Source organism: Roseburia sp. 1XD42-34 (assembly GCF_009917385.1).
GTDB lineage: Bacteria > Bacillota > Bacilli > Bacillales > Amphibacillaceae > Virgibacillus.
The window spans coordinates 1-57,671 of the sequence record NZ_QWLJ01000018.1; the positions used below are offsets into that span (position 1 = coordinate 1).

Genomic DNA, 57,671 nt, shown 5'->3' on the forward strand with positions numbered 1-57,671 from the left:
TGCCTTTTTTAGATAAATTGTCCCTTGATAATCAAATATTTAATTATTTTTCTCTTGACATTTTACCGCAGGTCTTTATGTTTCTTGCAGACTTTAACTGAAGTTCTTGTTCCAAGTAAGATGAGATATGTTTTAGAATGCTCTTTAATGTATAAGTTTATTACATAAACCACCCAAAACATACGTATCATCATATAGCTAATAAGGTTTCATCAACCTTGTAACACCTTATTTATGTTCCAAACTTCCCTATTTTGCTGCAATTTATTCAAAAAGTAACTTCTGTTCTTTTACAACCAGGTTACTTTATGTAACCATAATAATAGATTAATATACTATTGTCAAATAATTAACTTACAAATAATAACCAAAAATTTTTTACTTCCCTGTTGTTAGCTCTTACAAAACAATTTATAATATGAAGTAAGGGGCTTTAAATGGAGATGTATAAACAAACACGCCAAATTATTAGTTCCATTTTAAATAGCAATGTATTTTTACTCAAGCATATGACATAACGAAATAATGAATATGAAGCTGTTACGAAACGCAGTATAATTGCATATGAATGAGCATCAGATGACAACATCATGTCTTCATGTGATAAAAAATAAAAAGGGAGAATAGTGGATGGGAAAACGAATTTTCTACTTTATATTAACGAATGTTTTAGTATTAGTAACGATTAGCATTATTTTTATGCTTATACCAGGAACATGGAATTATATTGGAGAAGATGGACAATTACAGCTTGGAACACTACTCATTTTTAGCGCCATCATTGGATTTACCGGCTCGTTTATATCATTAGGTCTATCTCGTTGGATGGCTAAGAAAATGATGGGCGTCCGCGTGCTAGATCCGAATGACAATCTAAGCCAGCAAGAACGAGAAATTGTCGACACGGTGCACCGTCTTTCTCGTTCTGCAGGTTTAATGCATATGCCTGAAGTAGGTATCTACGATGCAAAGGAAGTAAACGCCTTTGCTACAGGTCCTAGTAAAAAACAATCTCTTGTTGCAGTATCGAGCGGTCTGTTGCACGAAATGGATAATGATGCTATTGAAGGAGTTATTGCCCATGAAGTTGCACACATTGCTAATGGCGATATGGTGACGATGACGCTGTTACAAGGAGTTGTAAATACATTTGTTGTCTTCCTTGCCCGAATCGCAGCTTTTATCGTGACGCGCTTTGTAAAAGAAGAGTTGGCACCTATTGTCCATTTCCTTGCGATTTTATTCTTCCAAATTATCTTTTCTGTTCTTGGCAGTCTCATTGTATTTGCTTATTCAAGACATCGGGAGTTTCATGCTGATAGAGGAGGAGCTGACTTAGCTGGTAAAGACAAAATGCGACACGCATTGGAAGCTCTAAAAATGTATTCGAGTCGTGTGCGTGAAGAAGAAAAATCAATTGCTACGTTAAAAATTAACGGTAATAAAAAAGCGTCTATCTTTTCAACACACCCAAGCTTAGATGAGCGAATTCAACGCTTATCGTAAAAACTGTATTGGGTCTGCAATGATAGAACAGAATTTTTATGAGATTGAATAAGATTTTAAAATGCTATTGGTTAAAGCCGTCTGCGACTTAAGCTAGCATATGAAGATCTAAATCGATCAGAAGTTAACATTTCAAAACAGAAATATTGAGGCAAACCCGACCACCATGGGATCGGGTTTGCCTTATTTATGATGGTTTCCGCTAATCCTACATCAAGGTTATCTGACTGTTCACAACATAAAATTTATTAGCATTACAAAAGAAGCAACACCATTTCCGGTCAGGAAAACCATTCGTTGTTAGTTTAATTCTGTAACTAGCACTCTTCCCGTTTGCCTGCCAGTAAATAAACAGCCTCCAACGAAGGTTCCTTCCAATGATCGGTAGCCATGAATGCCGCCACCTCCAAACCCCGCTGCTTCCCCTACTGCAAATAACCCTGTAATTGGTTTATTGTCGATATCAAGAACACGTCCTAATAAATCGGTTTGCAAGCCTCCTAATGTTTTCCTGCTAAGTAAGTGAAGCCGAACAGCAACGAGCGGTCCATTTTTTGGATCTAATAACTGGTGAGGAGCTGCAACACGAATCAACCGATCACCTGTATAATAACGAGCACCTCGAATAGCCGTTACTTGGGCATCCTTTGTAAATCGGTTATCCATCTCCCTATCCCTAGCGCGAATTTGTTTTTCAACTTGTGACACGTGTAACCGTTTTTCTTTCGTTAATCGATTCATGCCGATCACTAAATTATCTAAATTAGACGCAATAATAAAGTCTTCCCCTTTATCCATAAACGCTTGAATTGGTTCAGGAGCTCCCGGTAAAGCCCGCTTTAATACTTTTTTCAAACTTCTTCCTGTTAAATCTGGGTTTTGTTCTGATCCAGATAAAGCAAATTCTCGTTCTATAATTTTTTGATTTAAGATAAACCATGAATAGCTATAGCCTGTGTTTTGAATTGCTTCTAGCGTACTTAACGTATCAAACCCAGGGAAATTAGGTGCCGCTAATCGATTTCCTTCCGCATCTAACCATATGGACGATGGGCCTGGCAATATACGGATACCATGTTGCGGCCAAATGGAATTCCAATTCTTAATCCCTTCCGTATAATGCCACATGCGATCACGATTAACGACTCTTGCTCCTGCATCCTCTGAAATAGCGAGCATGCGTCCATCTACATGCGCAGGAACACCAGAAAGCATTTGTTTTGGAGGCGGACCTAGGCGTCTAGGCCAATGCTTACAAATCAACTCCATGTTCCCTCCTATTCCCCCGCTTGCTACGACAACTGCATCAGCTTGATAATCAAATTGGTCGATCACTTTCCTTGAACTCACTTCTCCTCTTGCAACATGACTTGCTTCAAGAATAGAACCTTTCACGCCTGCTACTACACCATTATTTGTTACCAGCTCATCCACACGGTGTCTCGACAAATACTGAATCAAACCGTTATCTATATGTGTTTGCACCCTATCAACAAATGGCTTTACAATACCTGGTCCTGTCCCCCAAACGATGTGGAATCGTGGCACAGAATTACCGTGGCCATCAGCCAGTTGTCCCCCCCTTTCTGCCCAGCCGACAACAGGAAAAAAGCGCACTCCCATTTCATGAAGCCATGCCCGTTTTTCACCAGACGCAAACTCCACATAAGCTTCTGCCCATTTCTTTCCCCAATTGTCTTCCTTGCGATCAAATCCTGCTGTACCAAGCCAATCTTGCCATGCCAATGCACTAGAATCGGCAATCCCCATGCGACGTTGTTCTGGCGAGTCCACTAAAAATAAACCGCCAAATGACCACCAAGCTTGCCCTCCAAAAGATTGCTCTGGTTCTTGGTCCAATAATAAAACACGTCTATTACCATTTGCTGCTTCCGCTGCAGTAACAATACCCGCTAATCCTGCGCCGACAACAATAATATCTGCGTCCACCATGATCCCCCCCTGCTTCTAAAAATCCATTTATGGAAAGAATTCGATACAAGGAAGAAAAAATCCTGCTTTATTCGCAATTTTGCAAATTCAATTTTTAGTTACGATGCAGGAGCAAAGGCTCGTTTAGAACGTAGTGAATGGAACGGAGATAAAGGAATCACGCCACTCAAACAGGAGGATGCCGGCGTCTGGGCAGGAAAGCCCATTTTTAGTCATCCTTCCTCTTAGGGACGAACCGATGGGGCCTTAGCGTAGGGCGGCAATTTCGTGAAGCCGCATCGTTGCTGGGTGAGATCCTGTCATGGCTATTCGGTTATTTCGTTATCCTCAAGCACCTATTTTTACTTTTTTATCTTATAAAAAAGCACCCTATCCTATTTAACAAATTTATTGTTGTTTCTTCATTGCCCGAACTCCTGTTAGATAGGTAGCGACATATGATAAATCAGGAAATACCATATCCGCATAGCGGAGATTTTTCTCTCTTTCCCCTACTAAAATTGTTGCTGTGCCAGCCTTTTTTCCTGCTTCCATATCAGCATGGCGATCACCTACCATATAGCTCGTCGATAAATCAATATGGTACTTTTTAGCTAAGCGAGTTACCATAGCAGCATTTGGCTTTCTGCATGCACATCCGGCATGTGGTTTATGCGGGCAATACGCCACTGCATCAACTACTGCACCATAAAGCGCTAATTCTTCTGCCATTTTTTGATGAACTTTAGCTAATTCACCTTCTGTCATGTGACCAAGTCCAACTCCACCTTGATTTGTAACGACAAATACGAAGTATCCCAGAATATTAAAGTGCTTTATCGCCTCACCTACACCGGGTAACAAATAAAAATCTTGCGGCTGATTAACAAACTTAACACATTCCGATAATACTTCATTAATAACGCCATCACGATCAAGGAAAACCCCTGATGATTGCATTTTCTCACCTCGATTTAAAGTACTTCTTCCAACATTACCTGATCCCGCCCCTGTATCAAATGATCTACATCAAAGTGAAACTTCAGCCTGTGGTAATATTCTTTCATCCCTCACTAATTGTTGTAAGTACTGTAATGATATGACCTGACCTAAAGACCTTTTACGAAAAAGGGCATTTAGGTGCTATTATCTCCCTTAAACTAGTTGTATTGAAGTGGGGACCTTACAGCACCTTATATACGGGATAAACAAATGTTCAGGCTCATTTTTTAGATAGCAAAAAGCTTCATCTCTCCTGTAGAAATGAAGCTTCTATATATTATGTCTAGCCCCTTTGTTTTCATGCATCTAATTAGCCGTTATCTTTGTTCTACAAGTTCACGCATCGTACCATTTTTCGCATAATTCATATGCCAGCTAAATGCCTTTTCCAAGTTATGAGGTGTCTGCCCGCCACCTTTTAACGCTTCTCTGTAATAATCCCATAATTGCTCTCGATATATTGGGTGAGCACAATTTTCTATAATTAACGGCACACGCTCTCTTGGCGCCAACCCTCTTAAATCTGCATAGCCTTGTTCAGTAACTAGTACATCTACATCATGCTCGGTATGATCCACATGAGATACAAATGGAACAATACTGGAAATATCTCCTTGCTTGGCAATTGATTTGGTTACAAAAATAGCTAACCTAGCATTTCGGGCGAAGTCCCCAGAACCGCCGATGCCGTTCATCATCTTTGTTCCAGATACGTGCGTCGAATTTACATTGCCATATATATCTGCTTCCAGTGCAGTATTAATTGCGATAATCCCTAAACGACGAATAATTTCTGGATGATTGGAAATTTCTTGCGGACGCATAATAATTTTGTCACGGTAATTATCAAAATGGCTAAATACCTCCTGCATTTTCCCTTCCGACAGTGTAATCGAACAGCATGAGGCTACACTTACTTTACCTGCATCAATTAGATCGAACACAGCATCCTGTAGGACTTCCGAATATACTTCCAGATCCTTAAATTCCGAATGAATCATGCCATGAAGTACTGCATTTGCCACCGATCCAATTCCCGATTGTAAGGGTGCCAACTTTTCAGTTAAGCGTCCTTGGACAATTTCTTTTCGTAGAAAATCTAATAAGTGTCCAGCCATAATCTCTGTTTCCTGGTCAGGCTGCACAATCGTAGAAGGAGAGTCCGGCTGATTCGTAAACACAATCCCTTTAACCTTATCTATATCCATTGGAATACCTATTGTGCCAATCCGCTCCTCGACTTCCTTAAGCGGAATTGGCTCTCGCTCCCCTTGCAGATTCGGACTGTATAAATCATGCACTCCTTTTAATGCGGTTGATTGCGCGGTATTAATTTCAATAATAATCGCCTTAGCATGTTCAGCAAATACAAGCGAATTTCCAATCGATGTTGTCGGAATGACCTGCCCGTCATCTGTTATCGAAATCGCTTCCAATATTGCATAATCTACCGGTTCTAATACATTCGCTCGCACCATTTCTGCTGTGTGTGAAAGATGATGATCCACAAATAAATGTTCTCCAGCATTTATTTTCTTTCGCATGGTTGGATCTGCTTGAAATGGTAAGCGTTTATGAACGATGCCTGCCTCTGCCATCATTTTGTCAATATCAGAGCCTAAAGAAGCACCTGTAAACACATTGACCTTCAGCTTCTCACCAGATTTGGCTCGTTGAATAAGCGCTGTTGGCACAGCTTTTACATCCCCTGCCCGGGTAAAGCCGCTTAAGCCTAGCGTCATGCCATCTTGGATCCAAGCTGCTGCCGTTTCTGCAGTCACTATTCGATCATGTAAACGTGCATCACCGATTCTATCTAGTTGTTTCCCCATCCCTAGACCCCTTTCCGTTTTATTAAGAATTTACAATCTATTTTATATGAAGCGCTTTCTTTTTTGCGGTTCTATGACAGAGATAGATAGAATCGGTTTGAAACAGTAAATTTATTGTTTAAAACAGCTAGTTTTAAAACCCTAGTAATTTACGAAAATAGCTGGAATATGATTGACTAACTGGAAGTTGATCCCCGTTATCCATAGCTAATAAAAAAGTGGAGTGAGTATCTGGATAAATATGTGTAATATGATTTACGTTTACGATAAATGAACGATGACAGCGGATAAAATATTCTCTCGGTAGCATATATTCAAATTCCTGAAGCGCTTTTCGATGTATACCCGTGAATTCTTTCGTAACTACCCATGTTTTTCTGTCCTTTACTTCTAAATAGAGCACATCACTAAATGAAAGTGGTTTCCACCCATCTGATGTCTTTACCGTAATGACTGATTTTCCTTCTGTTAAAGCAGGATATATAGCCATAACACAACCTTCTAATTCATTTTGATAATGAAATGGTACAGCCATTCCATGATAAGGAATACCATACACTTGACGATCGATAAATTCGGACACCTTTTGTTCCGTCACCATTGCTTTATTTGCTAACGTTCCTTCTTTGATTGGATCCCCCGGACGAATCTTTAAATCCACACGCAGGCTTGGTCGATAGTAAATATATTCTGTCGTCGAAGTTACAGCTATGGAAATTTCATCGGAAAACAACTCTCCAATAACGTCCAATAAAGAACTTGTAGTAAGTCGTTGCATCGTTTTATAGTTACTCCTTTATACCTCATTTCTTTTATATAAAGTGAAACACTGATTACGGTTCATATAATTATAGCCGTTTAATAAGCTGACATGTCGCTTCATCATTGATTTTTTAGCGATTCTTTTTAAATGAATCTGGCATAACTGTTGCAATTACTTCTCCTTTAGCACAACAAACCTCATCTGCATATACTTCCGTTATCACCTTAAACTTTTTAGGATGAAGCTCCTCCACTACCCCAATCGCTTTCAGTTCTGTACTATGTGGAGTAGGTTTCATAAAATCCACTTTTAACGAAGCAGTTACAAATCGAGGCGCTTGAGCTCCATCGCCTATGACATGCCCGTTTTTCTTATGAAGGACTATCGAGGCAGAACCAGTACCGTGGCAATCGATTAACGAAGCTAGTAACCCTCCATATACAAACCCAGGAATTGCAATATGCTCCTCCCGTGGTGTATACGTAGTCACCGTTTTCTCCCCGTCCCATACTGTTTTCAAATGAAGACCCGTTTCATTTCGCCTGCCGCATCCATAGCACCAAGCATAATCTTCTGGATAAATATCTTGAATCGCCTTTGTTTCCATTACATCTCCCTCCTTTTTGCTTAGTATAACATAGCTATGTTGGGTGAACAGTACCTAGTTATTTGTCCATTAAAGTATATTAATATTACTAATATTCTGTTATAAAACCAACCAGAATCAAGTAATGACATCGTTCATAATGTTCGCTAGAATAAGCATAGAAGGGGTTGTTCAAATAAATCTACTCCGTTAAAATAGTAAGTTGGGGTTATATTTTCATGATAAGCGTTTGAACAAATTAAAAAGAATTTTTAGAGATGGGGTTTTGTGGCATGAAAAAATTAGTCATATTAGGTGGGGGATATGGCGGACTGAAAGCGCTATTAGGATTACTTGATCATCAGCTGCCAGAGGATGTTGAAATCACCCTTGTCGACAGGAATCCATATCATTCCGTAAAAACAGAGTTTTATACCATTGCTGCTGGTACGTCTGCAGATAAAGATGTTCGCCTGCATTTTCCAGACGATCAACGAGTTCGTTATGTTTATGGGGAAATTGCGAAAATTGATACATCTAAGGCTGCGATCTCTTTTTCCAATATGAGTGAAATCATAGCTTATGATTACCTTGTTATCGGCTTAGGATGTGAGGACAATTATCATGGCATTGAAGGAGCACAAGAATTCACCCATAGTGTACAGACGTTCTCCAATGTAAGAAAAACAGGACTTGCTGTTTGTGATTTAAAGGCATATGGAAAGGTTTCTATCGTTGGTGCTGGGTTGAGTGGCATTGAAGTAGCTTCAGAGATTAGAGAGAGCAGACCCGACCTCAATATTCGCTTACTTGATCGTGGTGCAACGGTGTTAAAAGCATTTGACCCAAAGATTCAGCAATATGTATCCGAGTGGTTCGTGGCGAATGATGTCGATGTATTGCATCATGCAAATGTCGAATATGTAGAAAAAGATGGCGTCTGTAATAATGGTGTCTGTTATGTGAACGATGTTACCATTTGGACGGCTGGCGTTAGACCAAATTATTTAGTTAGGGAGCTCCCCTTTGTCAAAGATGAGCAAGAAAAAATCGTTGTAAATGAATATTTCCAAGTACCAGAAAACACGAATATTTATGTAGTTGGTGACTGCGCTTCTTCGGAATATTCCCCAAGCGGGCAGCTGGCGGGTCAGCAAGGTGAACGAGTCGCTGAAGTATTATTAGCAGTACTGCAAGGCAAACAACCAAAGAAACCAAAGGAAATTAAATTAAAAGGGACGTTAGGCTCGCTTGGAAAATCAGACGGATTTGGCAATATGATGCAGAAGCCATTGACTGGTTTATTACCACGGATTGCAAAATCAGGTGTGCTTTGGTTAAATAAACGTCATTAAACAGTAACATAGGTCTGTTTATGTCTTTAAAAAATAATGGCCCTTCACCAGCGGAAAAAGGGACATTTTTGGCAAATAAAGATAGCCTTTTTAAGGAAAATAAAAAATAAAGCTTCTATTCGTGGGATTTCTTTTAACTCCTACTAGTTATTAGAAGAACAGACAAGCAGTTTGAGCTCAGATTCATCCCCATGGATTCACCACATAGAGCGGTCGAGGACTCACTGGCAATTTTATGTGGGATTAAAATGGCGTGTTATTCCAAGCAATCGGCTTCATGTAATCCTTGATAAATGCTACGGGGAGAAACGCCTCCCCGTTGATAAAGTGAAATTTTGATCATTAGGAGTGTCTTTCTTCTTCCACTGATGAAGTACAAAGGCTCAAGCCGCAAGTTCCCTTGAAAAAGAAGAACGCTTTTTCTGCGTGCGAGGTGTCGCTTCCGAAGCTTTTCTTGTCCTGTTGTAATGCCTTTTTCGTTAAATATCTTACTGGCCCAACGAGTCGGGATTTTAGGTGCCGTTATCTTTGACTTAGACTTATTGGTATCTACTTGATCTCCCCGAAATGGGGTTTTACGAGCACCTTACGTTTTGGAATAAAACATCTCAGACTCCAAGCCAACGCGGATATAAAGTCATCTCCTGTTACATCATCAGTTGTACAAGGCTTGGTGCAATAATTGATACGACCAATGCACTCATGACCATCGATATCGTGCTGACTGCACCTTCCAGCTGATTCACCTCCATAGAAGTAGCTGTTCCAATTGCATGAGAAGCACTCCCCATGCCTACACCTCTTCCTAAATAGTGATCTACCTGAAACAACCGAAATACATAATGGTGCATGAGCACACCACCGATACCTGCAATCATGACAAATATAGCAGCTAGCGGCATTACTCCGCCGATTGATTCTGTTACCGCCATAGCAACAGGCGTTGTTACCGATTTTGGCGTTAATGAGTAAACAATGGTTGCTTCAAATCCTGCCCACTGAGCAAGCAATAGGCCTGTAGATATTCCAATAATCCCTCCGAGCAATGTTCCTGCTACTATCGGCGCAGCCACTTTTTTTAATGTATCTTTATATCTATATAAGGGATATGCAAGTGCAACTACTGCTGGTCCGAGCAGTTCATTAATCCATTTCCCCCCAACCATATATGTCTCATAAGGGATACGAAAAGTGATTAGAACCACAATGACCAGGGTGGTAGCTACTAATACAGGAGCAGTTAACGAATGATTCCACGTGCGATGAACCCATAATGCAATATGATAAATCGCAAAAGTACCACAAATAGCTAAACTAGCAATCAAAAATTCACTCATGCTTCCATTCCTTTCTACGCATCAGCCATTGGCTAAAAAATCCGGAGCCACCCATCACCAACATCGTGCTCACTAACACGATTAAGATTAATAAAGAACCTTTTCCTAAAAACAAATCATAATACTCTATAATTCCTACTGTTACGGGAATAAAAAAGAAGGCTAAATTAGCAACAATGTAATTGGCACCTTCTTCAATCCAAGATACTCGAACGAGTTTTGTACTTAATAATAGAAACAACACAATCATTCCAATAACACTTCCTGGGATAAATAAATGCAACGTGCGTTGTATCCAGTTACCAAATTGGAAAATGATATACAATAAACCGATATGCATAATCATTTTTCCTACCTTTTCCACGTTTCTTTCCTCCTTGCCATTTTCAAACGAATACTCTATATTATAGCAGTTATTTTTCATTGTTGGTAAACGAATAGCTTCTATAATAACAAAAAAATCAGAGTAAGCGCTGTAAAACGTAAAATTTAATGAAATCTATAAAAATTGCCAAGGCATTACTTCCTGCCTTGGCAATTTTTTTCATTAATGTTGTCTCATTCCTAGCTGGCAATGCGAACTTCGGAAAATTCCATTTTATAGGGGTAAATCCTCTTTTTCTTTCACATCTAAAATTGCTTCTTTTACAGACTCCCCCATGTTGGCATGCGTTTGATTTACAGTTGCATGTACTTTTGTCGGCAGTCCCCATAATTTTATAAAACCTAGTGCTGCTTCGTGATCAAATGCATCATCTGCATTATACGTCGCCAAATCAAAGTCATATAACGACTGTGCTGACTTTCGGCCAACCACTTGAGCATGTCCTTTGTACAGCTTGACCTTTACAATTCCAGACACGTCCTTCTGCGTTTCCGAAATAAAAGCAGTTAATGCTTGCGTTAATGGCGAATACCAAAGACCATCATAAACAGCCTGTGCCAGTTTTTGTTCAATTAACGGTTTAAACTGTGCTACCTCTCTGGTTAACGTTAATGCTTCCAGTTCCTGATGCGCAGCAATTAGCGTTACTGCTGCTGGAGCCTCATAGATCTCACGTGACTTAATTCCAACTAGTCGATTCTCTACATGATCAATTCTGCCGACGCCGTGCTTTCCTGCTATTTGATTTAATTGCAAAATAAGCTCTTGCAATGGCAGCTTTTCGCCATCTATCGAAACAGGCTTCCCTTGCTCGAAAGCAATTTCTACAATTTGCGCTTCATCTGGGGCTGCTTGCGGATCCGTCGTTAAATCAAAAGCCTCTTGCGGTGCTTCGATCCATGGATCTTCTAAAATCCCACATTCATTACTCCGTCCCCAAAGATTTTGGTCAATGCTAAATGGATTATCTAAATCGATCGGCACCGGAATATCATGCTCTTTAGCATAGGCAATTTCTTCTTCTCTCGACATCGCCCATTCTCTTACTGGTGCCACAATATCTAACTTTGGCTCCAAAGCTGTAAAGGCGACGTCAAACCGTACCTGGTCATTTCCTTTTCCTGTACATCCATGTGCGACCGCAACTGCTCCTTCTTCTTTCGCGATTTGAACTAAAATCTTTGCAATGAGTGGTCGTGATAAAGCTGATATTAATGGATATTTCCCCTCATATAATAAGTTAGCCTGTAATGCAGGTAACACAAATTCATTAGCAAATAATGCCTTTGCATCAATTACATACGATTTCACAGCTCCTACCTGCAATGCTTTACGTTGAATAAAATCGAGATCTTTCCCTTCTCCTACATCAAGCGCAACGGCAATCACATCATAATGATATTTTTCCTGTAACCAACGAACCGCTACAGATGTATCCAATCCACCCGAATAAGCTAAAATAATCTTTTTCTTCCCCACAACGGACACTCCTTTAACCAATCTATTACTGAAACATTATGCACTATAATGAATAAATATTCAAGGGCTATTCGCATGTTTTCTTATGAATTTTTACAATTCCTATGCGTTATTATTTTTCCTTGTTAGTGATAATGCTATAATTTAACTGTAAATAATTATTTTTTACGCCACTTTTGGATATCCCTGCCATAAACAGCATGTATCAATATCCCTAGACAGATACAAACGTATTTCATATACCCAAATACAAAGAAATACCTTTCAAAATTGATGGAAATCAAGCAACCCTATGATAATGAACAGCAATGTAGAACAAAGGCGCAGAGCGCCCGTTTAGCAACGTAGCGACTGGAGCGAAGCAACTAAAGTTTTAGGAATCATGGTGAGGCACGAACCAATGATGACTTATTCCAGTTTGTTACTTCCTGAATGTCTTAGCCTGACGAAGTTGCCTTTCAATACCTTACGCACCAAACAAAATTTAACTTCCTAGACAATACACCACATTCCCTTAACATAATTAGCCCTAGCAAACTAGCAGCTAGCTACTGGAGAAGGGATTTTATAACTGTTTTCTAACGCCCCTTTTAGAGTCATAAACTTTTTATGTCATGAAAAATTCCATTAGAAGAAGGAGGAAGTCGATGGATAATATTAAAGAAACGATTATTGAAGTGGTTCAATCTATTTTACCAATTACAATCGTGATTACGATTTTACAGTTTTCGCTCATTTGGTTACCAACAGAAACTTTTATCCAATTTTTAATCGGCGTTTTAATGGTAGGAATAGGTTTAATTCTATTTCTATTAGGAGTTAACATTGGGATGCTTCCTATCGGCGAAATGATAGGATCAGCCTTATCAAAAACAAAAATCATTTGGCTTATTGTGTTTTTTGGTTTTTTATTAGGTGCTGTTGTGACCATTGCTGAACCGGATGTACGTGTTTTATCAACACAGGTAGATCAAGTATCCAACGGGGAAATCTCTAAAACCATCCTTATACTCGCTGTCGCTATAGGGGTGGGAATTTTTGTCGCTCTCTCATTAATGCGAATTATTTTTTCCATTCCGATTACATATATCCTTGCTGGCGGTTATGGGATGATCTTTGTTTTAGCAGCTTTTACCCCTTCGACTTTTGTACCCATCTCATTTGATGCAGGTGGAGTTACGACCGGACCGTTAACGGTGCCGTTTATTATGGCACTTGGTGTTGGCGTGGCATCCGTGTTAAGAGGAAAGTCAGCCTCTCAAGATGGCTTCGGGCTCATTGCTTTAGCTTCGCTTGGCCCCATTCTTTCAGTGTTAATTTTAGGAGTGATTTACGGATGAACATACACATCTTTCAAGGTTTTGGTCAAACAATGGGAGAGGTTGCCATTGCACTCCTCCCATTAATTATATTATTTGCTATCTTTCAATTGTTTTTTTTAAAACTTAGCCTGCGCAAATTACTCGACATTGCAATAGGAATCCTATTAACCTTCCTTGGGCTATCTTTTTTTCTTCAGGGAGTCCATATTGGGTTTTTACCGATCGGAGAGCAAATTGGCAAAAGTCTTGGGGCAATTAATTATACATGGATACTAATCCCCATTGGCTTTGTGCTTGGTTTTTTCGCCACTTATGCAGAGCCAGCTGTTCGGGTGCTTATCCAGCAAGTAGAAAGGGCCTCTAGCGGATACATCCCAGAAAAGGTCCTGCTCTATACTGTTTCTATTGGCGTTGGTTTATCTGTTGCGTTATCCATGATTCGTATTCTTGCTGGTTTCTCCATCTGGTTTTTTATCCTGCCAGGTTATATTCTTGCGCTGATTATGGTAAAATACTCATCGAAAACATTCACATCGATTGCATTTGATTCCGGAGGGGTTGCTACAGGACCAATGACCGCAACATTTATTTTAGCCATGTTTGTTGGCATTGCTTCCGTAACCGAGGGACGTGACCCATTGCTTGATGGGTTTGGCATGGTTGCACTTGTAGCTCTGGCTCCTATTTTATCTGTTTTAACATTAGGTATCTTATATAGCAGAAAGGAGAAGGAGCTGTATGTCCACAAAGAAACCGAGACAGAAACTGATAGTTACGATCGTTAAAAAAGAAAAAGCCAAAAAGGTCATACGTGCTTCTAAGGAAGCTGGCGCTCGTGGGGGAACGATCTTATTCGGAAGAGGTTACAGAACCAATGATAAGGAAAGATTTCTAGGTATTCCGATCGAACGGGAAAGAGAAATCATCTTAACCATCGTTGAAGAGACCGTTTATCCCGAAGTGATGCAAGCAATTATTGACTCGGTTAATTTAAATAAGCCAAGGCAAGGAATCGGCTTTGTAATTGACACGAAAAAAATTACCGGAACACAGCATTTATTAGGGTTAGAAGATAATGATAACGAACCTAATGAAGGAGATGTGGAACTGAAAATGGAAGATAAAATCATGTATGATTTAATCATCACCATCGTCAATAAAGGTAACTGTGATAAAGTGGTGGACGCCTCTAAAAAAGCAGGTGCAGAAGGCGGAACGATTCTAAATGGAAGAGGCACTGGGATTCATGAAAAAGCCAAGCTGTTCAATATATTAATCGAGCCTGAAAAAGAAGTCGTTCTCACCTTGATTAGTAAAGATAAAACGAAGGCTGTCCTAGAGGCCATTGAAGAAGAAGCAGAATTAAGCAGAGCTGGTAAGGGAATTGCCTTTGTAATCGATGTCGATCAAACAATTGGCATCAATCATGTGTTAAATCATATGGTTAACGAAAAAAATTATGGTAAATAAGCCATCAATAGCTCCGGTTTCAAGCAAGCCGGAGTTATTTTTTATAATTAGGAAGCGTGGAGAGCCACCATATTATTTTTTCGCACCAGTACCTTCATGATGGATGATTTTAATATGCATGCAAATTTTCTTTTATTGCTTGAGCGACTCAAAAGCTTGTGGACGACTGTTCATCTTTTGCGAGCTCCCTGGCGACTTCCACGGCTTTATGAGCGATCTTAAGGTCCATTGCGGGACACTTTCTTCGTTTACGAGCAGCTATGGCGCAACCATATGACATGGCAACGCCCTTTATTACTTCACTCCTACTTGTTGACAATCAGCAAGCAACGGACAACCTGAACAAATCGGTTTCATTTTACAATGCTCTTTCGCATGCTGTACGATCAATGCATGGAATTCCTTAAAGCCCTCTGTATTCAATCGGCATTCCGACTCCACCTGAATACGGAATGCTGGTTCCTTTTCGGGAATGTCCAAACCGAATCGAGCAAAAATCCTCCGTGCATAAGCGTCAACAACAAAGACAGGATGATCGAAGGCATAAAGCAATAAAACATTTGCCGTTTCAGCACCGATGCCGTGAATCCCCATTAACTCCGTACGTAGAGTATCTGTTTCTGCATGCCGTAATTTTCCAGGCTTATAATCATATGTTTTATACCAATGGACGAAAGCTTTTAAACGCTTCGCTTTTTGCCGGTAAAAACCGCTTGGACGGATGGCGGACTCCAATTCCTCGATAGACATACGTGCTATTTTCTCTGGTGTTAAATATGGAGTGAGGCGGCGCAACGCCTGTTCTACATTGTTCCAATTCGTGCGTTGAACGAGAATCGCCCCCACCATCATTTCAAACACCGACTCGGCGGGCCACCATCCCTGCGGACCGTAATATTCCCATAATCTATAGTAAATTCGCTGAAGAGTACTCATAAATAACCCTCTTTTCTATTCATTTACATAAGCTTAACAAAACTACAATAAAAAGGATAATTGCTTACTTTTAAATCTATCTTCCTCTAACCAGCCTAACCTCTTTTTCCCCATTCTATTAAGCCGTAACATCAACTTTCACCTTATTTTTGAATGTTGCTATTCCCCTTCCTTATGCATAAAAAGACCGTTATTCCACAAAAATTTACAAAACCTTTACATTCATAACATACTCTTTTAATAATTGGCTACTATACTAGCAATTGAGAGGGATAAACCTCAGCTTTATATCTACTCAAAATAGGGGAGGCAATTTTGATGAAGTTCAAGAAGTATCTTATGTTCCTGCTAATCGCTGCTCTTGCAGTAGTAATTGCAGCTTGTGGATCGGATTCGAAAGAAGGAGAAAACAAAGACAATAGCGAAGAAAAATCATCTGAAAATGCAAGTTCAGAAGGCGATTCTGAAAAAGTAGAAGGTAGCGTTGTAATTGACGGATCCGGTACGGTTTATCCTTTAATGGCTAGATTAGCAGAAGAGTACATGGGTGAAAAGCCAGACGTATCTGTTGAAGTTAGCCGAGCTGGTACTAGTGCAGGATTTGAAAAATTCTTAGTAGAAGATGGAACGGACTTTAACGATGCTTCTCGTTTAATCAAAGACGAAGAGAAAGCAAAAGCTGAAGAGCTTGGAATAGAATTAAAAGAATTAAAAGTAGCTTTAGACGGTTTAACTATCGTTACGAACCCTGAGAATGATTGGGCTAAAGAATTAACACAAGATCAAGTAAAAGGAATCTTCCTTGGAGAATATACAAACTGGTCAGATATTAACCCTGAATGGCCAGAAGAAAAAATTCAAACTTATGGACCAAATGAAAACCACGGAACATACGAATTTTTCTATGAGAATATTTTAGAAGAGCAAGATCTAGTAAGTGATATTAACTTACAACAAGACTACTCAACTCTTGTAACACTTGTAGCTGAAGACAAAAACGCAATTGGATTCTTCGGTTTCGGATACTATGACAACAACAAAGACAAAGTACAAGCTGTAAGCATTGACTTTGGCGACGGCCCAGTAGAGCCATCACTAGATACGATTGCTGAAGACGGTGACTACGCTGGCTACACTCGACCAGTGTTCACGTACTTGAACGTAAATCATGCAAAAGAAAAGCCGCAAGTACTGGATTATGCACTATATATCATGAACAATGTTAATGAATTCGCTGGAGAAACTGGCTTTGCTCCAATTCCTGAAGAAGAAGCGCAAAGTCTAGTTAGCGATTTAGAAGCTCTAAAATAAGGCAAGGGGAACCATTAGCGGAATTTGTTTCTACTAATGGTTTCGCTCTTATCTCAACAAAGAAGCGTTCACTGTAAAACATCTATCTAATTGAACCATTATTTGACCTAGAAGATGAGGGCTGCGTACGCTCTCATCTTCTTGTGAGTTATTGCTCTGGAAAGGGGGCCCCCTGATGGCACTGGACAACAAGATAGACAATCACGATAAAAGAAGTATTCAAGATATGATTGCTAAAAAGAAAAACGGAAAAAACATAACGAGCATAACCGAAAAGGTGATGCCAGCTATTCTATTCTTAATTGCTGCTGTTTCCATCCTTACTACGATTGGAATCGTCTATACACTTTTAACCGAAACAATTGAATTTTTCAAGCGTGTACCGATTATGGACTTCTTTACTGGCACTGTATTAAAACCATTAAGTCAAAATCCTGAATTCGGCGTGCTGCCACTTATTAACGGTACGATTATTTCTTCCATTATTGCCATGCTCGTTGCTGGGCCGATTGGAATCATGACTGCTGTTTTCTTAAGTGAATATGCGTCTGAACGTGTTAGAAGAACATTAAAACCAATGCTTGAAATTCTCGCTGGCATACCAACCATCGTTTATGGATTCTTTGCTTTTACATTTGTCACACCGCTTATACGCGAATTTTTTCCAAGTGTGGAAGCGACAAATATTTTAAGTCCTGGACTCGTGATGGGTGTTATGATCATTCCTATGATTGCATCACTCTCAGAAGATGCAATGACATCTGTTCCCAACGCCATGCGTGAAGGTGCACTTGCATTAGGATCTACCAAATTAGAGGTTACATTTCGCGTTGTCATTCCCGCCGCGCTTTCTGGAATCATTGCATCCTTTGTTCTTGGTATTTCCCGTGCAATTGGCGAGACGATGATCGTAACGATTGCTAGCGGAAGCTCGAAAAACTTTACTTTTGATATTACCCAATCTATGCAAACAATGACTGCTTATATTGTGGAAGTATCCGGTGGGGAAGCACCTGCTGGTTCAACCATTTACTACAGTTTATACGCCGTTGCCATGACGTTGTTTGTATTTACGCTTATTATGAACCTATTAGCAAGATATGTCTCTCGTAAGTTTAGGGAGGAATACTAAAATGAAATATGTGGATACAAACCAAGTTCAAAAAAATATGAATAGTCGTTTACTAAAAAATAATGTATTAAAGTCTGTGTTCTTTCTTGCTACCATTTTCGGCTTAATCGTTCTGGCTGTGTTAATTATCCGTGTTATTATGCAAGGTGCCAGCTGGATCAATATGGATTTTTTAACAAATAAATTATCTACTTCCCCTGACCGTGCTGGAATTATGGGTGCCATTTTAGGAACGTTTTGGCTCATGGTTGTCGTTATTCCTGTGACACTTATTCTCGGTGTAGGTACAGCCATCTATTTGGAGCTGTATGCGAGAAAAGGACGTTTCCAATCTTTTGTTCAAACAAACATTGCTAATTTAGCCGGTGTACCATCCATTGTTTACGGAATTCTAGGGATGACTATCTTTGTCCGTGCCCTTGATTTCGGAAACGTTGTATTAGCCGGTGGTCTAACTATGTCATTACTGGTCCTTCCGATTATTATTGTCGCGGCCCAGGAATCCATTCGCGCAGTTCCGCAACATCTAAGTGAAGCATCTTACGGTATGGGAGCTACCAAATGGCAGACGGTTAAAAATATAATTCTCCCTGCCGCATTGCCCGGTATATTAACAGGGTCAATCCTATCTCTATCCAGAGCCATTGGGGAGACAGCACCACTCGTTGTTATCGGTATTCCTGCTTTACTCATTCCTTTCCCCGGTGGGATTATGGACAGATTTACGGTGCTTCCAATGCAAATATATTACTGGACAATTGATTCTTCCTTAGTTGAAGAATATGCAAACTTAGCTGCGGCAACGATCATTGTATTGCTCGTATTGCTCTTTCTTTTAAATGCGACAGCTATCGTTATCCGTAATAAGTTTCAAAAGCGATATTAAAAAGGAGTGAACTAAATGGCTACGTTAACGAAGCCCAAAGTGAACATAAAGAACCACGCAAATACAGAACAAAAGTCAATTACGGAAACAGCAGCGACGACAAAACAAAACATGAATAAGAAAATTGTTTACGATACGAAAGATTTAAACCTATGGTATGGCGAAACGCATGCTTTAAAAGACATTAATCTGTCCATTTACGAGAAAGAAGTAACCGCAATTATTGGCCCATCCGGATGTGGAAAATCAACGTATTTGAAGACTTTAAATCGCATGGTTGAACTCGTTCCTAGTGTCAAGACTTCTGGTGTCATTACGTATAAGGATAAGAGCATCTTGGATAAATCTTTTAAAGTAGAAGATTTACGCACAAGAGTCGGGATGGTATTCCAAAAGCCGAACCCATTTCCAAAATCGATATATGATAATATTGCTTACGGTCCAAAAATACACGGCATTCGCAACAAAAAAATTCTCGATGAAATCGTGGAAAAAAGCTTGCGAGGCGCTTCTATCTGGGATGAAGTAAAAGATCGTTTAAAAGAAAATGCATACGGACTTTCCGGAGGACAGCAGCAGCGTATCTGTATTGCCCGCTGTTTAGCTATTGAACCAGATGTGATCTTAATGGATGAGCCGACGTCAGCACTTGATCCAAAGTCAACCTTACGTGTGGAAGAACTCATTCAAGAGTTGAAGAAAGACTACTCTATCGTCATAGTTACACACAATATGCAACAAGCTGCACGTATTTCCGACCGTACCGCATTTTTCCTTAATGGAGAAGTGGTGGAATATGATGAAACAGATACGATCTTCACGAACCCAGCGGACAGTAGAACGGAAGATTATATTTCTGGCCGGTTTGGTTAAAATCAATATCTTTATCGGAAGCTTACTGAGGTAACGAACAGCTTTTCACGTGTGAAAAAGCTGTTTCTAGCCTTTTAACGGAAAATAAACGTAGAAACAATACCTCCCCCATTTATAAATAAAAATCCTGTTCTATGATTGAGCAGGATTTTTCGTGTGTTGTCAGTAAAAATAGATTACTCTTTCCGGTATTACTTAGATAAAACATAAGGTTTCAAGTAGTTTGAATATAAGTTTGGTGCTAGTATATAGGAACAAAACGATAAAGTAATCTTCTTACCTTATCCGCTACTGTTTTTGCGTTGTGCACGAGCGAAACTTAAAGGAATCTGAAGAGAATCAGGAATTTGATCTGTGATGCGATGTTCCGTTTATCCTCTAAATTCACATCGTAGGAATTACAGGGCCGGTCTTGCTACCAATTACATATAAGAGGGTAAACAAAGTATTCAAAGGCGAGCATAAGTAAGCGATGTGTGGTTCTATACCGTTAAAATATATGCAACTTTAGCAATAAAATAAGCTGCTTATTTTATTTAGAATATTTTACACCTAAACTATAAAGTGAATCTTCAAATCCGTGGATTTCATTCACCCTCGACGGATGGTTAGTACCGTCATGGTATGACCGAAAGACCGCTTACGAAATAGGGCATTTCAGGTGCTGCTATCTCCCTCTTAGACTTATTTACATTACAGATATTCAACTCCTGAAATGGGGAGACTTACAGCACCTTATATACGTAATAAAAACAACGATGGTCCTTATATGAGACGTAGATAATGATATCTGTACCTTTATGAAATATTGAATTGCTTCGTATGCTGTGATAAGGTCGCAGCTATTTCAGTCAAGCGCTTGCCGACATGTTGGTTTGCCTTAAGCTTTATAACTTGTTTATCACTAGTTGTCAGCATTTGTTCCGCACTAGCCAAATTCTCCTGCGAAACAGAAGAATTACTAACCGCAGCCTCCTCTAACCTAGGCAACATCTTTCCTACCGCTTGTACTTCTTCTTTCATGACTCGTAATTGCTTCCCAACCTGTCCGATTTCCTGTAGTAATTCATCAAATGAGTCTTTTGCTGCTTCCGACATCGTTAATGTCGTCTTCGTTTTCGCAAGCATTTGCTCAAATTCTTTTACAGCCGAGGTTGTATTTCCTCCCATACTAGTAATAGTGACGGTGATTTCTGCTGCAGCCTTTGACGATTGCTCAGCTAGTTTACTCACTTCCCTGGCAACGACGGTGAACCCCTTTCCAGACTCGCCTGCGCGAGCTGCTTCAATACCAGCATTTAACGCCAATAATTTCGTCTGCTCGGCAATTTTTTGTATAATATCAACTAATTTCGTAATTGCTATGGAATCATCCCGAACACTGTAAATGGTATGCGTCAAATGGGTAAAATCCGATTCAAAGGAAGTAATCGTATCAATTAGCTCACCAATATGCCGTTCACCCGTTTCTGCCAATTGATTCATCACTTGTGAACTTTGATCCAATTGTTCCATCTGTACCATTGTTTGTTCTACATTTTCCTTCATATTATGGAAACGTGCCATACTTTCTTCTGAACTCGTCGCTGTCTGATCTGCACCGTCCTTTACGACATGAATTGCCTGCTTTAGCTGCTCACCAGAATATAAGCTTTCGGCTGCTGAAGCTTGCAACTCTGCCCCAGCCTCATTTAAGTCCCCCGTCGTTGCCTTAATATCTTTAAGTAACGTGCGCATATAATGGATCATCGTCGTATAACTTTTATGTAAAGATAAGAACTCAGGCAACGTTGTCTGTAATGAGTCTGGTTCCTTCATTTCCCCTGACCGTACTTCCCGCATCGTCTCCCGCAGCACGCCGAGTGGCTTCGTTAAACTACGAACAAACCAGGCAAGCACTACACTCGCAATTATGGTACTAATCAAACTAATGATTACCGTATCAACAGCCATTCCCTTTACTGGTCCCATATAGGAAGAAGTAGGCACAAGCAGTACGTATATTCCTTTAATCTCTTTCATTTCCTGAAACGTTAGTGTATAGTCCTTTCCCGCAATTTTTTTATGTACAAGGCCCTGCTTTTTCTTTTCCATTTCTTTAATTAACATCTTTGAAATCGTCGGCAGCTTTCCCTCGCTTTCTTGAAGTGGTACAACTTTTCCAGACTCTATGTAAAAGTATTCAGAAGGTATCCCTTCTTCAGCCAGTTTCTTTTTCTGTTTACGAACATTCGCATTTAATTGCTGTCGAAAATAGTCCTCATCACTCACATATAAAAACTTAAGATTTTCTGCAATATACCCCATCAGTTCCGTCTCGCGTTCCAATCGATTTTCAATAGAAGATGTGGCCATCTTCTTTGCCTGTACGTAGGAACTAATCCCTACAGCCGTCACAGAAAGAAGTAATAGCACAATAAATAAAATCAGCAATCTGCTCCACAAACTAAATTTAGTTTGGATGTTTTTGGCGAACGAAAAGAAGCTTTTTAACCAAAATTGTCTATGTTGGCCCAAACGAAATACCCCCTACTTTATACCTAAATTTACTATTAGTATATCAATTGAATGTTAAGGGAATGTAAAAAAATGGTGACGGTTGAAAGAATATGTCGCGTTGTCTTTACTTTGTATACAACATCGTTTAAAACGAAGCTAGCTACTTCACTTTATACAATGATTCTTTCATCCTGAGGGTTTTCTTTCATCCCCAAGGGATTGGAAGAGGGGTGGATTAGGTATTGAAGTGCTGTCTCTCCCACTTAGACTTGTTGCAGTATGGATTTACCAGTTCTTAAAGTGAGTGTTTTACTGCACCTTAAATATAAGATTATATGTTTGGAAAATCATCATCATTATAACCTAAGAATTACCTCTTACTGAGGTTTTAAACAGTTTTCTCGATCGTTTGTTCGCTCTGTATATCAGCAACCAAAATAGTTCATTATTTTAAATAATACTCAGCAAATAGACATGATTGAAATAATGGTTAGTTACAGAACAAAGACGCAGAGCGCCCGTTTAGCAACATAGCGACTGGAGCGAACCAACTAAAGTTTTAGGAATCATGCTCCTGCAACAGGAGTATGCCGACGCCTGAGCGGAAAGCCCGTTTTTAGTCGGCCTTCCTCTTAACCACGAACCGATGATGAGTTATCGGAAAGCGATTTCGTGAAGTCGCCTAGTTTTCTGGGCGCTTGCGCCGGACGTAGCTATTCCGTTATATCGGTATTCCAAAGCCAAAATTTTTACACTTTCTTATCTTTTTTAAAAAAGGCAAGTGATATATATCACTTGCCTTACAGCCTAACTGCTAATAAAATCCTCATTTTGTTCAATAATGTGCACCTTTAATGGTAAGTTTTTCTTTCATTCACTACTAATTGGTAGTAACCTAAAAGCCTTTTCAGTAAACCCGAATAGTTAAGTACTATTATCTCCCGGGTTTATTGTAATATTTATTATTAGCCAGTTCTTTGAAGGAGATGGCTTAAAGCACCTAATACGAGACTATACTTTATGACGTCCATTTATTCATTCGATATGATTAGTTTTAACGCTTCTGTTTTTGATGAATTTTCAAAAACCTCATATGCTTTTAGCATATCAGCAAACGGAAACCGGTGTGTAATCAGCTTTTCTGGCTGCAATCTCTTCGATTGGACTGTTTTTAAGAGCATTGGAGTAGTACTCGTACTCACCAATCCAGTTGTTAAGCGAATATTTTTAATCCAAAGTTTCTCTAGGTGGAAATCAACTGATGTTCCGTGGACCCCTAATACTGGAATCGCTCCTCCAGGCTTAATAATTTGTTGACAAATTTCAAATGTGGCCGGCACTCCAACTACTTCCATTGCCACGTCTACACCTTGACCGTCTGTTAAGTCCATAATTTTCTCTACTGCTTTTCCATCAGTGCTATTAATCGTGTGCGTCGCACCAAATTTTTTAGCTACTTCAAGTCGATGTTCGTCTAAATCAACCATTATTATTTCTGCAGGAGAATAAAACTGCGCTGTTAGCAATGCAGCCATACCAACTGGACCAGCTCCAATAATCACTACCGTCTGTCCAGGCTGGACCTGTCCGTAGAGGACACCTATTTCAAAACCAGTTGGAAGAATATCACTTAACATAACTAAAGCTTCTTCATCTGCTCCATCAGGAATGTGATATAGACTGTTATCCGCATGCGGAATACGTACATATTCTGCCTGTGTGCCGTCAATCAAGTGTCCTAAAATCCAGCCGCCATCCTCACAATGAGCATACAATGCTTTTTTACAGTTTTCACATTTTCCACAAGAAGTGACACATGAAATAATAACTTTATCACCTTTTTTAAAGTTTTTAACACCTTCACCAACTTCTTCTACAATCCCTACACCTTCATGCCCCAAAATCCTTCCTTCCGTAACTGCTGGAACATCACCTTTCAAAATGTGCAAGTCCGTTCCACAGATTGTCGTTTTCGTCACTCGAATAACGGCATCTGTTCCTTTTTCAATTACTGGCTTCGGTTTTTCTAATAAATCCTTTTTCCCAGGGCCTAAGTAAGTCAATGCTTTCATGTTAGTTTTCCTCCTTGGCAGATTGGTTTTTGTGAAATGTTTAACAATTATATTATAAACTAGTATGAAATCGGTTTCAATTTCGTTTAAAGAGGGAAGGTAGTTATGTTTATGCAAATTCCCCCTCCAAAAAGAATTAGCCGCTCTTTTAACATGAAAGCTAGCATAGAGTCCAATTTAAGCGTTCTACTTCCTTTTTTGCTCATTAACGTATTCGTTTGGTTCTCCCTCCCCATAGGTATTGCTGTTTTTGTATGGACTTTTTCGTCCATTGCGATGCTCTCCATGATTTTTTGTTTCCTTAAATTGTCGTTGTTTGTCTGTCAATTAAACTCTTCCTTTCTACATTTAGATTTATTAGAAAAACTTGGCTTGTCGCCAAGTCGTATGGCGGAAGCCTTTGTTTTAGTTATACTATAAACCAAAAAAATCTTATACTTTCCTATAGTGGAACAAAGGTGCAAAGCGCCCGTGGAGCGAACCAACTAAAGTTTTAGGAATCATGCTCCTGCAACAGGAGTATGCCGACGCCTGACGGAAAGCCCGTTTTTAGTCGGCCTTCCTCTTAACCACGAACCGATGATGAGTTATCGGAAGGCGATTTCGTGAAATTGCCTAGTTTTCTGGGCGCTTGCGCCGGCTATGGATATTCCGTTAAGTCCGTACGTAACCCAAAGTAACAATTTTTATATCTCTTAAAAAAACATATTATGACTTTCGCCGCTAATTTTTTTACTTTCGTATAGGTTGCACCAAATGATACTTACCTATTCTCATTATTACAATAATTCTTATAAACCTGAGCTTAGCCACTTACTATTTCCCCTTTACCACTACATTATCTTGGCTTACGAATCCCTGAATATAAGGAAAAATCTTATTAATAAAGTGTGCATTTTTGTTCAAAATGGGGAAATAACGATATAATAGATACAGATTGATCTTTGGAAGGATTGTTCAACATGGAGTTATCACTACAAATGCTTATTTTTCTTTTTTCCGCCATGCTGATTGTTGGCGTTCTGGCAACGAAATTCTCCTCTAAGCTTGGGCTACCCGCTCTTGTTCTTTTCCTCTTAATTGGGATGGGATTAAATGAATTCATCTTCTTTGAAAATGCTCAGCTCATGCAATTAATCGGAATTATGGCATTAATAATCATTTTGTTTGAAGGTGGGACGCAAACAAAATGGGAATTGATGCGTCCTGTGTTAGGTGCGGCTGGAATACTTGCAACACTTGGAGTTCTGCTGACAACCATTGTCACAGGGTTTGCCGCCATGTACATTCTCAAACTTACTTTATTAGAAGGAATGCTATTTGGCGCTATCGTTGGCTCGACTGACGCAGCTGCTGTTTTTTCCGTACTTGGGAATAAAAACATTAAAGCAAAACTAACGTCCACATTGGAAGCAGAATCTGGATCTAATGACCCAATGGCTGTTTTTCTTACTGTTGCTTTTATTGAATTAATTCAAGTCCCCGATGCGTCGATATGGACAACGATTGGCAGTTTCTTTTTACAAATGGGATTAGGTCTCATACTCGGGTTACTGCTTGGGAAAGTTACTGTTATCATTATCAATAATATTAACCTCGATACTTCTGGGCTCTATCCTGCGCTTGCGATCGGGATGGCTACCGCTACTTATTTTATGGCTGCTTTTTTAGGCGGAAGTGGGTTGCTTGCTGTTTATGTAATGGCTGTTTTTGTGGGAAATAGTGATTTAATGTATCGTTTCTCCATTTTACGATTTAGCGAAGGCTTTGCCTGGATGATGCAGATTCTTATGTTTATTTTGCTCGGCTTATTCGTTTTTCCAGAGCAGTTACCTGCTATCTTTTGGCAAGGTGTATTATTGACGCTCATCCTTATGTTCATCGCAAGGCCGGTTGCTGTGTTTATTTCGATGATCTTTATGAAATATAGTATTAAAGAGCGCTTGTTTATCTCTTGGGCTGGTTTAAAGGGAGCTGTACCTATCGTATTAGCTACTTACCCTATTATTGCTGATGTAAAAAACAGCGACCTCATTTTTAATTCCGTTTTTTTCGTTGTCCTTATCTCAGCTCTCGTACAAGGAAGTACGTTATCTTGGCTCGCTTCCAAGCTAAGATTAACCGGCGAAAAAAATGATCCAACGAAACCGACTATGGAACTTATTCATTTGGGTAAGACCGAGGCAGAGATTATGGAAGTACATATTTTCTCCAAGTCTCCCGCTATTCACCAAACTTTAAATGATATAGAACTGCCAGATGACACACTTATTATTGGTATTATTCGAGACAAGCAAATTATTACTCCGAACGGCGACACAGTTATTCTAAAAGATGATACATTATACGTATTAAGTAACCGAAAGAATAGAATTAAAGCAAAGAATGTACTTCTAGGGAACACAGAGAAAAAAGTTCCACAAAAGAAACAACTTAAAAAAGAAGTAGAAGGATAATCAGGTGGCTGCATAGCAGTCGCCTGATTATTTTTTTCCCAATAAAGTGAACCTTCAAGCCGTGGAGATTTTCATTCAGCCCCACGGCTTGTTAGTACCGTAATATGACCCTAAAGGCCGCTTACAAAATAGGGATTTAAGTGCTGTTATCCCCAATTAGACTTGTTGCAGATTATTCACTCCTGAAGCGAGAGCCTTACAGCACCTTATATATGATAGTTCTGATTGTGAGGGCGTGTGTGGGTGTGGTGCTTGCTTTATGTTTCCAGCATGTGCTGTGAGCGAATGGATCTCTGGAATAGATAAAGCCAAGCTGCCGTCCGTTCTATTCAGGTGATGTTTATACTGTGATGGGTTATTTAATTCTGTTATCCTACCTTTTCACTAGAACGGTCATTTGACGAAGCCGTTCAATAGATTGGCCTATTTAAACATTCAATTCCGCTATGTTATATGTTTTCCTTCGAAGCAGAAGAATTCGAACTTTTGTCTATATACATAGAGGATCGACCATACCCACGCCCCTTCCCTTATACTTCCTTCGAATATAACAATGAAAAGGCGCAGACAGAAATGGATTTTCGTTTAAAATATTACGATTATCCAATTCGATCTTTTACGACGACATACGCTATTATGGATAAAATTAATTTGGGAGGAAGATAGATGAAAATATTTGTAGACCCTGGACATGGCGGTTCGGATAATGGGGCTTCAGGCAATGGATTATTTGAAAAAAATGTAACATTGGACATTGCCACACGCATACGTAATATACTGATTAATGAATATGACAACGTACAAGTGAGAATGAGTAGAACTACAGATGCTACTGTTAGTCTCACGCAACGTACGAACAACGCAAATAATTGGGGTGCAAATTATTTCCTTTCGATTCATTGCAATGCGTTTAATGGTATAGCAAGAGGATATGAAGACTATATTCATTCTTCCCTTTCCAGCGGATCACAAACAGGCAAATATCAAGATCAACTTCACGCGGAAATAACAAAGGTGAATCAGTTAAGTAATCGTGGGCAAAAGAAAGCAAACTTCCATGTGTTACGAGAATCATCTATGCCTGCATTATTAACAGAAAATGGTTTCATTGATAATGCCAATGATGCTTCACTTATGCGAAGCACTTCCTGGAGGCAAGCAGTTGCAAGAGGTCATGTTAGTGGATTGGAGCAGGTATTTAATTTGCAAAAAAAGGAGAATCCCAATGTCATTTTTCGCATTATCGCAGGATCTTTTCAGTCAAAAGATAATGCCGACCAACTTGTCGATATGTTAGCTGTAAAAGGTATTCAGGCTTTTGTTGCACTTGTAAGAATATCAGGCAGTAACTGGTATCGTGTTCAGGCGGGTGCTTTCTCCAATCGAACAAATGCGGAAAATCACTTAGAACGCATTAAAAAGGCTGGCGTTACTGATGCGTATATCATTCGTGAAACACGGTAAACCCCTTGCTTTAGTGGCATGGTTCCTTTTTCCCATAAAAAGGAGTTGTAGACTTCCACGGTTTAAGAATAGATGATGTGAGCTGAACAAGTCGAAGCGGGAGGTAACAGCACCTAAATCCCGATTCGTTCAAAGGCCTTTAGGTCATACCATTACGGTACTAACCCATCAGCGGAGATGAAGAAACCCCGCTGATGGAAGGTTCACTTTATCTTTCATTGATTCGCCCCATTCACTACGTTGGAAACGGCGCCCCGGGCTTTTGTTCCACTATAGGAAGGTATAAGTTTTTTTGGTTTATAGTATAATAAAAACAAAAAGCTTTCCCCATAAACTTAGCGATAAGTTTTTCTAAAATGTGTATACCGTTTAACTTTACTCATTACGTGTGGCAATATAGGCTCACCATTCATATGCTTACAATAAGAATCTGTTAATGATGAAAAAAGTGGGTAATTTATGATTGGAGGAAGTTTAACCATGTACAGAAATTTATTAGAAGCTTGGTGGCCGATAATCCTTGCAGGCGTAATAGCTGCTTCTTCTGTCGTTATTTTAGCATATTATATACGTCGTACTATTCTGTATTTACTTACCACCATTGCAAGCCTTATCAGCTTTATTATACTTATACTAAGTATATTTGCTATTGGTAAGTGGGCCGATATAGGTATTGGAATGTTTGCCATTTCAGTCTTACTCGGTGTAAACATTGGCACCTTATGTAGCTTTTTGGTGAAGCAAAAATAACCTACTCTTTAACGTAGCCTCGTTAGTGGAAATCTTCAGCTTTCACTACAATAGTTTCCATTCTGGTGGGCTGTTTTTTCAATTCGCTCTCTTTTCGGGACACGACTTTCTCCTTCGCTGCTCGACTTTTTCGCTCTGTTCGGCTTTGCTCGTTCCAATGCCCGAGCTCATGAACGATTTCGAAGCCTGCCTGTTTACCTTGAGATAACCAGCTATTGCGTCAACTTCAGCCGCTTCATTTCAATCTGTTCCTCACCTGTCCATCCTTTTTGTATACGAAGCAAAAAAGCACGCAGCCCATACTCCGCCTTGTGCTTTTTCATCACCCATTGATCAAGAGACTTATTCTTCCCCAAGCACATAACGTCGAATACCATGTGCAACACCATCTTCGGCATAGTTTAAGGTTGTATACGTCGACTGTTGTTTCACTTCTTCTTCTGCATTTCCCATGCTAATACTCATCCCTGCGGCTGCAAACATAGAGAGATCATTAAAATTATCGCCAATGGCAATGGTATTTTCCATTGGGATGTCAAAATGATCTGCCATCAGCTCTAGCGCATAGCCTTTACTTGCTCGAGGATGAGCAATTTCAAGCTTTTCTCTACCTGATGAAGTTATAGATATGCCACCTTGTGATTCCATAAAATGCTGTAACTGGCTACGTTTTTCATCAAACAACGAAAGAACAAATATTTTATAGATGCCTTCATAGTTTGGAACAACTTTCTCATACTGATCGACAAACTGTAAGCCATGTTGGCTATGTTGGATGGCAATCGTTTGTTTAAGGGTTTTAGAAGTATAGGCTACATCATGACCAATTTGCTCCAATTCTTTCCATAATATGTTTTCCATGTCCTTTTCCAGCAAAACACCTTCATCTACATACACTTCATAGTATAATTGTAACTCTCTTAAAATCGGAATAATACGCTTTACAATTTCTTGATCCATATATAACTGATGCACCTGCTCCCCCCTATGAAATGAGGTTGCACCATTACCTGCAATAATCGGGCAGTCTAATGCGGAAAGCCGTAAGATTTCCTTCGTATCTGGAAGTGATCTACCAGAGGCAATAGAGACGATATGTCCTTGTTGCTGTGCTTCTTGAATGGCCGTTATATTTGCATTACTAATTGTTCCTTCATCAGATAATAAGGTCCCGTCTAAATCAATGGCTATTAATTTCATAAAGTAGCCTCCTCCATTTATTTGGCAGCGAATATGTAATTTCGCTAATTCTTACTCTATTATTATACCAAAAGGCCTCTCCCTACGCTTAGGAAAGACCATTCGGTAAAAATTAATAAATAAGAGTTGCAAAGGTTAAGCATCAGACTAGACACTTATTTCTAGCACAAACAGCAATTATTTTATTGCTGTAGCTGCAACTTTTCCTTCACTGCCTACCATCTTTATTTTAGAGATAACCATTGCTTTGGCAGCTTCTTTTGCTGTTTGTAAATAAGCGCGTGGATCGAGACTGTCAGGTTGTTGTGAAAAATGCTCTCTAATTGCAATAGAATAAGCATTTTTTAGCTCTGTTGAAACATTTACTTTTGCCATGCCTAACGCTACACATTTACACACATCTTCCTCTGGTACAGCCGAACCCCCATGTAATACAAGTGGAATATCTAGCATTTTACTAATTTGTTCAATACGGTTAAAGTCAATATCAGGTTCACCTTTATAAATACCATGAGCTGTGCCGATTGCTGGGGCAAGTGTAGGTACACCTGTTAAAGCAACAAATTCTTTACATTCTTCAGGTACCGCTTTTTGAGCGTCTTTTTCGGAGACAACAATTTCTTCCTCTACACCACCTACTTTCCCTAATTCGGCTTCTACATTAACTCCTAAGTTAGCGGTCAGTTCCATGACTTGCTTCGTTTGTCGTACATTTTCTGCAAATGCATGCCTGGAAGCATCTATCATAACAGATGTATATCCAGCTCGAACAGCTTGTTTAATAACTTCATAATCCGTACAGTGATCTAAATGAAGACCTGTTGGAACACGATAGTAATCCGCAGCTGCTGTTGCTACTTTTACAATATTTTCTGCCCCAAGTGATTTCACCGTGCCAACAGTCGTTTGTAAAATGACCGGTGATTTCATTTCTGCCGCTGCTTCTAATACCCAATAAATACTGTCAAATGAATGTACATTAAACGCTACAATTCCATAATTTTCGCTTTTCGCTTGTTTTAACATTGGTGTCGTTGATATAAGTGGCATATTAATCGTCCTCTCCTGAGATAGCTTGACTAACGATATTAGCAAGTTCTATTGGGGTTGTTGCTGTTAGCATAGATTGTCTTGTTTCTTCATTTATTAATGCTCGTGATAAAGCAGATAATGCTTGTAAATGTGTTGTTCCCGCTTCTGACTTCGGAATGAGCAGAGATAGAAAGAAAAATGCAGGCTTGCCATCAAATGATTCCCATTCAATCCCCATCTCTGTCCGCACAATAATTATGGCTGGTTGGTTGACTTCATCCACTTGCGTATGCGGGATTGCAAATCCTTCCTGAAAACCAGTTGTACTTTCTTTCTCACGCGCTTTTAGTCCAGCTACAATTGCTTCTGCTGATTGAGCAATGCCATTGGCAACTGCGATATCCGCAATCGCCTGAAACACTCCTTGCTGTGAAGTTGCTGTTGCTTGTAGCTGAATACATGCTGGTTGGATTATCTGTTTCATTTTCCATCACCCTTCCTTCATTTATTTCTGGGCTGCTTTTTTACGATACATACCATAAAGCAATGCTCCTACCATGGAACCAATAAGAATGGCTATTACCCATTGAAATGCTCCTGTTACAACAGGCAGAACGAGAAATCCTCCGTGTGGTGCTGGAACTTGGACTTTAAACAAATACGTCAGCATCGCCGCTATACTAGAGCCGAGCATAATAATTGGCAACACAACAATCGGATTCTTCGCAGCAAATGGTATTGCTCCTTCTGTAATATGAGTAGATCCTAAAATAAAGTTCACCGCGCCAGCGTTACGCTCTTCTTTAGTAAAGTATTTTGGAAACAATACCGTAGCAAAAGCAATAATTAATGGTGGTGCAATACAAGCAGCGGAAACACCCGCCATGAAATATAAGTTACCTTCAGCAAGTAACAATGTACCAGTAACATACGCTGCCTTGTTAAATGGTCCACCCATATCAAATCCGCACATCGCCCCAACAATTAAACCAAGTAATAGTGGATTCGTTGATTGAACGGATGCTAAAAAGTCCATTAATCCTTCATTTAATCCGGTAACTGGGATAATTATTGGTTTCATAATGATACCGATTAAAAAGATTCCTAGCACAGGGTACAAAAAGATCGATTTTAGTCCATCTAAAGAACGTGGTAAGCCTTTTAATAGTTTTTGCAAAAGGATAATAATATAACCGGCAATAAATCCTGCTAAAATTCCCCCTAAAAATCCGGCACCGCCTTGGCTTGCTAATAAACCACCAATAAACCCAACAACCATACCAGGTCGTTTTGCAATGGATTCGGCAATAAATGCCGCTAAAATAGGTACCATTAGGCTAAAACCTAAACCACCAACTTCTTTTAATAAGGCAGCGAATTCATTGTATTGCTCATGCTTTGGATCTGCAGAATAAATTCCGAATAAAAAAGATATTGCAATGAGCACCCCACCACCAACGACGAATGGGAGCATGTGAGAAACTCCATTCATTAAATGTTTATAAATGGTATGAACCCATTTACGGCTACTTCCTTCCGGTGCTCCATCTTGAGCTATCTCTCCTTCATCTGTTCCTTCATAATCAGATGCGTAGTAAATAGCAGCCTTGCCTTGTAAAATTTGCTCAATGAGTGCCTCAGGATCTTTAATCCCTTTTGAAACGGGGACATCTACTACTGGCTTTCCGTGAAAACGGTCTGCCTGTACATCCTTATCAGCAGCAATTATAACGCCATCTGCTGCTTTAATTTCTTCGGATGTTAATGCATTTTCAATTCCCACTTGTCCATGTGTTTCCACTTTTATTTCTACATTTAACTTCTCGGCTGCTTTTTGTAATGCTTCGGCAGCCATAAACGTATGTGCAATTCCAGTTGGACAACCTGTAGCAGCAACAATTTTCTTCTTGGTCATGCTGTTTTACCTCCTTAAATGTTGAATATCAACGTTTTTCACTAAATCTGGAATATCTATTAAATCACTTAATCCTTTTGAAAAAGCGGTCGATGCACCTGTCGCTACCGCATATACTAATGCCTCATCTATAGAAGCGCTGCTTATGGTTTGGGCAATATATGAAGCCAGTAATGCATCACCAGCACATGCTGTGTTGACAACTTTTCCTTTCGGAGAGCTTGCTTTCATAACCTTCTGCTTATCGATATATAATGCCCCTGCTTCTCCTCTGGAAATAATGACCTGCCTTGCACCTCGCTGAATCAATTCTTTGCCATATGCTATCATTTGTTTTTCAGATAGAGATACTTTTTCTCCAAATAGCTGTGCTAATTCCTCTTCATTTGGTTTTAAAAGATACGGCTCATAAGCAAGCGTCTCTAAAACAACCGGAGAGCTGGAATCAAGAATCAATTTCACATCATTTTCATTGCATATTTTGGCAATCGAGACTAAAATTCGGTCCTCTACGCCCCTTGGTAGACTCCCCGATACAATGAACGTGCTTTTAGCCGGGATTTTCTTGATTTTAGCCAACAGCTGATTTACTGCTTGTTGATGAATAATCGGTCCTCGGTTGACGATTTTGTATTCTTCATTCGCATTAATAAAGACATTAATACGTGTATTGCCTTCTACTTCAATAAAATCTGTTGCAATCTCTAGCTTCTCTAATTCTTCTTTAATAAATTGTCCTGTGAATCCGCCAATAAACCCTAATGCCGTATTAGGTATCCCCATCTTTTTCAACATTACAGACACATTGACACCCTTACCGTTTGGCTGGTAATCCTCATCGTACGTTCTGTTAACAGCATTTGGTTGTAACGCTTCCATTGCAACGTATAAATCGATCGCTGTATTCATCGTGCATGTGTAGATCACAGCCTCACCTTCTTTCTTTGTTGTTAATTTAAGTATGGCACAGATTTTCATGTAAATGTTTTCAGTTTATGTAAACCGGTGCACAGCGAATAAAACATGGTGAGAGAAATAAAGAATCATCATTATAGAGAAGAAAAAAATAGAGAAGTTAGGAATGGAGTACTCGTAATATCTAAATTTCATTCAAATGGTGCTTACAAGAACAAAGGAGCGGGGCGTCCGTATAGCAACGTAGCGAATGGAACGAATCAACGAAAGATAAAGGAATCATGCCACTAAAAACAGGGGTATGCCGACGCCTGAGCGGCAAGCCCGTTTTTAGTCGGCCTTCCTCTTAGCTACAACCGATGAGGACTTATCGTAGGGCTAATTTTAAAGTTGCCTAGTTGCTGGTCCCATGCGCCGGACGTGGTTATTCGGTTATGTTGGTATCCCCAAATACCTACTTTTGTATCTTATAAAAAAAGCCACTTACCGAGAAAAGCTACCTTCCAAAAAAGATGCTTATTCTCAATAAGTGACTGTTCATTTTTGAATTACATTTATTTCCTTGTTCGTATGACATACGAATCGAGCAATATCCGTGCAATCACATTTAGGGACAAACGAGAGCGGACTTCATATTCGGGAAATAGAGAATGCTCCGTTTTATAGCCTAATAATGTCATGTCGGATAAGCGGCTTAATGACGAATCAATTTTAGTTGTTAAAGTAATTGTTGTTACTTGACGAATATTTAAATTTTGACAAGCCTCTACAAGTTCGGCAGTCTCTCCATTTAAAGAAACAAAAATGGCGATATCATGCTTCGTTACTTTACGTGATTTCACGCGAATAATATTTGGGTCCTCATGTGTTTCACAAATTTTATCTAATGCTTGCAGCTTAATCATCATTTCCTTAGCAATCATCTCAGAAAAGCCACGGCTAAAAATATAAACCCGCTTCGCGTTGTATATTTTTTGTACGACATCCTCAATCTGCCCAATGCTTTGCAATTGAATTGTTCGCAATACTTCTTCTTCGTTTTTCTTGATTACCTGTTTAATATCGTCATCAATATCTGTTAATGAATCATTCGCGTCTAACATTTTTTCATCTTGCTTCAACCGATATTTAAATGAGGTATAACCGTTATATCCGATTTTTTTCATTAACCTTACAATTGTAGCTGTAGACACATTAGCTCGCTCACTAAGAGTGACAATGGACATATCAGCTATTTCATCCATATGCTCATGGATAAACTCAAGTAGATAGCGCTCACTTTGACTAAGCATGGAATACGTTTGATGTGGAATATTGAATAAAGGTTTGTCCATGATACCCTCCAATCATAGGATAATGAATAGGACCTTCAAAGCATAAATGGTATGCTTAACCTATTTTACATTTTCTTCATATTATGCTAGATCCTTGCAAATAATTGTTTCCTTCACCTTCATTGACAATAAAAAAGGGGTGATCATTTTTTAAAAAACCCCAATAGCTTAAGAATATAGTAGTAATCTAAACTTCTCTCGTCAAGAAAAGTATTCTTGTATCACTAATTAGCAGATAATTTTTTAAAATAATAGCCTAATATTCATTTGACCAAAGGCGCAGGGCGCCCGGTTAGCAACGTAGCGAATATAACGAAGCAACCAAAGTTTTAGGAATCATGCTCCTGCAATAGGAGTATGCCGACGCCTGAACGGCAAGCCCGTTTTTAGTCGGCCTTCCTCTTAGACACGAACCGATGGTGACTTATCGTAGGGCGATTCATGAAGTCGCCTAGTTGCTGGGTTCATTCGCCGGACGCGGCTTATTCGTTTATTAGTTATTCCAATGTAATAAATTTTATACTTTTTTATCTTTTTAGAAAAAATTAGCTTGTCGCGAAATCTTATGGGTCGAGTAGGACGGAACCTTTCCTTTGGGATTGTGTTCCGTCCCCTCACAGATCCGTGCGGGCGCAATTAACGCACACGGCTCATCACCAACATCTTTCACCAAATATACTAATATGTTCCCTTAATTCGAAATGTTAACCTTTATCTTCGGTTTCGGAAGTGGAAATTTACGCAAAAACAACCGAAAGTTCTCCCATTTGAATGACTTACACTGACTTCTGTGGTTCATCCACTCATCTTGAAATTTCTCCACCGCTGTCAAATTGTCCGTGCTACAATAATAATTCAGGAACTACATGGATCTGATCAGCCTCCTCGATCCGATCGCCCATGACAAAACGCGTAAATGTTATTCTTTCGTAAATGCAATCGTGCTTCTTACTGTATTAATGGGACGCACCATTTGTTCGATTTGCTCCCGCTTCGATTCTAAAAATGGAGGTAAAGATAGCTTTTCTCCTAATGTTTCATACGGCTCATCACCCATAAATCCCGGGCCATCTGTGGCAAATTCAAATAGGATTTGCGGGGCGACTCTAGCATAAAGCGACTCGAAGAAATGCCGATTCACATATCCAGAAGTAACAAATCCAAAGTTTTCCATGCGCGTCATCCACTTATCTAACACCGAACGATCCTCTACACGGAATGCTACATGATGTATCGTTCCGTAACCTTGACGCGCATTTGGCAATGTATTATTGGGTTCAATAATAACTTGGGCGCCATTTCCCCCTTTGCCTACTTCAAATAAATGCAGACCGTTTTCTTTTCTTATATACTTAAACTGCATTACTTTTTCCAACACTTCTTTAAAAGAAGTGAAGTCAGCAATGCGAATAAAGATGGGACCTAAACCGGTAATCGCATACGTTAATGGAATCGGACCTTTTTGCCAAGGTATCCCTGCCTCGACTCCCTCGTTACGCTCATCAGAAATCAGCTGATATGATTGATCATCAAAATCTACAAATGATAACGTATTCTTTCTAAACTGTTCTTGAATACCAGTATGCTTCACTTGCAAACGATCAAACCGATCGACCCAATACGTAAGTGCTTCATCCGAAGGGACACGAAAAGACGTCTTATAAATTTCATTCGTTCCATGTGAGCCTTTTGGAATACCGGGAAAATCAAAAAAAGTCATATCCGTCCCTGGATTGCCTTTATCATCAGCAAAAAACAAATGATATGTTTGAATATCGTCTTGATTGACTGTCTTTTTAACTAAACGCATGCCAAGTACATACGTGAAAAATTCGTAGTTCTTCTCTGCACTGCTTGTAATCGCCGTTACATGATGAATTCCTTTTAATTCTTCCATGTAACATCCTCCTCCCCCATCATTTATTATGAATTAAAGTATTTTTAATTCATAATAAACATACCATAATAAGCCCCACAAGTCTACTGGAAATGTTAGCATTAGCAACTTTACATGCTTTAGCTATTCCCTTCTGACTTTAACTATCTGTTTGTGTACGAAAAAACCCCTTCTAGAAAAAGCCTAGAATAAGGAGTAGTGAAAAGGTTGGCTATTACAAGTATTAACGTAAAAATTTTCATCTAATAGCGTTAAGGCAAAAGACCAATTAAGTAATTCTTTAATTCTTCTGTGGAATACACTGTTTTTGTTGCTATATTAAAACCATTTGCTGGCTTTTGCTTCGTTAAATTCAGCCAAACCGCGCTCCAGCCTGCTTGATAAGCACCAACCATATCGATAGGATAGCTATCGCCTATATACCAAGCATCCTGTTTAGAGAATTGAAATCTTTCCTCCGCTCGATTAAAAATTTTCCGATCTGGCTTTGCAGTACTTTCCTCTTCAGAAACAATAACCTCCTTATCAGTGAAATATGCGTCCAAACCGAGGTTTCTAACTTTTTTCCATTGATGAAAAGAAGGTCCATTGGTAATAATTAATAATTGGATACCCCTTTGTTGCAAATATCGCAATATTTCTTCTATATGCGGTCTTAATGATATTTCTTCCTGATTGTTTTTATACATCGTTTGAAACGATAAAGCTTCTTGCTTATCCATGCCAATATTAAATTCACGTAATGTCTCGCGAATACGAAATACATGGGATTGTTCTAACGAGCATTGCTTTCTCGTAACCTGTTCAAATCCAATATCACTATATTTTTGATAAACAGGATAGAGTTGATTAAATTTGAAGTGCTTTGTAGCTGTAAATTCCTGAAACGTCTTCTGTAATGGCAAGGTTCTGTCGTATAAGGTATCATCTAAATCAAAGGCAATGGTAGTCATTTTTCTGTTCCCCCAACTCTCATATAAATACTTGTGAAAAGCGTATCAAATTATTAAGGTTTGTCAAATTTGTCATGGAGAAATACGGTCATTTTTATCGTTTTTATAGTGGCTTTATTTAAAACTCAAGCCGACGTCGGGCGGCAAGCCCGTATTTAGTCGGCCTTTCTCTTAGCTATAACAGATAATGACTTATCGTTGGGCAATGGAGTGAAGTTGCCTAGTTGCTGGGCACATGCGCCAGATGTGGCTATTCCGTTAAGTCCGTATCCCCAAAGCAACAATTTTTATACTTTCTTATCTTTCAAAAAAACCTTACTCCGTGATTATGCTGTGGTCTGTCTACGTTTTAACTTTTGCATACATAGGTTGTAGAAAGGATACAGATTGCCAGATTAATTGCTTTAGTACTTTGATCTCAATATCTGCGAGCTTCTTAACATAAACACAAGCTTTGCCACATTTATGTTGCCTAACTTTTCTAGCAGGGCGGCTCGTTCTTCATCTCCCGTGGAAAAATATAAGCGGAGACGAGGTTTTCTTGGAGAAAATCCAGTCAGCTTGCATCCTCTTTATGCGCAGTGTAGATATTTATAATGATACGAACTAGTCCTTCAGATTTTTGCTGGATACCCAGTTGTTTCGGTAAAAATATCCAATAGTTATACGCATCCTCTTTCTTCCACGGATTTTCCACTTCCTCAATACGTTCGATTACATCGCCATCTATCTCTTTGGTTTATCCCTCGTACATCTCATTCCTCCTATTTTCCCCACCTAGTCGGCTATACATTATCAATAATCCTTCTACTTAGAATCACCGGCTTCCTGGATTTTTATTATACATAAGTCCATCTGCTTTGCTTCATGAAAGGATTCTTATACAATTATTAGAGTATATATCTTATGTATGCGGAACATTTTGCCAGGAGGGGAGAAACAATGTTTTTAGCTTGGAATGAGATAAAAAATAATAAATTACGCTTCACTCTAATTGTTAGTGTATTAATGCTCGTTTCCTATCTCGTTTTCTTATTATCTGGTTTAGCAAATGGATTGGAAAACATGAACAAAGCAGCAGTTGATAAATGGAAAGCCCAAGGGGTCATTTTAACAGAGGAATCAGATATCAACCTCCCTCAATCCAGTTTATCGCTCGATGACTATGATGGTAAAGGAGCAGATGAATTTGCAAGTTTAGCGCAGATTAGCTCGATTGCAACCTCAGGGAACAATAAATCAAATGTAACGATCTTCGGTATTGACGCTGGTGAATTTATTATGCCCAACATTACGGAAGGCGAAGCGTTTCAAAACGCTAATGAAGTCGTCGCAAATGATTCCCTAAAAGAGGATGGCTTTAAAATTGGTGATGAACTTCGATTATCTTCAACGGAAAAAACATTGACCATTGTTGGCTTTACGGATAACGCAAAATTTATCGCAGCTCCTGTGCTTTATACCGATTTACAAACATTACAGAACGTTCGTTACGGGGAAGCTGCAGAAGTATACAAAGATCAAATAAATGCATTTGTCATTCGTACTGATGACTTGTCCAATGTAGATGTAAAAAAAGAACTGCAAGTCGTGGATACTACCACATTTATTGAAAATCTCCCCGGCTACTCTGAACAAAGTTTAACGTTAACATTTATGATTTATTTCTTGTTTGTCATCTCAGCCGTGGTATTGGCTATTTTCTTATATGTGCTTACCATTCAAAAAATAAGTATCTTTGGCGTTATGAAGGCGCAAGGAATATCCAGTAATTACTTAGCAAGATCGGTAATTGCACAAACCTTTTTATTAGCATTTGCTGGGGTTATCCTCGGATTTCTATTAACGTTGGTTACAGGAGCCTTTTTACCAGATGTCGTTCCAATCATTTTTCAGTATTTAGATTTACTTACCTATGGCGTTGTACTTGTCTTCGTGTCTATATTAGGAGCACTATTCTCCATTCAAACGATTGTTAAAATTGATCCACTAAAAGCGATTGGAGGTTAAAGAATGTCAGTTCTTGAAATGAAACAGGTTCATAAAGTTTTTGGTTCCGGGCATACAAAAGTAGAAGCTCTGAAGCCAACGAATTTTTCCGCTAATAAAGGAGAGTTAATTGCTGTCATTGGACCGTCTGGATCAGGTAAAAGCACCTTTTTAACCATTGCTGGGGGATTACAACCCCCTACGAATGGTTATGTGTTCATCAATGGTAGAGATATTACCGAATTAAACGAGAAGCAACGGTCGGTAATCCGCTTAAAAGAAATCGGCTTTGTCTTACAAGCATCCAATTTAGTTCCATTTTTAAATGTAAATCAGCAAATGCAACTATTAGATAAGGTAAAAAAAGACAATTTACCTGCTGAAAAACTGGAGGAACTATATCAAACGTTAGGTATTCGTAAACTATTAAACAGTTTTCCAGCTGATTTATCAGGAGGAGAAAAACAACGTGTAGCAATTGCCAAAGCGCTATATACAAACCCAAGTATTATTCTTGCCGATGAACCAACCGCTTCACTCGATTCTGATCGGGCATTTGAAGTTATGGAAATGCTGCAAGAAATAACTACAAACAGTAACAAAACTACCATTGTCGTCACCCATGATACGCGGCTGATTAACTATTGCAATAAAGTGTATAACATCACCGATGGAAGACTCTCTTTGCAAACAGAAACAGCACAATGAAATTAGCATCACTGAAAGCTTAAATTAGCCAGCTTCCAATGACTATCGGTCGGAAGCTGGCTGATAACAATTAGGATTGGGATCTCGCCAATATTTTAATGGAATACGCAAACTGTTAGCTATACAAGACAGTAAAATGATATTTTAAACCTGATGAAAAAATATTTTCTTCTTCCTGCTAGAGCTCTAATTCCTGTGGGGAATCCTCCCCTTTTTTATTCATTAATCGAACATGCAATGGTTGTATTTCCAAAACGGTTAAATTGGGATCATCCGGTCCTTTAAAATACACCTTTGCGTGGTCACTCCATAGTTGTTTTTTTAGCTCAGGAGAATCGTTTACTTTTACCTTGCCTTCGTATTCCACAAAAGCGTCCCCAAATCCTTCTCCTTCATAGCCGAGAATAATATGTGTATACGGATTTTGTTCAATATCGGTCACTTTATCGGTTTGCTTACTAGTTAGTGTATATAATATTAAACCATCATGGTAAAACGTCATATACCGAGAATGTGGCATAGTTCCTTTCACTGTCGCCATTGGTCCAACAAGGTCATCCTCCAAAATCTGCTCAATTTGTGTTCGTAAATGTTCTTGACTCACGTTGAACACTCCTTCCTCAAATATGCTTTATCATTATTATTCCTTTCTCTACGCATCTTAAACACTTAAACACCTCAACTTACTGCGCATCGCCTTTTAAGTGCCGCTCAATATAGTCATAGCTCGCTTCATTACCCGTAATAACTGCAAGCTCTTGTAAATGTCGTAGTAATAATTTCCGATCCAAATCAAAAATAAACTCCGTATAAATATGGTCGATGGTATTAGTCGCAAAATTCCATATAACAGTATGATTTTTCTTATCTACTGCTCCTGCCAGTCTTGTTAATGCTTCAATGATGCTGGTTATGATCGGATAATTCTTCTGTGCATAATGTCTAATTAATCCTAGTCCTTGATAGAGATGAAATTCGAAATCATCTACACCTAGTATTAAGCGAACCTGGTTTTCCTCATCCACAAGAAATGGAGAGAAGGTAGCTTTGTTCTCTAGAGTTAATAACAAATCAGCCACTTGGTAGATGGTGTTGGCAGCTGTTTTGGGATCATCATTTCCAATCGCTTTAATGGCAATTTCCGCCAGTTTATTTAGCCCGAATTTCAGGTCTTGAATTTCGGTCTCCTTATGCCCCATACGAATCAAATGCAAATAGTCTTTTTCATTAACTTTGGGAGCACCAGGGCCCCAATACGTAAATAATGGATTGCCCTGTAACGCATAACTGCCTGGACGCACTTCCATTTCAACAATAATGTCATCTTCTTTTGCTTTTTGCAGCAAATCCTTAAATAAAATAAGCTGTACATATCCAGATATAGGTGATGTAACCATTTGTTTTTTTGCTGTCCATTCTCTATATAACTCTCCTGGTTTTTCCGTTCTCAACCGTTGCAAATCTTTGGTAAAATCTCCTTCGAGCATCTCCTCCGTTACACGCTTCATTGTATCGGTAATATTATGCACTTGCATCCACGTAGTAGCATGATTAATAAAATAAATAAACGTCACTGCAGCAAAAAAAGCAATTCCAACCGTAGCCAATGGAACAGCTACATAATATTTAACTGGATTACTGCTGATTGCTAAAAACATAATGAGTACGTAAACAAAGCTGCCGTTAAAAATCCCTAGTATATGTTGTGTCTGCTTATCTTTTACAAAGTTTTGCAGCATTCTTGGTGAAAACTGTCCACTGAATGTCGTTAGCACAACGAGTAAGGAGTTTAACGTAAATGCACTAAGTGTTAATACGCCGCCAATTAATGCACTAATTAATGATCTAGTCGTTTCAAATGTGGCTTGAAAGCCGTCATATGTATATTGTGCTATCCCTACCCCCACATCCAGATAAACCGTAATCGCCACAAGAAAAAATGTACAAATAATATACAACAGTGGCGTTCGCCATAATGTGAGGCGGAGCTCATATTTTCTTTCTGTTTTGGACATTTTTAAATACTTACTTATTGATGGCGGCAACCATTTTACTAGCATACAAATACACCCCTATCTTAGGAAAACTTGGTTTATCGCGAATGCTTTTTTAAAGGAAAACAAAATATTTTATCATACATCCTTTTTTACTATATTTGTGTTACTACCCCGTTTTTTTTCAAATTACACTTTTGCTATGTAATTTATATAAGGTAACAAGTAAAAGCGCAGGAAAAAGAGGTACGCATCCGACTGAAACTAACAGACAAATCGTACCTCTCTCTATAATCTATGATGTAGCCTTAGTTGTTACTAATCAATTTGTGTTATTTATCCTGCGTAATAAGGTGCTGTAAGACTTACACTTCAAAGATTGGAGAATCCATATCGCAACAAGTCTAAATGTGAGATACCAGCACCTAAATGCCCTATTTCGCAAGCGTTCTTAGGTCATACCATGACGGTACTAACCATCAGTGTGCGATGAATAAGCCCCCACTAATGGTTCACTTATTGTAGTATCGATTTAAATAATTTTGCTGTTTTAACAGGATTTTCTGCTTTTGTTATAGCACTACCAACAATGATAATGTCTGGTTGATATTTTTTAATCTCTGGTACCATGGTTAAATTAATCCCTCCTGCTACAGCAACCTTAAACTCCAAACCCTTCACTAGGGAAAACAATTCCGTGCTAAAAGAGGTTTCATTTTGCTCATCTTTTCCAACATGTAAACCAACTAAATTTACGCCTAAATCCTGTAATTCATTCATTCGTTTATCTGAATCTATACCTAATAAATCCACTAGAACTTGTTTGTTTTCCTTCTTAGCGGCTTCCAACATATCTATAATCGTTTGGTTTGACGAAAAACCCATTGCTGTCGTTATATCTGCACCAGCAGCAAATGCCTGCTTTGCCTCATGCTTTCCTGCGTCGCAAGTCTTCATATCTATAAGTAATATATGATGCGGATATAAATCTCGAATCTTTCGAACCAAAGACATGCCATACTCTTTAATAATTCCTGTTCCTATTTCAATAATATCTACCATTTGATGCGTATGAGCAAGAACTTGAAGACACTCTTCCTTTGTTAACCTATCTAAAGCTAATTGTAATTTTATTGTCTTCCCCCTCCTCGTCTATCGTTCGATCCGTTCTACTTCCCCAAGTTTTTGCTGCACTTCCTCGTAGTATGGCAAGCCTTCATTATCCCCAACAACACTAATAACCATGGAACCGATGGTATTTGCCACATGCAGAATTTTGGTTAATTCCCAGTTCTGGGACAATCCATAGAGTACGCCAGCATTAAAACCATCACCTGCACCGACTGTATCAACGACTTTTATAGCGTTCACCGGTTTTGCTTCCACTATTTTCCCTTGGTAATACCCAACAGATCCTCGATCACCTTGTTTTACCGCTACAAAAGAAATACCTAAATCCTTTGCTTTATGGATAATCGCTCTTGGCTCTTTTTCACCAATAATGATATTCATTTCCTCATCACCAGCTAATAGTATATCTACCTTTGGCAAGATTTTCTCCAAAACAGAGCGTGCCTTTTCCTTTGTCCACATCCGCAAGCGAATATTAGGGTCAAACGAAATCTTGACATCATGCTTTTTTGCCAGTTCTATGGCTCTTTCCATTACGGCAATATGGTGGTCACCAATAGCTGGGTACACCCCTGTCAGATGTAGTATTTTTGCTCGTTTAAAATAGTTTTCATCCAAATCGGAGGCAGATAGATTGGTCATTGGTGATTTATCGCGATAATAAAATGTACGTGTGCTGCCATCCTCCATCCTCTCTTTAAAGTTCAAGGAGGTTGGATATCCGTCAACGAGATGAAGCTGTGACGTCTCAATACCCTCACCACGAATAAAATGTCGTATATAACGTCCAAATTCATCATTACCTAATCTGCTGATATATCCTGCCTTCATTCCTAAACGCGAGCAGCCGATAGCCAAATTAAGCTCTGCTCCACCTACTCTTTTTTCAAATGTGTTCACAAACTGAAGGGGACCTGTAGAACCCGGATTAAACACAATCATTGCTTCACCTATTGTTATAATATCTAGCATTATCTGCTCCTCCGTATCTAGTTGCATTTACCTAGTGTGTGCTAATCATCTTTTCAACCACTTCATTTCTAGCCGATATAATCATATCCGTCATATTGACAAATAACCCTGTCTCAATAACCCCAACCAATTGTTTTAGCTGCTGATGCAATCGCTCAGGTTCATTTATTGTTTCAAAAGCACAATCTAAAATATAATTCCCGTTATCAGAAATGAAAGGGTGCTTGTCCGTTGTTCGTAATACCGGTGTACAGCCAAACGTCTCTAAATATGCTGCGGTTTTTTGCCAACCAAATGGAATCACTTCAACAGGGAGAGGAAAATCCCCTAATTGTGCAACTCTTTTTGAAGCATCGACAATGATTATCAGCTTATCCGCTGCTTGTGCGACAATTTTTTCGCGAACTAGAGAACCGCCACCTCCTTTAATTAATTGAAAATTAGTATCCACTTCATCTGCACCATCAATGGCAATGTCAATTTTTGTTGTCTCGGAAAAATCAGTTAGTGGAATTCCATTCTCTTTAGCTATCTTTGCTGTCTGTTTAGAAGTCGGAACACCTTGAATTTCTAACCCGCTGTGTACATGATGTTTCAATTCTTCTAAGAAATAATTCATAGTAGACCCTGTACCAAGTCCTACTGTCGTTCCATCACGAATGTAATTCACTGCTGCCTGCGCAGCTTTTTGCTTACTTTTGTCTATACTTTTCATTGTAAGAAGCCTCCATTTAATTAAATAAATTTGGGATGAAAAGTGTTATATTCGGTAGAAATGCAATTAATAATAAAATAGCCATAATAATGAACAAGTATGGCAAAACTGCTACAAAAGACCGTTCAATTGACAACTCGCCAATTTTTGCAGACAGTAACAATACTAATCCATATGGAGGGGTTGCTAAACCAATAGCAAGTGTAACTATAACTATAAGGCCTAAATGTACTGGATCTATTCCAAATTCAAGTGCTGTTGGTAGCATAATTGGGACAAATAAGATCATTGCTGGAATTGCATCCATAAATGTTCCCACAAATAAAAAGAAAGCAATGATAATTAAAATAAACAGCCATTTTGCACTAACATTATTGGTAAAAAAGTCTTGAGCTATCGTCCCTAATTGATAATAACTCATTAATTCTCCCAATGCACTTGCAGCCGCCAAAGCAAATAATGATAAAGAACTTAGCGCTAAGGTATCGAATAAGATTTTAGGCAAATCTTTTAATTTTAACGTTTTATAAAAAAAAATACTAATTAGAAATGTGTATAAAGAAGCAATTGCAGCGGCTTCTGTAGCAGTAAAAAAGCCAAGGATAATTCCACCAATGATAATAAACGGAGTTAATAAGGCTGGAACAGATTCGAGAACCAATTTTCCTAGTTCAGACCATTTTGGACGTGCTACTTTCGGAAAGTTCCGTTTCATAGCAATCATGTACACCAATACCATCATACCTAAGCCTATCAGTATGCCTGGAATTATTCCTCCTAGAAATAAAGCACCAATGGAAGCATTTGTTAAGCCTGCAAAAATTATCATTGGTATACTCGGGGGAATTATAACTCCTACAGTTGAAGACGCTGCCGTTACTCCAACGGCAGTCTCTTTATCATAGCCCTGTTTTTTCATACTAGGAATAAGAATTTTTCCAACCCCTGCAGCGTCTGCTTGTGATGCTCCCGACACACCAGCAAACATCATGGACACTAGAATATTAGCATGGGCTAAGCCACCACGAATTGGACCAACAATAGCTAGTGCAAGATGGATTAATTTCTCTGAAATTTTTCCCGAATTCATTAAATTTGCAGCTAATATGAACAAAGGAACCGCTAGTAATACAAATGAATCTAAGCCATTTACCATTTTCATCGGCACGGTTGCTTCTGGCGTATATGGCATGCCAGTAATCCCTAACAACGCTACAATTCCAATGACAAAAGCAATGGGAACACCGATCGCCATCAAAGTAATGAATAAAACTAATAGTAATATGCCCACTATTGTAGCACCTCCTTAGCCTTCCAGCTATGAATGTGATTTATAAGGTGTGCTATAGAATAGACCACCATGGAACCTGACATAATTGGAACAGCTAACCATACATATCCCATTTTCATTTCAGGTATGGTTGCCCAAGTGTAATTCCAAAACTCGATGACTACTTGCATCCCTAAAAGAAAAATAACGCTATTAAATATAATTAACAAAAAATCATTTACAAAACATAGAATCAACCTAGATTTACCCTTTAATTTCCTTAATAATAGATCAAAACTAAAATGTTCACGACGATTAACCATTACTGAAGCTCCCATAAATATTGCCCAAATAAATGAATAATTTGCTACCTCCTCTGTCCATATAACCGAAATTCCCATATATCTAGTAACAATTTGTAACATAATTACTAAAAAGAATATGGTTAAACATGCAAACCCAAGAATTATTTGTGTCTTTTCCAGCAATCGTATGCATTTTTTCAAGTGGTCTCCCCCTATCATTTGTTTTCTAAATCTCTTATGTCTTGCAACATTTTTTGTGCCCCTATTTCTTCTGCAAAGGCATCCTGTATCGGTCTTGCTAAATTAATCAAAGGCTCTCGATTAATTTCATTCACCAATGCCCCTTCACTCATTGCCTTTTTCTTATATTCTATATCTTGCCTGTTTGTTTCCTCTCGCTCTGCTATAACTGAAGCTTTAGCTGCCTTCATAATAATGTTCTGCTGTTCTTCTGAGTACATAGCAAATTTTTCCCCATTTATTAAAAGAAAACGAGTTGTATAATCATGCGCTGTTTCTGTAATAAATTTTCCGTTTTCTGTTGTGTGATGTGATTGTTGAACAAAAAATGGGTAAGCGTTCTCAGAAGAGTCTACAACGCCTTGTTGCAATCCTTGGTAAAGTTCCCCCCATGAAATAGAGGATGGAATAGCACCTGTAGCCTCCCAAAAATCTCCAATCACACCTGATGTTTGAGTTCGTAAAGACATACCTTGTAAATCATCGATGGCTTCCAATGGTTTTTTTCCATAAAAATGCCTCACTCCTGCTGTCCAATAGCCTAATAGTTTAAAAGAATTGTTTGATTTGTCATTTATAATGTGAGCCATCTCTTTTCCTACGTCACCATCAACTACCTGAAGCCAATGCTCATAGCTTCTAAATAAGTACGGAACAGAAAACAAGTCTACTTCCCGAATTCCTGTTTGCGTCATAAAACCTGGAGATACAAGCACTACATCTGCAGCACCAAGCTGTAATTTTTCAACGAGCTCTGCTTCTTCCGTTCCAATTGTTCCAGCATGTACTTCCACTTCCATACTTCCCTTAGATTCTTCTTCAATAACTTCTTTAAATCTCAACATTCCAGTTTGATAAGGAGTATCTGGGGATGTTTGGTTATGGGCAGCAATAATTTTTAATTTACTGCTTTTAACAGATCCAACATCTTTTGTACATGCCACCAAAAAAGAAACCGCTATCAATATAAACATCAAGGTTATTAATCGATAAACCTTCACAATTAAACCCCCCCTCTAGAGCAACGAATTTATTCCGCTGCTCTTTTTATATATTTACTCGCTTCCTCTTGTAATCGCTGATAATCTTCTTCCGTCTTTAAAGCAGCAGCGTTAACCAAATTACTGCCGATTCCGACTGCCTTTGCCCCATGCTGTATATAATCATTCATATTGTCTAATGTAATTCCTCCCGTAACCATTGCTTCAACATGCGGTAACGGTCCTAATATATTTTTGATATAACTAGGTCCGACCGTTGCAGCTGGAAAAATTTTCACCATGCTTGCTCCATGTTCATAAGCAGTTACAATTTCAGTTGGTGTGAACACACCTGGAACATGTAGCATCCCGTAGCGATTGGTGAGCTTGAGCGTGTCTGTATTTAATGAAGGCGAAACGATAAAATCAGCTCCCGCCAGCATGACTGTTCTAGCGGTTTCCGGATCAAGTACCGTACCTGCACCAATACAGCTCTTCTCTTTCATAGCTTCCTTTGCGGTAGAAATAACGTGCGTAACATTTGGTGTTTCGGCAGTAATTTCAACCGCTTTTACACCACCTGCAGATAGCGCCTTTAATATTGGTACAATATTTTTTTCATCCGCTTTTCGGATAACAGCCACTACTTTAGTTTCTTTAATAACATCTATCGGTTTCATTGTTTTGACACTCCATTCTTCATTCTAAATTTGCATGTTTTGTTTTTAAAACCTCGTTTGAGTTATGCATCTGCTCTTGCTCAAGAATATGGGCAATGACAGCATCCAATACTAAATGAGCTGATTGATCAAATTGACTTCCCAATGGTTGAATGGTTGCTGGCTCTTTTGACAATCGTTTTTTAGTGGCAGCGCGTACCTCTACGATACAATCACTATACTGAGCAATTATCGATTGCTTATTAGTCGTTACTAAGGCAATGGACGCGCCAATTGCAGCTGCTTTTTCTGCAAAATAAGCTAATGTCCCCGTATTTCCAGAACCTGATATGATTAGTAATAAGTCATTAGCTTCCATACTAGGTGTGATCGTTTCTCCCACAACATAGACAGAATAACCACTATGCATCATACGGATTGCAAAGGCTTTCCCAATTAAGCCTGATCGACCAGTTCCTGCCACAAAAATGGAATTTGCTCGTTTTAATCGTTTGGCTAGTTCGACTGTCTCCTCTGGGTCGATTGCTTGTATTACCTTGGTTACCTCCAAGGCTATCGCATCTAGTGTCTCTCTCATGGTAATGTTTCATTCTCCCTTCCGTTTACAAGATTCTCTAATAATTAATTGGGGGGAGAAACGATATACTCCCCTGTTTCCTTGGCCTGCTTCATTATTAAATTGGTTGAACAGCAATTGTGCAGCTTTTTTCCCCATTTCAAATGCCGGTTGAGCAATCGTTGTTAGCGCCGGTGTGTAAAGCGACGCAAACGTCACATCATCGATACCTATAACAGCTACACTGTCTGGTATCCGAATGTGTTTATCTTTTACATACTGTAATAGTTGAATCATGACGCGATCGTTTAAAGCAAGTATAGCTTCCGGAGGATCAGATAAAGCAAGCAGCTTTTCCATCTCTTCTTCCATCTCTTCTAGCTTTGCGCTTATGACATATGAAGAATTTAGACAAATATCATGCATTTCAAGACTTGCTTTATACCCTTCTATTCGCTCAACGCGGGGGGTTATTGGGTCATACAGAGGCGGTGCAAGCATAGCAATTTTCCGGTATCCATTAGCTACTAATTGATCCACAGCTAATTGAGCAGCTTTATGATTATTTAGTAAAACGGTATCTGTCTCAATTCCCGGAACGAGTCGATCCATAAATACAAACGGATAATGCTCTATAACTAAATCCTGATATAATGCGGTGTTTTTACTGGTGGGAAACACAATAATCCCATCAACTTGCTTCGCGCGAAGCATATCAATATACCGCTTTTCCTTATCCGGGTCATCGTCGGCGTTACAAACAATCACATGATAATCTTCCTCATGACAGTAATCTTCAATTGCCCGAATAACCCTTGTTGAGAAATCATGCAAGATATTTGCAACGATCACGCCAATCGTCCTCGTTGTCCTCTGCTTTAAGCTCCTGGCAATAATATTAGGCTGGTACTCCAATTCATTAATGGCAGCTTCCACTCGTTCTTTCGTTTTTTCACTCATATAATCAAAACGTTTATTCAAAAATTGCGATACAGTGCTTTTAGAAACTCCAGCGCGTACTGCTACATCTGTAATAGTTATTTTTTTCATAAAGTTCCTCTTCCTCTAATCTAAACCGGTTTAGTAAATCGGTTTAGATGAATTATATATTAGTTTGCAGACGTTTTCAAGTATCACTGTTGCTGTTTACAAATAAAGACATAAAGTTTCCAATTGGCTCATAGATATAACTAACAATCATTGACAGGGAGTTATTCACATGGAAAATACAATTGGAATTACGGAAGACGAGATCAACCGCTATTACGTGTTGCAACAGGAAAAAAAGGAGATAGAGCAGGAAATGAAACAATTAAAGAAAAAATTCCATCATGCCTTAGATGCAACCGTCGGAGAAAATCAAAAAGGTGAGATAACACGAGGGGATTTCTGTGCGCAACGACAAATTCGTACCTCTACACACTATGAACAGGATAGTACTATACGTCAATTGGAAAACATGCAACTGGCCGAATTTATCATTATTGAAAAACGACCAGATACCGAAAAACTCGAAGCTGCAATTACATTAGGTTTGGTAGACGGAGAAGCATTTGAAAATTGTAAGCATACAAAAACAACCCAAGCCATCGTGGTTAGAAAAGTTCGTTAGCATATCTGTTATAAAGTGAACATCTCATCAGTGGGGTTTTCATTCATCCCCCACTGATGGTTAGTTCCATAATGATACGCCCTAAATGTCTCTGAACGTGCCAGAATTTAGGTGCTATTATCTCCCACGTAGCCGTATAGATTATCCAACCCCTGAAGTGGGAGGCTTTCAGCACCTTATATGCAGAATAAAGTTTCTTTATGTAGCTGAGGTGCAACCGCTACGGGATGAGTCTCAATTTATAATTTAGCTCGCTATACGAATTTCCATTAGCAATCTCCTTTCTCATTGTCCCCCTACTGATTGTTAGATAAACGAATGAGGCATTTGACTTGCAGTTACTCCATGGCATTTCCTTCTGGATCTCATTTCAGAGCATGGAGGTAAGTAAGGTAAGACTTGCTGTTAATTACCTATTAACGTATAGCCACGATGCTGGCGTCATAAACGCATTTATGACCACTGTTCACTGCATTATGTTTTTTATGCTCCCCCATTTATTGGCTCCATTCTAAATGTATTGTATGATATATACAAGAACAAAGGCGCAAGCACCCGCTTAGCAACGTAGCAAATGACGAATCAACGAAAGTTAAAAGGAACCTTCCATCAGCAGGGTTTTCTTCACCCCCGCTGATGGTTAGTACCGTAAAGGCATGACCTAAAGGCCTTTGAACGAGTCGGGGATTTAGGTGCTGTTGCCTCCCGCTGCGACTTGTTCAGTTCACATCTTCCATTCTTAGACCGCGGGAGTCTACAACGCCTTTTTACGGGATAAAGGAATCATGCCACTAAAACAGGGGTGTGCCGACGTCTCGACGGCAAGCCCGTTTTTAGCCGGCCTTCCTCTTAGAGGCGAACCGATGTGGCCTTATCGTAAGGCACATTTCTAAAGTCGCATCGTTACTGAACTCATGCGCCGGGCGTGGCTAGTCGGTTATTTCGTTATCAAAGCACCTCATTTCATAGTTTCTTAATCTTAAAACAAATACAAAAAATGAAGAGGTGTTAAACCTTATGAACAAAGGAAATATATTTTTGCAACTAGTTTCGAATTAGGAAGTGTTCTTTTCACACATTTTATTCTATCCCACTATATTTAAGGAAGAAGGTGATCACTTGCAAACGAACCGTTTACCTATACTTATTTTAGTCATGAGTATTCTGTATATTTTTATTATTCCTCATGAGCCGCTTGCTTTTAAACTATTCTTTAAATTAATTCCAATGGTACTCATTATCATTTATGCTTTTTACCAAACACCAAAACAAAAAACAGCTGTACATTGGCTCATTCTAATTGGTCTGTTCTTCTGCTCTATTGGTGATGGGACGATACCATGGTTCGTTGTTGGTCTGTCTGCTTTTTTAATTGGCCATTTATTCTATTTAACTGGTTTTGTTTCCCAATGGAAATTTTCCAAATGGCGGGTAGCAAGTATCATTCCCATTGGGATTTACGCTTGGTTAATGGGCAATGAATTAGTTCAAGCAATTGCCCATTCAGAAGATACTTACCTTGTAATACCGGTGATTATTTATATTGCTGCAATTGCGAGTATGGCGTGGTTCGCAATCATGACCGGAAATATTTTTGCCAGTATTGGCAGTATCTTATTTGTCATTTCGGACTCTATTTTGGCATGGAATATGTTTGTTTCGCCTGTTAATTATGAGCATGTATTCGTTATGGTTACGTATTATGCCGCGCAACTTTTTATTGCCCACAGTCTCAGAAGTTTAGGGGGAAAGCATACACAGCTAGTTTGGTAAACAAAGCCTACATTGCCGTTACCCCTCCTTTAAACTGTTCATTTCTATGCAGCCTTGAAATGATTGGCTTCGGTTTTTTAAATGTAAAGCGAAAAAGAAACGCTTTTCCTCAGCTTGTAGAAAAATGTTCTGCAAGTTTTTTGTTATGCTCAGATTACTACTTTCACTTCTTCATGCTAGGCTTTACTAATAGTTCGATCATAGCAATTGAGTGATAAAATAAATTTTCCATCAGTGAGGACTTTCTTTCATCTCCTGCTAATTGGGAGTACCCTGATGCTATAAAGGCCTCTAGTAGAAACGGACGTTTGGTTTTTGTTATCTCTCACTTAGACTTATTGCGGTATGGACTCTCTAATTCTTGAAGTGGAGTCTTACAACACCTTATATGCGAGATAAATACATCTTAAGTCGTACATCACGTTATTTCCTTAGTCTGTTAACAACAGCATTAATCATGTGTACAATAATAATCGTCCAAAATATTGTCGCCTAGCCAATTACATAACAACCCATTCCATGCACGGAGAGTTTTTCTACTTATACAAAGACGACAGCTATTATCATCCCTATGCTCTAACAAGTACGAATAGGCTTTTTTTAATGGCTGTAATCATAAAAAACTTTTCAATGGGGTATCTGTTTTTGCTTTAAAAAGTGTTCTATTTTTTGATAGCCCTACTAAGTTAGTCATCTATCTTGGAAACTCTTTAAACTTGGTGAAGAAAATTGCTATCCATAGCGGTACGGTGCATTCCTATTTCACCACTTCAATCATATGTGACAAAATTGAAAGGTAGATGTAAGGAAAAACATGCAAAAATACTCTATTGCTCATGGTACCATTTCAAGTAGGAACTAATTTATAACGGCATTTCCTTAAGAAAGGATGATAATAGATGAAGAAATTTTTTGTGACCCCTTTGGTATTTTTTGCTGGTCTAGCTATCATGTTCATCGTTTTTGCAACCAAAAAATGGAACACCGTATTATCCAAGACAGGAAAAAAATCGTAGTCGAGACGATATTTATATCTATAAATGGAGGTTAAAGCAATGTCTGTAGCAGCAATGGAGTTAGTCAATCTGAAAAAAACGATTGGCAACAAAAACATCATCAAAGGTCTATCTTTCTCAATTAATCGAGGAGAAGTCTTTGGTTTTATCGGGCCAAACGGAGCTGGAAAAACAACCACTATCCGAATGATGGTCGGATTGATAAGTATTTCCGAAGGCGATGTCCTCATTCAAGGGCATAGTATTAAGCAAGACTTTAAGAAAGCCGTACGAGAAGTTGGGGCAATAGTTGAAAACCCGGAAATGTATCCGTTTATGACAGGATGGCAAAACTTAAAGCATTATGCACGCATGATGCCAGGAGTAACGAAAGAACGAATTCATGGAGTAGTGAAGCTAATTGGGATGGAAAAGGCAATTAACGAAAAGGTTGGCAAATATTCTTTAGGAATGCGCCAACGTCTTGGAATTGCACAGGCACTTCTACATAAACCGTCTGTGTTAATTTTAGATGAGCCGACAAATGGGTTAGATCCTGCTGGAATAAGAGAAATGCGCGGTCATATTCGCCACCTGGCACAAGAGGAAAATGTCGCCGTAATCGTTTCCAGTCACTTGCTTTCTGAAATTGAACAAATGTGTGACCGAATCGGTGTCATTAAAAATGGAGAAATGGTTACGCTGCAACAAGTTGGCGCTCAGGACAACGGAAACCTTGTTCACCATTTGACCGTTGAACCAACAAATAAAGCAAAACAACTATTAGAAGAACAATTTGATTTGAAAGTTGTCGAACTAGAAGGTGACCTGTCCTTCCGTTGTGAAAAAGAACAAATGCCAGCGATTATTAAAAGTTTAGTAGAGAACGATTGCGCTATTTACCAAGCCAATGTCGTTAATGGCACGCTAGAAGACCAATTCTTTGAACTGATTGGAGAGAACACCATTGAGTAGACTATTAAAATTAATCCAGAATGAACAAGCCAAACTATTTATTCGAAAATCTACTTGGATTATGTACATTATTTTAATTGGAATAATTATTGCCGGTGCTTTTTTAACGGATAAGTTCTCTGATTTGAATGAGGACTACCAAGGGGATGACTGGCGCCAGGTACTTCAAGAGGATAACAAAAAGCTGCAACAAGAAATGAAAAAAGATGAATATGCACAAGCGATAAATCCTGAGACCATCGCAAAAAACAACTACTATTTAGAACATGATATACAACCGGCACCTTATACCGCATGGAACTTTGTTCAGGAGAATGCTGGGTTACTTACATTTGTCAGCTTATTAACTATTATTATTGCAGGTGGAATTATCGCCAATGAATTCCGTTGGGGATCGATTAAATTATTACTCATTCGTCCCATTAGAAGAAGTGGAATCTTACTATCCAAATACATCGCAACGCTCTTGTTTTCCCTATATACGACTATCTTTGTTTTTCTATTTTCATGGATGGTAGGCGCCATTTTCTTCGGTGTCGGAGACCTGAACCCAGAAATTGTAAAACAAGTAGAAGACGGGTTTACAACCGTATCTCTACTTAAAGAAACTCTCACTAGCTATGGATTCCAAATCGTACCACTTGTAATGATGGCGACATTTGCTTTTATGATTTCCGCTGTGTTCCGTAACAGCTCCCTAGCTATCGGTATTTCCATTTTCTTAATGATGGGCGGAAGTTCAGTTATGGGCTTCTTAGCACAAAAAGAATGGGCAAAGTATATTTTGTTTGCTCATATGGATTTAAGCCAATATACAGCTGGGAACACGCCAATGATCAAAGGTATGACGTTGGAATTTTCCATTGTTATGTTACTTATTTATTATGTTATTTTTATAGCTCTATCTTGGATGGTATTTACGAAACGAGATGTAGCTGGGCAATAGCTAATTATAACCTTACATCTGGAAACATAGCTGTTCTGGATGTAAGGTTTGAAATTTGATGCAGATGCTGTTAGAAAGAAAACGGTTGATTTTCGTCCTCATTGATGTTATGATGACGTTAACATAAATATTTGGATCACATGTGACTAATACGATTAGGCATGGTGGTATGATAGAGTAACCTATATTTAGGGCTCTGTATACTGCCATGCCTTTTTTACTGCCAACATTTGTAGTGCAACCCAGCTGTCAAGTTACTGCCCTATTACCTTGTGATCCGTTATTTAAAATTTATACTTTTGGATCCTGTTTCCAATTTTTTGCTAAACGTTTTATACTACTTTATATAGAACCAAAATTTCACATAACAACCTAAAGAAGAAGGAGTACACCTTATGTTTAAAAATTTATTTAAAAAACCAAAAGAACAAATCATTTATGCACCACTAAATGGTGACATTATTCCACTAGAAGAAGTCCCTGATCCAGTGTTTAATCAAAAAATGATGGGCGAAGGTATCGCAATCATTCCAAGCGATGGCAAGCTTGTATCACCGGTTAATGGAAAAGTTGTGCAAATACCAGATACGAAGCATGCTATCGGTCTTATTGCTGACGATAGTACTGAAATCCTTATCCATGTAGGCTTGGAGACTGTAGCCCTCAATGGAAAAGGTTTTAACGTTAAAGTCGCAGCAGACGATGAGGTGAAAACAGGCGATGTACTTATGGACTTCGATCTAGCCTATATTCAGGAACACGCTTCTAGCACGGTAACACCTATCATCATTACAAATAGTAACGATGGAAGTAAAAAGCTCAGCTTTACTGATGAAAGAAAGAGCACAGCAGGAGAAACCGTTCTAATAACGGTCACTTCCTAATATATAAAAAGATGAACAAAGGCGCAAAGCGCCCGGTTAGCAACGTAGCGACTGGAGCGAAGCAAACTAAAGTTTTAGGAATCACGGTGAGGTAACGAACCGATGATGACTTATCGTAGGGTGATTCGTGAAGTCGCCTAGTTGCTGGGCGCTTAAGCCAGACGTGGCTATTCCGTTATATCGGTACTCATAAGCCAAAATTTTTATACTTTCTTATCTTGTAAAAAAGGGGTGCTGTGGGGTTAAGCAAAATCACTCCACACTTTCCTCCCTTAGCGAACTGTTTGTAAAAGGAGAGGTATTCCGGTGAGAATTACAAAAATCCTTAATAATAATGCAGTGATTGTATCAG

At 39.0% G+C, this 57,671-nt stretch carries 51 protein-coding genes (1 of these 51 running past the window's edge); 21 read left to right on the forward strand and 30 right to left on the reverse strand.

Annotated features, from left to right (window positions below; all coding sequences use genetic code 11):
* Positions 1 to 630: 630 nt before the first annotated feature.
* Positions 631 to 1,506 (forward strand): protease HtpX, encoded by an 876-nt coding sequence (htpX, locus tag D1839_RS11235; protein WP_120379997.1) that lies wholly within the window; start codon positions 631 to 633, stop codon positions 1,504 to 1,506.
* 300 nt (positions 1,507 to 1,806) lie between these two features.
* On the opposite strand, the gene D1839_RS11240 is transcribed toward htpX, so the two are convergent.
* From D1839_RS11240 to D1839_RS11260, 5 genes are all read right to left on the reverse strand, one after another.
* Positions 1,807 to 3,459, reverse strand: a complete 1,653-nt coding sequence (locus tag D1839_RS11240) for an FAD-binding dehydrogenase (protein WP_199690089.1) — start codon at positions 3,457 to 3,459, stop codon at positions 1,807 to 1,809.
* Positions 3,460 to 3,846: 387 nt separating this feature from the next.
* A complete protein-coding gene (locus D1839_RS11245; RefSeq protein WP_120379998.1) occupies positions 3,847 to 4,398 on the reverse strand; it encodes a D-glycero-alpha-D-manno-heptose-1,7-bisphosphate 7-phosphatase in 552 nt (183 codons plus the stop codon).
* A 359-nt stretch (positions 4,399 to 4,757) separates the two neighbouring features.
* A complete protein-coding gene (locus tag D1839_RS11250; protein ID WP_120379999.1) occupies positions 4,758 to 6,272 on the reverse strand; it encodes an acetyl-CoA hydrolase/transferase family protein in 1,515 nt (504 codons plus the stop codon).
* A 133-nt stretch (positions 6,273 to 6,405) separates the two neighbouring features.
* The gene (locus tag D1839_RS11255; protein WP_120380000.1) at positions 6,406 to 7,050 is read right to left on the reverse strand and encodes a LytTR family DNA-binding domain-containing protein; all 645 of its coding nucleotides are present in this window, start codon (positions 7,048 to 7,050) and stop codon (positions 6,406 to 6,408) included.
* Between the two features lie 115 nt (positions 7,051 to 7,165).
* Positions 7,166 to 7,642 carry a PaaI family thioesterase gene (locus D1839_RS11260; RefSeq protein WP_120380001.1) on the reverse strand — a complete coding sequence of 159 codons (477 nt, stop codon included), beginning with the start codon at positions 7,640 to 7,642 and terminating at the stop codon, positions 7,166 to 7,168.
* Positions 7,643 to 7,914: 272 nt separating this feature from the next.
* Between D1839_RS11260 and D1839_RS11265 the strand changes: the two genes are divergently transcribed.
* The gene (locus D1839_RS11265) at positions 7,915 to 8,976 is read left to right on the forward strand and encodes an NAD(P)/FAD-dependent oxidoreductase (RefSeq protein WP_120380002.1); all 1,062 of its coding nucleotides are present in this window, start codon (positions 7,915 to 7,917) and stop codon (positions 8,974 to 8,976) included.
* Between the two features lie 647 nt (positions 8,977 to 9,623).
* Here D1839_RS11265 and D1839_RS11270 read toward each other — a convergent pair.
* The 3 genes from D1839_RS11270 to D1839_RS11280 form a co-directional block, all read right to left on the reverse strand.
* Positions 9,624 to 10,313 carry an LrgB family protein gene (locus tag D1839_RS11270; RefSeq protein WP_120380003.1) on the reverse strand — a complete coding sequence of 230 codons (690 nt, stop codon included), beginning with the start codon at positions 10,311 to 10,313 and terminating at the stop codon, positions 9,624 to 9,626.
* Positions 10,306 to 10,677 (reverse strand): CidA/LrgA family protein, encoded by a 372-nt coding sequence (locus D1839_RS11275; protein WP_199690090.1) that lies wholly within the window; start codon positions 10,675 to 10,677, stop codon positions 10,306 to 10,308. The genes D1839_RS11270 and D1839_RS11275 overlap by 8 nt, the downstream gene beginning before the upstream one ends.
* Before the next feature lie 234 nt (positions 10,678 to 10,911).
* A complete protein-coding gene (locus D1839_RS11280) occupies positions 10,912 to 12,177 on the reverse strand; it encodes an argininosuccinate synthase (RefSeq protein ID WP_120380005.1) in 1,266 nt (421 codons plus the stop codon).
* Positions 12,178 to 12,824: 647 nt separating this feature from the next.
* Here D1839_RS11280 and D1839_RS11285 point away from each other — a divergent pair.
* The 3 genes from D1839_RS11285 to D1839_RS11295 are packed head-to-tail and all read left to right on the forward strand — an operon-like array spanning position 12,825 to position 14,969.
* Complete coding sequence (locus D1839_RS11285; protein ID WP_120380006.1) at positions 12,825 to 13,517, forward strand: DUF1538 domain-containing protein; 693 nt, start codon at positions 12,825 to 12,827, stop codon at positions 13,515 to 13,517.
* Entirely contained in the window at positions 13,514 to 14,284 is a 771-nt protein-coding gene (locus D1839_RS11290) for a DUF1538 domain-containing protein (RefSeq protein WP_120380007.1), read from the forward strand. The genes D1839_RS11285 and D1839_RS11290 overlap by 4 nt, the downstream gene beginning before the upstream one ends.
* Positions 14,238 to 14,969 carry a P-II family nitrogen regulator gene (locus D1839_RS11295; protein ID WP_120380008.1) on the forward strand — a complete coding sequence of 244 codons (732 nt, stop codon included), beginning with the start codon at positions 14,238 to 14,240 and terminating at the stop codon, positions 14,967 to 14,969. The genes D1839_RS11290 and D1839_RS11295 overlap by 47 nt, the downstream gene beginning before the upstream one ends.
* A gap of 294 nt (positions 14,970 to 15,263) precedes the next feature.
* Here the strand turns inward: D1839_RS11295 and D1839_RS11300 are convergent, their stop codons facing one another.
* Positions 15,264 to 15,905, reverse strand: a complete 642-nt coding sequence (locus D1839_RS11300) for an endonuclease III domain-containing protein (protein WP_120380009.1) — start codon at positions 15,903 to 15,905, stop codon at positions 15,264 to 15,266.
* Between the two features lie 318 nt (positions 15,906 to 16,223).
* Between D1839_RS11300 and D1839_RS11305 the strand changes: the two genes are divergently transcribed.
* From D1839_RS11305 to pstB, 4 genes are all read left to right on the forward strand, one after another.
* Complete coding sequence (locus D1839_RS11305; protein ID WP_120380010.1) at positions 16,224 to 17,216, forward strand: PstS family phosphate ABC transporter substrate-binding protein; 993 nt, start codon at positions 16,224 to 16,226, stop codon at positions 17,214 to 17,216.
* Between the two features lie 175 nt (positions 17,217 to 17,391).
* A complete protein-coding gene (pstC, locus tag D1839_RS11310) occupies positions 17,392 to 18,348 on the forward strand; it encodes a phosphate ABC transporter permease subunit PstC (protein WP_120380011.1) in 957 nt (318 codons plus the stop codon).
* A 1-nt stretch (position 18,349) separates the two neighbouring features.
* Positions 18,350 to 19,234 carry a phosphate ABC transporter permease PstA gene (pstA, locus tag D1839_RS11315; RefSeq protein ID WP_120380012.1) on the forward strand — a complete coding sequence of 295 codons (885 nt, stop codon included), beginning with the start codon at positions 18,350 to 18,352 and terminating at the stop codon, positions 19,232 to 19,234.
* A 111-nt stretch (positions 19,235 to 19,345) separates the two neighbouring features.
* Positions 19,346 to 20,107 carry a phosphate ABC transporter ATP-binding protein PstB gene (pstB, locus tag D1839_RS11320; protein ID WP_286164789.1) on the forward strand — a complete coding sequence of 254 codons (762 nt, stop codon included), beginning with the start codon at positions 19,346 to 19,348 and terminating at the stop codon, positions 20,105 to 20,107.
* A 798-nt stretch (positions 20,108 to 20,905) separates the two neighbouring features.
* Here the strand turns inward: pstB and D1839_RS11325 are convergent.
* Entirely contained in the window at positions 20,906 to 22,624 is a 1,719-nt protein-coding gene (locus D1839_RS11325; protein WP_120380014.1) for a methyl-accepting chemotaxis protein, read from the reverse strand.
* A gap of 1,013 nt (positions 22,625 to 23,637) precedes the next feature.
* The gene (locus D1839_RS11330) at positions 23,638 to 24,678 is read right to left on the reverse strand and encodes a zinc-dependent alcohol dehydrogenase family protein (RefSeq protein WP_120380015.1); all 1,041 of its coding nucleotides are present in this window, start codon (positions 24,676 to 24,678) and stop codon (positions 23,638 to 23,640) included.
* A gap of 105 nt (positions 24,679 to 24,783) precedes the next feature.
* Here D1839_RS11330 and D1839_RS20365 point away from each other — a divergent pair, with 105 nt between their 5' ends.
* The 4 genes from D1839_RS20365 to D1839_RS11350 all read left to right on the forward strand — a co-directional run bounded on the left by D1839_RS20365 (position 24,784) and on the right by D1839_RS11350 (position 29,348).
* The gene (locus D1839_RS20365) at positions 24,784 to 25,098 is read left to right on the forward strand and encodes a hypothetical protein (protein WP_207710048.1); all 315 of its coding nucleotides are present in this window, start codon (positions 24,784 to 24,786) and stop codon (positions 25,096 to 25,098) included.
* A 542-nt stretch (positions 25,099 to 25,640) separates the two neighbouring features.
* A complete protein-coding gene (locus tag D1839_RS11340) occupies positions 25,641 to 27,134 on the forward strand; it encodes a potassium/proton antiporter (RefSeq protein WP_120380016.1) in 1,494 nt (497 codons plus the stop codon).
* 666 nt (positions 27,135 to 27,800) lie between these two features.
* Positions 27,801 to 28,598 (forward strand): N-acetylmuramoyl-L-alanine amidase, encoded by a 798-nt coding sequence (locus tag D1839_RS11345; protein ID WP_120380017.1) that lies wholly within the window; start codon positions 27,801 to 27,803, stop codon positions 28,596 to 28,598.
* 480 nt (positions 28,599 to 29,078) lie between these two features.
* Positions 29,079 to 29,348 carry a hypothetical protein gene (locus D1839_RS11350; RefSeq protein ID WP_147358282.1) on the forward strand — a complete coding sequence of 90 codons (270 nt, stop codon included), beginning with the start codon at positions 29,079 to 29,081 and terminating at the stop codon, positions 29,346 to 29,348.
* 342 nt (positions 29,349 to 29,690) lie between these two features.
* Here D1839_RS11350 and D1839_RS11355 read toward each other — a convergent pair whose 3' ends face one another.
* The 8 genes from D1839_RS11355 to D1839_RS11390 all read right to left on the reverse strand — a co-directional run bounded on the left by D1839_RS11355 (position 29,691) and on the right by D1839_RS11390 (position 38,594).
* Positions 29,691 to 30,548, reverse strand: coding sequence for a Cof-type HAD-IIB family hydrolase (locus D1839_RS11355; protein ID WP_120380019.1), 858 nt, complete (start codon positions 30,546 to 30,548; stop codon positions 29,691 to 29,693).
* A gap of 177 nt (positions 30,549 to 30,725) precedes the next feature.
* Positions 30,726 to 31,598 (reverse strand): class II fructose-bisphosphate aldolase, encoded by an 873-nt coding sequence (locus D1839_RS11360; protein WP_120380020.1) that lies wholly within the window; start codon positions 31,596 to 31,598, stop codon positions 30,726 to 30,728.
* Position 31,599: 1 nt separating this feature from the next.
* Positions 31,600 to 32,064 carry a PTS sugar transporter subunit IIA gene (locus D1839_RS11365; protein WP_120380021.1) on the reverse strand — a complete coding sequence of 155 codons (465 nt, stop codon included), beginning with the start codon at positions 32,062 to 32,064 and terminating at the stop codon, positions 31,600 to 31,602.
* A gap of 21 nt (positions 32,065 to 32,085) precedes the next feature.
* Complete coding sequence (locus D1839_RS11370) at positions 32,086 to 33,495, reverse strand: PTS fructose transporter subunit IIC (RefSeq protein WP_120380022.1); 1,410 nt, start codon at positions 33,493 to 33,495, stop codon at positions 32,086 to 32,088.
* A gap of 6 nt (positions 33,496 to 33,501) precedes the next feature.
* The gene (gene pfkB, locus D1839_RS11375; RefSeq protein ID WP_120380023.1) at positions 33,502 to 34,422 is read right to left on the reverse strand and encodes a 1-phosphofructokinase; all 921 of its coding nucleotides are present in this window, start codon (positions 34,420 to 34,422) and stop codon (positions 33,502 to 33,504) included.
* Positions 34,423 to 34,964: 542 nt separating this feature from the next.
* Complete coding sequence (locus D1839_RS11380) at positions 34,965 to 35,744, reverse strand: MurR/RpiR family transcriptional regulator (protein ID WP_120380024.1); 780 nt, start codon at positions 35,742 to 35,744, stop codon at positions 34,965 to 34,967.
* A 919-nt stretch (positions 35,745 to 36,663) separates the two neighbouring features.
* The gene (locus D1839_RS11385; protein WP_120380025.1) at positions 36,664 to 37,641 is read right to left on the reverse strand and encodes a ring-cleaving dioxygenase; all 978 of its coding nucleotides are present in this window, start codon (positions 37,639 to 37,641) and stop codon (positions 36,664 to 36,666) included.
* A 251-nt stretch (positions 37,642 to 37,892) separates the two neighbouring features.
* A complete protein-coding gene (locus D1839_RS11390) occupies positions 37,893 to 38,594 on the reverse strand; it encodes an HAD family hydrolase (protein ID WP_120380026.1) in 702 nt (233 codons plus the stop codon).
* 942 nt (positions 38,595 to 39,536) lie between these two features.
* Here D1839_RS11390 and D1839_RS11395 point away from each other — a divergent pair.
* Complete coding sequence (locus D1839_RS11395) at positions 39,537 to 40,604, forward strand: ABC transporter permease (protein ID WP_120380027.1); 1,068 nt, start codon at positions 39,537 to 39,539, stop codon at positions 40,602 to 40,604.
* Between the two features lie 3 nt (positions 40,605 to 40,607).
* Entirely contained in the window at positions 40,608 to 41,291 is a 684-nt protein-coding gene (locus D1839_RS11400; protein ID WP_120380028.1) for an ABC transporter ATP-binding protein, read from the forward strand.
* A 178-nt stretch (positions 41,292 to 41,469) separates the two neighbouring features.
* Here D1839_RS11400 and D1839_RS11405 read toward each other — a convergent pair whose 3' ends face one another.
* The 11 genes from D1839_RS11405 to D1839_RS11455 all read right to left on the reverse strand — a co-directional run bounded on the left by D1839_RS11405 (position 41,470) and on the right by D1839_RS11455 (position 51,184).
* Positions 41,470 to 41,895 (reverse strand): pyridoxamine 5'-phosphate oxidase family protein, encoded by a 426-nt coding sequence (locus D1839_RS11405; RefSeq protein ID WP_120380029.1) that lies wholly within the window; start codon positions 41,893 to 41,895, stop codon positions 41,470 to 41,472.
* A gap of 79 nt (positions 41,896 to 41,974) precedes the next feature.
* Complete coding sequence (locus tag D1839_RS11410; RefSeq protein ID WP_120380030.1) at positions 41,975 to 43,351, reverse strand: DUF2254 domain-containing protein; 1,377 nt, start codon at positions 43,349 to 43,351, stop codon at positions 41,975 to 41,977.
* Between the two features lie 450 nt (positions 43,352 to 43,801).
* Positions 43,802 to 44,419 carry a 3-hexulose-6-phosphate synthase gene (gene hxlA, locus D1839_RS11415; protein ID WP_120380031.1) on the reverse strand — a complete coding sequence of 206 codons (618 nt, stop codon included), beginning with the start codon at positions 44,417 to 44,419 and terminating at the stop codon, positions 43,802 to 43,804.
* Between the two features lie 18 nt (positions 44,420 to 44,437).
* Positions 44,438 to 45,388, reverse strand: coding sequence for a sugar kinase (locus D1839_RS11420; RefSeq protein WP_120380032.1), 951 nt, complete (start codon positions 45,386 to 45,388; stop codon positions 44,438 to 44,440).
* Between the two features lie 31 nt (positions 45,389 to 45,419).
* A complete protein-coding gene (rpiA, locus tag D1839_RS11425) occupies positions 45,420 to 46,103 on the reverse strand; it encodes a ribose-5-phosphate isomerase RpiA (protein WP_120380033.1) in 684 nt (227 codons plus the stop codon).
* Positions 46,104 to 46,119: 16 nt separating this feature from the next.
* Positions 46,120 to 47,394 carry a TRAP transporter large permease gene (locus D1839_RS11430; protein WP_120380034.1) on the reverse strand — a complete coding sequence of 425 codons (1,275 nt, stop codon included), beginning with the start codon at positions 47,392 to 47,394 and terminating at the stop codon, positions 46,120 to 46,122.
* Positions 47,394 to 47,879: a TRAP transporter small permease gene (locus D1839_RS11435; RefSeq protein WP_199690091.1), complete on the reverse strand. Its 486-nt coding sequence runs from the start codon at positions 47,877 to 47,879 to the stop codon at positions 47,394 to 47,396. The genes D1839_RS11430 and D1839_RS11435 overlap by 1 nt, the downstream gene beginning before the upstream one ends.
* A gap of 14 nt (positions 47,880 to 47,893) precedes the next feature.
* Complete coding sequence (locus tag D1839_RS11440; RefSeq protein ID WP_199690092.1) at positions 47,894 to 48,919, reverse strand: TRAP transporter substrate-binding protein; 1,026 nt, start codon at positions 48,917 to 48,919, stop codon at positions 47,894 to 47,896.
* A gap of 29 nt (positions 48,920 to 48,948) precedes the next feature.
* Positions 48,949 to 49,578, reverse strand: a complete 630-nt coding sequence (locus D1839_RS11445) for a bifunctional 4-hydroxy-2-oxoglutarate aldolase/2-dehydro-3-deoxy-phosphogluconate aldolase (protein ID WP_120380036.1) — start codon at positions 49,576 to 49,578, stop codon at positions 48,949 to 48,951.
* A 19-nt stretch (positions 49,579 to 49,597) separates the two neighbouring features.
* The gene (gene hxlB / locus D1839_RS11450) at positions 49,598 to 50,155 is read right to left on the reverse strand and encodes a 6-phospho-3-hexuloisomerase (RefSeq protein ID WP_120380037.1); all 558 of its coding nucleotides are present in this window, start codon (positions 50,153 to 50,155) and stop codon (positions 49,598 to 49,600) included.
* Between the two features lie 9 nt (positions 50,156 to 50,164).
* Positions 50,165 to 51,184 carry a LacI family DNA-binding transcriptional regulator gene (locus tag D1839_RS11455; protein ID WP_120380038.1) on the reverse strand — a complete coding sequence of 340 codons (1,020 nt, stop codon included), beginning with the start codon at positions 51,182 to 51,184 and terminating at the stop codon, positions 50,165 to 50,167.
* Between the two features lie 169 nt (positions 51,185 to 51,353).
* Here D1839_RS11455 and D1839_RS11460 point away from each other — a divergent pair, with 169 nt between their 5' ends.
* The 6 genes from D1839_RS11460 to D1839_RS21100 all read left to right on the forward strand — a co-directional run.
* Positions 51,354 to 51,746, forward strand: a complete 393-nt coding sequence (locus D1839_RS11460) for a hypothetical protein (protein WP_120380039.1) — start codon at positions 51,354 to 51,356, stop codon at positions 51,744 to 51,746.
* 1,119 nt (positions 51,747 to 52,865) lie between these two features.
* A complete protein-coding gene (locus tag D1839_RS11465; RefSeq protein WP_120380040.1) occupies positions 52,866 to 53,519 on the forward strand; it encodes a lysoplasmalogenase in 654 nt (217 codons plus the stop codon).
* Positions 53,520 to 54,574: 1,055 nt separating this feature from the next.
* Positions 54,575 to 55,489: an ABC transporter ATP-binding protein gene (locus tag D1839_RS11470; RefSeq protein ID WP_120380041.1), complete on the forward strand. Its 915-nt coding sequence runs from the start codon at positions 54,575 to 54,577 to the stop codon at positions 55,487 to 55,489.
* The gene (locus D1839_RS11475) at positions 55,482 to 56,435 is read left to right on the forward strand and encodes an ABC transporter permease (protein ID WP_120380042.1); all 954 of its coding nucleotides are present in this window, start codon (positions 55,482 to 55,484) and stop codon (positions 56,433 to 56,435) included. Before D1839_RS11470 ends, D1839_RS11475 begins: the two co-directional genes overlap by 8 nt.
* Before the next feature lie 395 nt (positions 56,436 to 56,830).
* On the forward strand, positions 56,831 to 57,319 hold the full coding sequence (locus D1839_RS11480; protein ID WP_120380043.1) for a PTS sugar transporter subunit IIA: 489 nt from the start codon (positions 56,831 to 56,833) through the stop codon (positions 57,317 to 57,319).
* A 306-nt stretch (positions 57,320 to 57,625) separates the two neighbouring features.
* Positions 57,626 to 57,671 carry the start of a PRD domain-containing protein gene (locus D1839_RS21100; protein WP_120380044.1) on the forward strand. Its footprint extends 776 nt past the window's final position, so only the first 46 of its 822 coding nucleotides appear in the window; it begins with the start codon at positions 57,626 to 57,628; the stop codon falls past the right edge of the window.

Bases quoted from the DNA above. Each gene is read 5' to 3' on its own strand.
- htpX (WP_120379997.1), top strand. From the start codon at position 631: ATGGGAAAACGAATTTTCTACTTTATATTAACGAATGTTTTAGTATTA.
- D1839_RS11240 (WP_199690089.1), bottom strand. From the start codon at position 3,459: ATGGTGGACGCAGATATTATTGTTGTCGGCGCAGGATTAGCGGGTATT.
- D1839_RS11245 (WP_120379998.1), bottom strand. From the start codon at position 4,398: ATGCAATCATCAGGGGTTTTCCTTGATCGTGATGGCGTTATTAATGAA.
- D1839_RS11250 (WP_120379999.1), bottom strand. From the start codon at position 6,272: ATGGGGAAACAACTAGATAGAATCGGTGATGCACGTTTACATGATCGA.
- D1839_RS11255 (WP_120380000.1), bottom strand. From the start codon at position 7,050: ATGCAACGACTTACTACAAGTTCTTTATTGGACGTTATTGGAGAGTTG.
- D1839_RS11260 (WP_120380001.1), bottom strand. From the start codon at position 7,642: ATGGAAACAAAGGCGATTCAAGATATTTATCCAGAAGATTATGCTTGG.
- D1839_RS11265 (WP_120380002.1), top strand. From the start codon at position 7,915: ATGAAAAAATTAGTCATATTAGGTGGGGGATATGGCGGACTGAAAGCG.
- D1839_RS11270 (WP_120380003.1), bottom strand. From the start codon at position 10,313: ATGAGTGAATTTTTGATTGCTAGTTTAGCTATTTGTGGTACTTTTGCG.
- D1839_RS11285 (WP_120380006.1), top strand. From the start codon at position 12,825: ATGGATAATATTAAAGAAACGATTATTGAAGTGGTTCAATCTATTTTA.
- D1839_RS11290 (WP_120380007.1), top strand. From the start codon at position 13,514: ATGAACATACACATCTTTCAAGGTTTTGGTCAAACAATGGGAGAGGTT.
- D1839_RS11295 (WP_120380008.1), top strand. From the start codon at position 14,238: ATGTCCACAAAGAAACCGAGACAGAAACTGATAGTTACGATCGTTAAA.
- D1839_RS11300 (WP_120380009.1), bottom strand. From the start codon at position 15,905: ATGAGTACTCTTCAGCGAATTTACTATAGATTATGGGAATATTACGGT.
- D1839_RS11305 (WP_120380010.1), top strand. From the start codon at position 16,224: ATGAAGTTCAAGAAGTATCTTATGTTCCTGCTAATCGCTGCTCTTGCA.
- pstC (WP_120380011.1), top strand. From the start codon at position 17,392: ATGGCACTGGACAACAAGATAGACAATCACGATAAAAGAAGTATTCAA.
- pstA (WP_120380012.1), top strand. From the start codon at position 18,350: ATGAAATATGTGGATACAAACCAAGTTCAAAAAAATATGAATAGTCGT.
- pstB (WP_286164789.1), top strand. From the start codon at position 19,346: ATGAATAAGAAAATTGTTTACGATACGAAAGATTTAAACCTATGGTAT.
- D1839_RS11330 (WP_120380015.1), bottom strand. From the start codon at position 24,678: ATGAAAGCATTGACTTACTTAGGCCCTGGGAAAAAGGATTTATTAGAA.
- D1839_RS20365 (WP_207710048.1), top strand. From the start codon at position 24,784: ATGTTTATGCAAATTCCCCCTCCAAAAAGAATTAGCCGCTCTTTTAAC.
- D1839_RS11340 (WP_120380016.1), top strand. From the start codon at position 25,641: ATGGAGTTATCACTACAAATGCTTATTTTTCTTTTTTCCGCCATGCTG.
- D1839_RS11345 (WP_120380017.1), top strand. From the start codon at position 27,801: ATGAAAATATTTGTAGACCCTGGACATGGCGGTTCGGATAATGGGGCT.
- D1839_RS11350 (WP_147358282.1), top strand. From the start codon at position 29,079: ATGTACAGAAATTTATTAGAAGCTTGGTGGCCGATAATCCTTGCAGGC.
- D1839_RS11355 (WP_120380019.1), bottom strand. From the start codon at position 30,548: ATGAAATTAATAGCCATTGATTTAGACGGGACCTTATTATCTGATGAA.
- D1839_RS11360 (WP_120380020.1), bottom strand. From the start codon at position 31,598: ATGCCACTTATATCAACGACACCAATGTTAAAACAAGCGAAAAGCGAA.
- D1839_RS11365 (WP_120380021.1), bottom strand. From the start codon at position 32,064: ATGAAACAGATAATCCAACCAGCATGTATTCAGCTACAAGCAACAGCA.
- D1839_RS11370 (WP_120380022.1), bottom strand. From the start codon at position 33,495: ATGACCAAGAAGAAAATTGTTGCTGCTACAGGTTGTCCAACTGGAATT.
- D1839_RS11380 (WP_120380024.1), bottom strand. From the start codon at position 35,744: ATGGACAAACCTTTATTCAATATTCCACATCAAACGTATTCCATGCTT.
- D1839_RS11385 (WP_120380025.1), bottom strand. From the start codon at position 37,641: ATGGAAGAATTAAAAGGAATTCATCATGTAACGGCGATTACAAGCAGT.
- D1839_RS11390 (WP_120380026.1), bottom strand. From the start codon at position 38,594: ATGACTACCATTGCCTTTGATTTAGATGATACCTTATACGACAGAACC.
- D1839_RS11395 (WP_120380027.1), top strand. From the start codon at position 39,537: ATGTTTTTAGCTTGGAATGAGATAAAAAATAATAAATTACGCTTCACT.
- D1839_RS11400 (WP_120380028.1), top strand. From the start codon at position 40,608: ATGTCAGTTCTTGAAATGAAACAGGTTCATAAAGTTTTTGGTTCCGGG.
- D1839_RS11410 (WP_120380030.1), bottom strand. From the start codon at position 43,351: ATGCTAGTAAAATGGTTGCCGCCATCAATAAGTAAGTATTTAAAAATG.
- D1839_RS11420 (WP_120380032.1), bottom strand. From the start codon at position 45,388: ATGCTAGATATTATAACAATAGGTGAAGCAATGATTGTGTTTAATCCG.
- rpiA (WP_120380033.1), bottom strand. From the start codon at position 46,103: ATGAAAAGTATAGACAAAAGTAAGCAAAAAGCTGCGCAGGCAGCAGTG.
- D1839_RS11445 (WP_120380036.1), bottom strand. From the start codon at position 49,578: ATGAAACCGATAGATGTTATTAAAGAAACTAAAGTAGTGGCTGTTATC.
- hxlB (WP_120380037.1), bottom strand. From the start codon at position 50,155: ATGAGAGAGACACTAGATGCGATAGCCTTGGAGGTAACCAAGGTAATA.
- D1839_RS11455 (WP_120380038.1), bottom strand. From the start codon at position 51,184: ATGAAAAAAATAACTATTACAGATGTAGCAGTACGCGCTGGAGTTTCT.
- D1839_RS11460 (WP_120380039.1), top strand. From the start codon at position 51,354: ATGGAAAATACAATTGGAATTACGGAAGACGAGATCAACCGCTATTAC.
- D1839_RS11470 (WP_120380041.1), top strand. From the start codon at position 54,575: ATGTCTGTAGCAGCAATGGAGTTAGTCAATCTGAAAAAAACGATTGGC.
- D1839_RS11480 (WP_120380043.1), top strand. From the start codon at position 56,831: ATGTTTAAAAATTTATTTAAAAAACCAAAAGAACAAATCATTTATGCA.